Annotated in this window: 51 protein-coding genes and 1 pseudogene (2 of these 52 cut by a window edge); 25 read left to right on the top strand and 27 right to left on the bottom strand. The window is 45.0% G+C overall.

Annotation, left to right across the window (positions count from 1 at the left end):
• The 4 genes from sbcC to addB form a co-directional block, all read right to left on the bottom strand.
• Positions 1 to 1351, bottom strand: partial view of an exonuclease subunit SbcC gene (sbcC, locus tag NSQ83_RS05980; RefSeq protein WP_198878842.1) — the 5' end (the start) only. 2042 nt of this gene lie to the left of the window's left edge; the window shows 1351 of its 3393 coding nt (coding positions 1–1351); the start codon lies at positions 1349 to 1351; the stop codon falls past the left edge of the window.
• On the bottom strand, positions 1348 to 2523 hold the full coding sequence (sbcD, locus tag NSQ83_RS05975) for an exonuclease subunit SbcD (protein ID WP_003233099.1): 1176 nt from the start codon (positions 2521 to 2523) through the stop codon (positions 1348 to 1350). Before sbcD ends, sbcC begins: the two co-directional genes overlap by 4 nt.
• A gap of 71 nt (positions 2524 to 2594) precedes the next feature.
• Positions 2595 to 6293: a helicase-exonuclease AddAB subunit AddA gene (gene addA / locus NSQ83_RS05970; protein WP_198878841.1), complete on the bottom strand. Its 3699-nt coding sequence runs from the start codon at positions 6291 to 6293 to the stop codon at positions 2595 to 2597.
• The gene (addB, locus tag NSQ83_RS05965) at positions 6280 to 9780 is read right to left on the bottom strand and encodes a helicase-exonuclease AddAB subunit AddB (protein ID WP_198878840.1); all 3501 of its coding nucleotides are present in this window, start codon (positions 9778 to 9780) and stop codon (positions 6280 to 6282) included. Before addB ends, addA begins: the two co-directional genes overlap by 14 nt.
• Before the next feature lie 183 nt (positions 9781 to 9963).
• Here addB and NSQ83_RS05960 point away from each other — a divergent pair, with 183 nt between their 5' ends.
• Positions 9964 to 10401, top strand: coding sequence for a ferritin family protein (locus tag NSQ83_RS05960; RefSeq protein WP_029317584.1), 438 nt, complete (start codon positions 9964 to 9966; stop codon positions 10399 to 10401).
• Positions 10402 to 10518: 117 nt separating this feature from the next.
• Complete coding sequence (locus tag NSQ83_RS05955) at positions 10519 to 10845, top strand: four-helix bundle copper-binding protein (RefSeq protein WP_033880479.1); 327 nt, start codon at positions 10519 to 10521, stop codon at positions 10843 to 10845.
• A gap of 29 nt (positions 10846 to 10874) precedes the next feature.
• Here NSQ83_RS05955 and NSQ83_RS05950 read toward each other — a convergent pair whose 3' ends face one another.
• Positions 10875 to 12602 (bottom strand): SgrR family transcriptional regulator, encoded by a 1728-nt coding sequence (locus NSQ83_RS05950; RefSeq protein WP_198878839.1) that lies wholly within the window; start codon positions 12600 to 12602, stop codon positions 10875 to 10877.
• 113 nt (positions 12603 to 12715) lie between these two features.
• On the opposite strand from NSQ83_RS05950, the gene NSQ83_RS05945 reads away from it, so the two are divergent.
• Both NSQ83_RS05945 and NSQ83_RS05940 read left to right on the top strand, forming a co-directional pair.
• Complete coding sequence (locus NSQ83_RS05945) at positions 12716 to 13921, top strand: MFS transporter (protein ID WP_198878838.1); 1206 nt, start codon at positions 12716 to 12718, stop codon at positions 13919 to 13921.
• Positions 13922 to 14027: 106 nt separating this feature from the next.
• Positions 14028 to 15182, top strand: coding sequence for an AbrB family transcriptional regulator (locus NSQ83_RS05940; protein WP_003233112.1), 1155 nt, complete (start codon positions 14028 to 14030; stop codon positions 15180 to 15182).
• 213 nt (positions 15183 to 15395) lie between these two features.
• Here the strand turns inward: NSQ83_RS05940 and ntdR are convergent, their stop codons facing one another.
• The gene (gene ntdR, locus NSQ83_RS05935) at positions 15396 to 16385 is read right to left on the bottom strand and encodes an NTD biosynthesis operon transcriptional regulator NtdR (protein ID WP_003245736.1); all 990 of its coding nucleotides are present in this window, start codon (positions 16383 to 16385) and stop codon (positions 15396 to 15398) included.
• A gap of 103 nt (positions 16386 to 16488) precedes the next feature.
• On the opposite strand from ntdR, the gene ntdA reads away from it, so the two are divergent.
• The 4 genes from ntdA (at position 16489) to glcP (ending at position 20977) form a co-directional block, all read left to right on the top strand.
• On the top strand, positions 16489 to 17814 hold the full coding sequence (gene ntdA, locus NSQ83_RS05930; protein WP_198878837.1) for a 3-dehydro-glucose-6-phosphate--glutamate transaminase: 1326 nt from the start codon (positions 16489 to 16491) through the stop codon (positions 17812 to 17814).
• Positions 17786 to 18634, top strand: coding sequence for a kanosamine-6-phosphate phosphatase (gene ntdB / locus NSQ83_RS05925; protein ID WP_032721285.1), 849 nt, complete (start codon positions 17786 to 17788; stop codon positions 18632 to 18634). The genes ntdA and ntdB overlap by 29 nt, the downstream gene beginning before the upstream one ends.
• Positions 18635 to 18647: 13 nt before the next feature.
• Positions 18648 to 19700 carry a glucose-6-phosphate 3-dehydrogenase NdtC gene (gene ntdC, locus NSQ83_RS05920; protein WP_015383282.1) on the top strand — a complete coding sequence of 351 codons (1053 nt, stop codon included), beginning with the start codon at positions 18648 to 18650 and terminating at the stop codon, positions 19698 to 19700.
• A 71-nt stretch (positions 19701 to 19771) separates the two neighbouring features.
• On the top strand, positions 19772 to 20977 hold the full coding sequence (gene glcP, locus NSQ83_RS05915) for a glucose/mannose transporter GlcP (RefSeq protein WP_041335551.1): 1206 nt from the start codon (positions 19772 to 19774) through the stop codon (positions 20975 to 20977).
• A gap of 156 nt (positions 20978 to 21133) precedes the next feature.
• Here the strand turns inward: glcP and NSQ83_RS05910 are convergent, their stop codons facing one another.
• The 4 genes from NSQ83_RS05910 to NSQ83_RS05895 all read right to left on the bottom strand — a co-directional run bounded on the left by NSQ83_RS05910 (position 21134) and on the right by NSQ83_RS05895 (position 24548).
• Positions 21134 to 21661 carry a MarR family transcriptional regulator gene (locus NSQ83_RS05910; protein ID WP_160221478.1) on the bottom strand — a complete coding sequence of 176 codons (528 nt, stop codon included), beginning with the start codon at positions 21659 to 21661 and terminating at the stop codon, positions 21134 to 21136.
• 76 nt (positions 21662 to 21737) lie between these two features.
• A complete protein-coding gene (locus tag NSQ83_RS05905; RefSeq protein ID WP_160221477.1) occupies positions 21738 to 23237 on the bottom strand; it encodes a monooxygenase in 1500 nt (499 codons plus the stop codon).
• A gap of 179 nt (positions 23238 to 23416) precedes the next feature.
• The gene (gene lepB / locus NSQ83_RS05900) at positions 23417 to 23923 is read right to left on the bottom strand and encodes a signal peptidase I (RefSeq protein WP_003233128.1); all 507 of its coding nucleotides are present in this window, start codon (positions 23921 to 23923) and stop codon (positions 23417 to 23419) included.
• A 1-nt stretch (position 23924) separates the two neighbouring features.
• Entirely contained in the window at positions 23925 to 24548 is a 624-nt protein-coding gene (locus tag NSQ83_RS05895; RefSeq protein WP_010886465.1) for a VTT domain-containing protein, read from the bottom strand.
• Between the two features lie 151 nt (positions 24549 to 24699).
• Here NSQ83_RS05895 and NSQ83_RS05890 point away from each other — a divergent pair, with 151 nt between their 5' ends.
• From NSQ83_RS05890 to NSQ83_RS05880, 3 genes are all read left to right on the top strand, one after another.
• Entirely contained in the window at positions 24700 to 25071 is a 372-nt protein-coding gene (locus NSQ83_RS05890; RefSeq protein ID WP_160221476.1) for a hypothetical protein, read from the top strand.
• Positions 25072 to 25269: 198 nt separating this feature from the next.
• Positions 25270 to 25470 carry a DUF3311 domain-containing protein gene (locus tag NSQ83_RS05885; protein WP_003224377.1) on the top strand — a complete coding sequence of 67 codons (201 nt, stop codon included), beginning with the start codon at positions 25270 to 25272 and terminating at the stop codon, positions 25468 to 25470.
• Positions 25467 to 26936 (top strand): sodium:solute symporter, encoded by a 1470-nt coding sequence (locus tag NSQ83_RS05880; protein WP_122895185.1) that lies wholly within the window; start codon positions 25467 to 25469, stop codon positions 26934 to 26936. The genes NSQ83_RS05885 and NSQ83_RS05880 overlap by 4 nt, the downstream gene beginning before the upstream one ends.
• A 42-nt stretch (positions 26937 to 26978) precedes the next feature.
• On the opposite strand, the gene NSQ83_RS05875 is transcribed toward NSQ83_RS05880, so the two are convergent.
• Positions 26979 to 27248: an excalibur calcium-binding domain-containing protein gene (locus NSQ83_RS05875; RefSeq protein WP_160221475.1), complete on the bottom strand. Its 270-nt coding sequence runs from the start codon at positions 27246 to 27248 to the stop codon at positions 26979 to 26981.
• Between the two features lie 216 nt (positions 27249 to 27464).
• On the opposite strand from NSQ83_RS05875, the gene NSQ83_RS05870 reads away from it, so the two are divergent.
• Positions 27465 to 28364 (top strand): SDR family oxidoreductase, encoded by a 900-nt coding sequence (locus NSQ83_RS05870; protein ID WP_076457899.1) that lies wholly within the window; start codon positions 27465 to 27467, stop codon positions 28362 to 28364.
• Between the two features lie 46 nt (positions 28365 to 28410).
• Here the strand turns inward: NSQ83_RS05870 and comK are convergent, their stop codons facing one another.
• Complete coding sequence (gene comK, locus NSQ83_RS05865) at positions 28411 to 28989, bottom strand: competence transcription factor ComK (RefSeq protein WP_029317573.1); 579 nt, start codon at positions 28987 to 28989, stop codon at positions 28411 to 28413.
• A 292-nt stretch (positions 28990 to 29281) separates the two neighbouring features.
• On the opposite strand from comK, the gene NSQ83_RS05860 reads away from it, so the two are divergent.
• Positions 29282 to 29515, top strand: a complete 234-nt coding sequence (locus NSQ83_RS05860; protein ID WP_003233142.1) for an IDEAL domain-containing protein — start codon at positions 29282 to 29284, stop codon at positions 29513 to 29515.
• Positions 29516 to 29542: 27 nt separating this feature from the next.
• Here NSQ83_RS05860 and NSQ83_RS05855 read toward each other — a convergent pair whose 3' ends face one another.
• On the bottom strand, positions 29543 to 30400 hold the full coding sequence (locus tag NSQ83_RS05855; protein WP_160221474.1) for an SDR family oxidoreductase: 858 nt from the start codon (positions 30398 to 30400) through the stop codon (positions 29543 to 29545).
• Between the two features lie 111 nt (positions 30401 to 30511).
• Here NSQ83_RS05855 and NSQ83_RS05850 point away from each other — a divergent pair, with 111 nt between their 5' ends.
• The 6 genes and pseudogenes from NSQ83_RS05850 (at position 30512) to phoE (ending at position 37360) form a co-directional block, all read left to right on the top strand.
• On the top strand, positions 30512 to 32041 hold the full coding sequence (locus NSQ83_RS05850; protein ID WP_015252423.1) for an FAD-dependent oxidoreductase: 1530 nt from the start codon (positions 30512 to 30514) through the stop codon (positions 32039 to 32041).
• A gap of 138 nt (positions 32042 to 32179) precedes the next feature.
• Positions 32180 to 33478 (top strand): heme-based aerotactic transducer HemAT, encoded by a 1299-nt coding sequence (gene hemAT / locus NSQ83_RS05845; protein ID WP_015252424.1) that lies wholly within the window; start codon positions 32180 to 32182, stop codon positions 33476 to 33478.
• 134 nt (positions 33479 to 33612) lie between these two features.
• Positions 33613 to 34171 (top strand): annotated as a pseudogene (locus NSQ83_RS05840) (biotin transporter BioY).
• A 6-nt stretch (positions 34172 to 34177) separates the two neighbouring features.
• Positions 34178 to 35617, top strand: coding sequence for an acyl-CoA synthetase (locus tag NSQ83_RS05835; protein ID WP_032730442.1), 1440 nt, complete (start codon positions 34178 to 34180; stop codon positions 35615 to 35617).
• Positions 35614 to 36708, top strand: coding sequence for an acetyl-CoA C-acyltransferase (locus NSQ83_RS05830; RefSeq protein ID WP_160221473.1), 1095 nt, complete (start codon positions 35614 to 35616; stop codon positions 36706 to 36708). The genes NSQ83_RS05835 and NSQ83_RS05830 overlap by 4 nt, the downstream gene beginning before the upstream one ends.
• A gap of 70 nt (positions 36709 to 36778) precedes the next feature.
• Positions 36779 to 37360, top strand: coding sequence for a phosphatase PhoE (gene phoE, locus NSQ83_RS05825; protein WP_160221472.1), 582 nt, complete (start codon positions 36779 to 36781; stop codon positions 37358 to 37360).
• A gap of 31 nt (positions 37361 to 37391) precedes the next feature.
• Here phoE and NSQ83_RS05820 read toward each other — a convergent pair whose 3' ends face one another.
• From NSQ83_RS05820 to NSQ83_RS05810, 3 genes are all read right to left on the bottom strand, one after another.
• Positions 37392 to 38363 (bottom strand): ABC transporter substrate-binding protein, encoded by a 972-nt coding sequence (locus NSQ83_RS05820; RefSeq protein WP_085186344.1) that lies wholly within the window; start codon positions 38361 to 38363, stop codon positions 37392 to 37394.
• A 216-nt stretch (positions 38364 to 38579) separates the two neighbouring features.
• The gene (locus tag NSQ83_RS05815; protein WP_003233163.1) at positions 38580 to 39572 is read right to left on the bottom strand and encodes an acryloyl-CoA reductase; all 993 of its coding nucleotides are present in this window, start codon (positions 39570 to 39572) and stop codon (positions 38580 to 38582) included.
• Positions 39573 to 39643: 71 nt separating this feature from the next.
• The gene (locus NSQ83_RS05810) at positions 39644 to 40093 is read right to left on the bottom strand and encodes a GNAT family N-acetyltransferase (protein WP_029317568.1); all 450 of its coding nucleotides are present in this window, start codon (positions 40091 to 40093) and stop codon (positions 39644 to 39646) included.
• A gap of 434 nt (positions 40094 to 40527) precedes the next feature.
• Between NSQ83_RS05810 and aprE the strand changes: the two genes are divergently transcribed.
• On the top strand, positions 40528 to 41673 hold the full coding sequence (gene aprE, locus NSQ83_RS05805) for a subtilisin AprE (RefSeq protein ID WP_015715621.1): 1146 nt from the start codon (positions 40528 to 40530) through the stop codon (positions 41671 to 41673).
• A gap of 38 nt (positions 41674 to 41711) precedes the next feature.
• Here the strand turns inward: aprE and NSQ83_RS05800 are convergent, their stop codons facing one another.
• Positions 41712 to 42992 carry a M48 family metallopeptidase gene (locus NSQ83_RS05800; protein WP_198878833.1) on the bottom strand — a complete coding sequence of 427 codons (1281 nt, stop codon included), beginning with the start codon at positions 42990 to 42992 and terminating at the stop codon, positions 41712 to 41714.
• A gap of 148 nt (positions 42993 to 43140) precedes the next feature.
• Here NSQ83_RS05800 and NSQ83_RS05795 point away from each other — a divergent pair, with 148 nt between their 5' ends.
• Positions 43141 to 43536: a hypothetical protein gene (locus NSQ83_RS05795; RefSeq protein WP_003245187.1), complete on the top strand. Its 396-nt coding sequence runs from the start codon at positions 43141 to 43143 to the stop codon at positions 43534 to 43536.
• 38 nt (positions 43537 to 43574) lie between these two features.
• Here the strand turns inward: NSQ83_RS05795 and lcfB are convergent, their stop codons facing one another.
• The 4 genes from lcfB to NSQ83_RS05775 form a co-directional block, all read right to left on the bottom strand.
• A complete protein-coding gene (gene lcfB / locus NSQ83_RS05790; protein ID WP_029317566.1) occupies positions 43575 to 45116 on the bottom strand; it encodes a long-chain-fatty-acid--CoA ligase LcfB in 1542 nt (513 codons plus the stop codon).
• Positions 45117 to 45233: 117 nt separating this feature from the next.
• Positions 45234 to 45878 carry an SDR family oxidoreductase gene (locus NSQ83_RS05785; protein ID WP_049140680.1) on the bottom strand — a complete coding sequence of 215 codons (645 nt, stop codon included), beginning with the start codon at positions 45876 to 45878 and terminating at the stop codon, positions 45234 to 45236.
• A gap of 64 nt (positions 45879 to 45942) precedes the next feature.
• Positions 45943 to 46938 (bottom strand): lipoate--protein ligase LplJ, encoded by a 996-nt coding sequence (lplJ, locus tag NSQ83_RS05780; protein ID WP_014479356.1) that lies wholly within the window; start codon positions 46936 to 46938, stop codon positions 45943 to 45945.
• A gap of 12 nt (positions 46939 to 46950) precedes the next feature.
• Complete coding sequence (locus NSQ83_RS05775) at positions 46951 to 47685, bottom strand: MBL fold metallo-hydrolase (RefSeq protein ID WP_003233185.1); 735 nt, start codon at positions 47683 to 47685, stop codon at positions 46951 to 46953.
• A gap of 158 nt (positions 47686 to 47843) precedes the next feature.
• Between NSQ83_RS05775 and yhfH the strand changes: the two genes are divergently transcribed.
• Together yhfH and gltT are read left to right on the top strand one after the other, a co-directional pair.
• Positions 47844 to 47978, top strand: coding sequence for a protein YhfH (yhfH, locus tag NSQ83_RS05770; protein WP_003244802.1), 135 nt, complete (start codon positions 47844 to 47846; stop codon positions 47976 to 47978).
• Positions 47979 to 48248: 270 nt separating this feature from the next.
• Positions 48249 to 49538, top strand: coding sequence for a glutamate/proton symporter GltT (gene gltT / locus NSQ83_RS05765; protein ID WP_003245579.1), 1290 nt, complete (start codon positions 48249 to 48251; stop codon positions 49536 to 49538).
• A gap of 36 nt (positions 49539 to 49574) precedes the next feature.
• On the opposite strand, the gene NSQ83_RS05760 is transcribed toward gltT, so the two are convergent.
• Together NSQ83_RS05760 and NSQ83_RS05755 are read right to left on the bottom strand one after the other, a co-directional pair.
• Positions 49575 to 49982: an ASCH domain-containing protein gene (locus NSQ83_RS05760; protein ID WP_015252434.1), complete on the bottom strand. Its 408-nt coding sequence runs from the start codon at positions 49980 to 49982 to the stop codon at positions 49575 to 49577.
• A 12-nt stretch (positions 49983 to 49994) separates the two neighbouring features.
• The gene (locus tag NSQ83_RS05755; RefSeq protein ID WP_009966936.1) at positions 49995 to 51035 is read right to left on the bottom strand and encodes a M42 family metallopeptidase; all 1041 of its coding nucleotides are present in this window, start codon (positions 51033 to 51035) and stop codon (positions 49995 to 49997) included.
• Positions 51036 to 51172: 137 nt separating this feature from the next.
• On the opposite strand from NSQ83_RS05755, the gene NSQ83_RS05750 reads away from it, so the two are divergent.
• A complete protein-coding gene (locus NSQ83_RS05750; protein WP_003245634.1) occupies positions 51173 to 51364 on the top strand; it encodes a hypothetical protein in 192 nt (63 codons plus the stop codon).
• Between the two features lie 83 nt (positions 51365 to 51447).
• Here the strand turns inward: NSQ83_RS05750 and NSQ83_RS05745 are convergent, their stop codons facing one another.
• Positions 51448 to 52224: a YhfC family intramembrane metalloprotease gene (locus tag NSQ83_RS05745; RefSeq protein WP_003233198.1), complete on the bottom strand. Its 777-nt coding sequence runs from the start codon at positions 52222 to 52224 to the stop codon at positions 51448 to 51450.
• Between the two features lie 126 nt (positions 52225 to 52350).
• Between NSQ83_RS05745 and fabHB the strand changes: the two genes are divergently transcribed.
• Entirely contained in the window at positions 52351 to 53328 is a 978-nt protein-coding gene (gene fabHB / locus NSQ83_RS05740) for a beta-ketoacyl-ACP synthase III FabHB (protein WP_003233200.1), read from the top strand.
• Positions 53329 to 53369: 41 nt separating this feature from the next.
• On the opposite strand, the gene NSQ83_RS05735 is transcribed toward fabHB, so the two are convergent.
• From NSQ83_RS05735 to hemY, 3 genes are all read right to left on the bottom strand, one after another.
• Positions 53370 to 55697: a YhgE/Pip domain-containing protein gene (locus NSQ83_RS05735; protein ID WP_163182312.1), complete on the bottom strand. Its 2328-nt coding sequence runs from the start codon at positions 55695 to 55697 to the stop codon at positions 53370 to 53372.
• 70 nt (positions 55698 to 55767) lie between these two features.
• Entirely contained in the window at positions 55768 to 56343 is a 576-nt protein-coding gene (locus NSQ83_RS05730) for a TetR/AcrR family transcriptional regulator (protein ID WP_014479348.1), read from the bottom strand.
• 146 nt (positions 56344 to 56489) lie between these two features.
• Positions 56490 to 57671: the 3' portion of a protoporphyrinogen oxidase gene (gene hemY / locus NSQ83_RS05725; protein WP_110109613.1), read on the bottom strand. Its footprint extends 231 nt past the window's final position; only the last 1182 of its 1413 coding nucleotides appear in the window; the start codon falls outside the window, past its right edge — the gene reads right to left on this strand; it ends in the stop codon at positions 56490 to 56492.

Genomic DNA, 57671 nt, shown 5'->3' with positions numbered 1-57671 from the left:
ATTCTTCACTTCGTTTTTTCTCTTTTTTGATTTGCTCCTCGGTTTGTCTGATGCGCAATGCCATTTCTGCAGCCTGATGGCAGCTTTTTCGCTCATTGGATGTCACCTGCAGGGATTTGAGCTGCTGTTTCAATTCTGTCTGTCTGTTTTGCCCTCGTGTCAGGCGGTCTGTTACCGTCTCCAATTCATTCATGACAGATTGAAGAGCCTCTTCTTTCTGCCGAAGGTCAGCCTTTTTGCGCTCTTCCTCTTGCTTGGCCTCACTCAGTTTGATTTCGATTTCCTGCAAGCGTGAAAGCTGTTCCTGTTTGGCTAAAAGCTCAGGCTCTTTCTCACTTTTATGCTGGCGCCACGCTTCATACTCTTCATGTTTTTGCTGAAAGAAAGCTGTCCGGTCTGCTAAATCCTTTTGGGCTAGCGTTTGTTCCTTTTCAGCTTGCTCCTCATGCTGGATCGCTTCTGCGTACCGGTCCGCATAGGGCTTAAGGGCTGCTGCTGTTTCTGCTTCCAGCAGGCGTTTTTGCATGCTGTCTATATGCGGCTGTTCTTCTGCGAGACGTTTTTCCTCTTCTTCATAAGCGGATTTTTCCTTTTGGACATTCCATATCTCCTGATGCTCTGTAAACCGCTCCTTCGCCTGATCACGGTTCTTCCTCATCGCTTCCAGCCGGGCTTCAGCTTGTTCGAGAGCCTTTTCAGCCTGCTCCACTGCCTCTGAGCTCGCCTCACCGAGACCGGACTGTTCAGCAAGCATTTCATTTTTTCTCGCATTGGCTTCCTGCGCCTGCCGTCTCAGCTTTTTCACAAGCCTGTCTCCATATTGCTCCAAATTAAATAAACGCTGAAGCATATGCCTGCGCTCTGCCCCTTTTAAAGACAGAAATTCAGCAAATTTCCCTTGGGGCAGCACCACCGCTCTCGTAAAATCGTCGATCGTCAGCCCTAAGAGCTCCTCAACTCTTTTATTCACTTCGCTGGCTTTATCAGCCAGCACCGTATGCTCGTCCTTGATTTCGATGAAGCGGCAAAGTGCCGTTTTTACCTTCATTTCATCCGTTCTCTTAAACACACGCTCGACTTTGTATGAGATTTGGTGATTCGTCTGAAGCGCAAAGGTAAAGGAAACAGACAGCGTATCTTCCGCCTGGTTTAAGATACCGTGCGTATTATTCGCCGCCCGTTCCACCTTTCCGTATAAAGCAAGCGTCATTGCGTCAAGAATAGAGGATTTACCGCTTCCTGTCGGACCGAAAATGCCGAAAACACCGGCACCGGAAAGGCCTTCAAAATCTATCGTCTGCTCCTCTCTAAAGCTGTGGAGCCCCTTAATGCTTAAGGCGATCGGCTTCATTTCGCATCCTCCTCTTCAACGCCTGATGCAAGCTCTAAAAACAGCTTCACCATTTCTTCATCCGGCACCGCACCGCCAGTTTGTTTTTCATAAAATTTCTTAAAGCGGTCCTCGATTGAGACATGTTTAACCTCGATCCGTTCCCGGTCTTTGTTCTGTTCTTCAAAAACCGGCCTGATATGGATAAAGCCCGGGTGCGCCTTCCGCAGCCTGTGAATCTCTTCAAGTGACAGCTGGTCCGCGACACGGATTTCCAAGTCAATCCAAGCATTCTGATCTCTGCCTTCATCCAGCCAGCTGTACACCTCACTTAATCCATTTGCCGCTTTCCACTTCACAAGTGGCTTGCCGCTTGATAATAACACCTCTTGCCAAGTGGCCTCTTCCCCAGGCTTTGCGTCCACAATCGTCACTGATTTAGCATAGCCCGCTTCAGAAAAGCTGTAGGCGAGCGGAGATCCTGAATAACGCGCAAGCGTCCGCGCCCGCTTGATCGTTTGCGGGCGATGCAAATGGCCGAGCGCAACGTAAGCGGCATCTGCCGGCAGGCTTTCAGCAGCCACCGTGTATGCACCGCCGACTTCAATCGGCCGCTCTGAATCGGTTTGGTTTCCGCCTGCCACATAAATATGGCTGGCGGCAATCTTCACTGCATCGGTCCGGAACCGGCTTGTCATATGCTCAAACGCCTGCCTGATTTTCACATCATAGTGATCACGGAGCAGCTTTTCATCAAACGTATCGGATAGCACTTCATTTAACCGCGCTTCAGATGGGTACGCCAGTGCTCCAACCGCCAAAAGCTCTCCTGCTGAAGGCACTTCAATATGAATCGGCTCTGTTGTCGGATAACCGATTAAATGAATGCCGTTTTCATGTGTCAGCGGTGAAGCGGCGGACAAACGGTCAGGATTATCGTGGTTTCCGGCAATGACGACGATCGGGCGCTTTCCTCTGTCGCTAAGCGCAGACAGGCTTTCATAAAACAGCTGCTCGGCTAAAGCTGGCGGGTTTACGGTGTCAAATGCATCCCCCGCCATTACAATGGCATCGATCTGCTCATCCTTTACAATCGTATTCAGTTCATCCAGCACATCGGCCTGTTCACTCAGCCTGCTTCTTCCTTCAAGCGTTTTTCCAAGATGCCAGTCAGCCGTATGTAAAATCCGCAAATGCTTTCACCTCTCTTTTATATAGAAAACGAGACCCGCTCCGCCTGAAATTCCGGAGCTTATGGATCTCGCTATAATGTCAGAATGTGCCCTCCGTCAAAGAAATAAAGCGCACATCCCTTTACCTTTGTTTTTGCAATTTGCTCCACTGCCTTCGTGTACAGCTGAATTTGCGTTTCATATCGTTTCTTCAAGATCGGGGCCGCTCCTTCAAATCCATGCTGGAATTTGCCCTCAATCCGGTCCGACTTATAATCCAATAGATATAATCCGTCCTCAGTTTCATAGAGACAGTCAATGATACCCTGCACTAAAAGCGGCTCATCTGCCTCGTGTGCATCAGGATAGATCTCCTTGGCCGGAAGCGCTAAGCTGAATGGTATTTCCCGGTCCTTCCACTTTGCGCCGATCAGCTGTCCGCCGATTTCTGTATGGAAAAATTGCACGATTTCTTCTATATCAATAGCGTCTTTTTGTTCTTCAGTGAGAAGTTCTTTTTCATAAAGCCTGTGAACCGTCTGCTCAGCTTCTTCTATCGACGGCACATGTGACAGCGGGATATGCTGCATAACCGTATGCATGGCAGTCCCTTTCTCTGCCGCTGTCAGGCCTTTTTTCATCATAAAAGCGGGACGTCTGTACAGAATGCTTCCATCAGCCGGTTTTACAGGGGCCCTGCCGCTGTATTCATCCTCGTACTCTCTTTTTCTTTTGATCTCAGAAACCGATTGCTTTGTCCGAATTTGCGTCACCTCGTGATGCGGGTATGTCCAGCTCAGCTGCTCGCGGGCTTTTTCATCAAACGCAAACGAGCCGGGAACTGGTTCACCTCGACGGATCGCTTCTAGGCGCTCGCTTTTTTCTTCCATTCTTTCTTCCAGATCATCATCAAGCAAATCATAGGAATGGATCATTTGAACGGCAAAACGAGCCGGGTGATCTGAGATGTCAGCGTGTGCTGGCACACCAGCCAAATCCTCCAAGTCTCTGTGCCTGGCAAGAGCCGGCCCGATGAAATCTAGATACGTTTTCGCCTGATAGCGGTCAAATTCTGGCAGAAGCCAATCAGTTTGGGACGCGGATGCCTGCCATTTTGCAAGCTGTTTCTGATGATCCTTACATGAGCCAATCAGAAACAGCTTTTCCTTCGCTCTCGTTAATGCAACATAGAGAACACGCAATTCCTCTGACAGCAGCTCCCTGCGCATTTTTTTCTTCATCGCAATGAGCGGAAGTGTCGGATAGCTGATGCGTAATTGCGGATGAATATACTTCGTGCCAAATCCGAGCTCCTTATCCAGCAGGTACGATTTGTTCAAATCCATCATGTTGAAATTCCGTCCGAGACCCGCTGCAAACACGACTGGAAATTCGAGCCCTTTGCTGCTGTGGATCGTCATTAAGCGGACAACATCCTCCTGCTCGCTGAGCGCTCTCGCCGTACCAAGATCATCACCCCGCTCCTGCATGCGTTCGATAAACCGCAGGAAGCGGAACAAGCCTCGAAATGCTGTTGATTCATATTGACGCGCCCTGTCATAAAGAACACGCAAATTGGCCTGGCGCTGTTTTCCGCCCGGCATGCCGCCGACATAATCCATATATTTGGTGTCGCGGTACACTTCCCAAATCAGCTCAGATACTGAGTGGTTTTTCGAAAACGCGCGCCACTTTTGCAGATGTCCGTAAAACGTATTTAGCTTTTGATAAAGCTCATCGTTCCGGTCACCAGCAGCCAGGTAGTCTTTCATCGCCTCATAGTACGGCGCTTTTTTATTTTCAAGCCGGATCAAAGACAGCTCGTTTTCATCTGCTCCGACAATCGGTGAGCGCAGAACAGAGGCAAGCGGTATATCCTGATACGGATTATCAATCACCTTCAGCACAGAAAGCGCGACGGCGACTTCGACCGCTTCAAAATAGCCTGACGTTAAATTGGCGTAAACCGGTATGCCCTGTGCTCTCAGCTCCTCCATGATTTGTGGAGCCCACGGCATCGAACGGAGCAAAATCACGATATCTCGGTATTGAATATTGCGATGTGTTTTCTTTTTTCCGTCATACACCTTAAATGGCGATGAAATCAGCTTGCGAATTTCCTTAGCGATGGCTTTTGCCTCAAACTGCACCGTTTCAAGCTCTTCTGCTTCCTCGCTTGCATCCGTATCTTCTGCGTTGTCGATCAGCAGCAGCTCTGTTTCCGTCTCGTCATTGTCCGGATACGCCGCACCAAGCTTCAGCTCAGCCTGCTCGTCATAATCCACCTCACCGATTTTGCCGCCCATCAGCTGTTTAAATAAAAAGTTGGTGCTGTCTAAAATATCAGCCCGGCTTCGGAAATTTTTATTTAAATCGATTTTCCGCCCCGTGCCTTCTCCACTCTCTGTAAACCGTTTGTATTTAGAGAGGAAAAGAAGCGGCTCCGCAAGCCTGAATCGATAAATCGACTGTTTGACATCTCCTACCATAAACAGGTTGCCAGTCTCCTCCGGCCCGCTTGTGACGAGCTGCAGAATCGATTCCTGCACGAGGTTGGTATCCTGATATTCGTCAACGAGCACCTCATGAAACTGTTCCTGATAAAACCTTGCAGCCTCGCTCGGCCCACGTTCACCTTTGTCATTCTCAGCTGTCAAAATCGCTAAACAGTAATGCTCCAAATCAGAAAAATCGATGATTGATTTCTCCTGTTTCGCAGCTTCGAATCGTTTTCCATAGCTGATGACAAGCTGTACGAGCGTTTCAATGACAGGCTTCATCTCGGCTAGGCTTTTCAAGTGCTGTTCAGGACTTCGCGTGAAGTAGTCGGTTTTGAGCTTTTCAAGCAGTTTTTTTGCGCCGTTTCTCAAATCTGTCGCCTCATCAAGGAGCGCTGGATCGAACTCATCCCCTTTTACTGCTTTGGCACGCTTAAAAGAGACGGCGGGCACCCGCTTATATAGTTCACTGAAATCGCCCTGATGCTGAATCAGTTCATCAATCTGCGCAAGATCATCAAGAAAATTGTCAGCACGCGGCGCCGGGCCGCCCGGCGCTTTCGTCAGCTCAAGCGCGCGCAAGAGCTTTTCCTTCGCCCCGTTAAGCACCATTGCAATATCTTCTTTGACATATTGATAAAACGGCAGCTCCTCGATGGCGTTCTTTTCTGATACATCATACAAATGAACAAAGCTTTCCAGCCACGCCTCCGGGTTGGGATGGGATCGGGAATACTCGTACACCTGTTTAACGAGAAATTGCAGATCCAGATCATGCCGGTCTGTCGTATAGCGGTCAACAAGCTCAAAAAACGCCTTTTCGCCCTTTGCGTATTCGTCTTCAAACAGCTCGTCAAGCACTTCATCCCCGAGCAGCTCGCCTTCCGTCTGATCAGCTATCCGAAAGCCCGGATCAAGATCGATCAAGTAGTAATATTTCTTCAGCACTTGCAGGCAAAAGGAATGGAGCGTCGAAATGCTGGCCCGGTTTAAAAGAGACAGCTGGCGTCTAATATGCAGCGAGCCGGGGCGCTGTACAAGCTCTTTTTCCAAGGCTTCTGCGATTCGGTGCTTCATCTCTGCCGCTGAGGCGTTTGTAAATGTCACAACGAGAAGACGGTCTACATCTATTGGGTTTTCCTCCGCGGTGATTTTCCGAATCATTCGTTCAACGAGCACAGCGGTTTTACCAGAGCCCGCAGCCGCTGCCACAAGAATATCCTGGCCGGTTGAAACAATGGCATTCCATTGGTCATCTGTCCATGTGCTGTCTGCCGGTTTAGGAATGTTCATTGCCATCCGCCTCCTTTTTTATCCACTCAAGTATCGTCTTGTCCTTTTCAGCCTTTAATGGGCGATACTCGTTTTCTTCCAGTGATTCATCAAATTGGCATACTGATTTGAACGCACAGTATGTGCACGGCGTCTTGTTCTTCATTTTGTACGGCTCAATGGATACGCGTCCGTCGGTGATTTGTTCGCCCGCTTTCTGGAAGGTGCGGCGCACATGCTTTGTCAAAAGATCAAATTCCTTTTCACCGACTGCGGCCGAGTCTGATCTAAGAGATCCGTCTTTTTTCAAGCCGGCGTTTATGATATTTGACCGTCCCTCTTGAAGGGTTGTATCCATGAGGCGAACCACTTCCTGATCACCGAGGAGCAAGCCCTTCATTTTAAATTTCTTAAAGATCTCCTGTTCAATCTCGTCAAGCCCAAGCGGGAGATTAGATTGAATCATCGGGTCATGAATATGGAAATACAGCACTCCGGCAGGCGTCGCCCTCATCCCGAGCCAGTCAGCTGAATGTGTAATCGATAAATCAAGGTACGTCAGCATTTGCAGTGCCAATCCGTAATATACTTCCGCTAAGTCAAGGCCTTTGTCGCTTGATTTATAATCGACAATCCTGAGGAGCAGGCCTTTTGAGCTTTCAGCCTTATCAACACGGTCAATTCGCCCGACGAGTTCCATCGTACAGCCGTTTTTCAGTTGAAAGGTCAGCGGCGGAAGCGGCCCTTTTCCTCCAAAGCCCAGTTCAAGCCCGATCGGTACGAATCCGCTCGCTTTCGCATGCTCGCTTAAAATGCCGGACACACGTGTCACAATTTTTTGCAGTTTTTCCTTCACATAATAATGCCGGTTTGAGCTGAGCAGAATTTCCTTTTGCAGTTTCGGTGCCAGCCGCTCTACCGCATCATAGGAAAACAGCTCGCACTGCTCCTTCGTTAAATCGCGCCAATCCAGCTTTTGCTCACGCAGCCTGTCAGAAATCAGCTTTAAGCTGGAATGAAACAGCTGGCCGATATCCGGTGCTTCAAGCTTGAAGAATTGCCGTTCCTTCAAATGCAGCCCGTGTGACGCAAAATGGGAAAACGGGCATGCGTTAAAGGTTTCCATTCTCGATACACTGCCCTGAATGCGTTCACCATAGAGCTGTCTCGACACGCTGCGTTCAAGCTGCTTCACTTCATTCCGGAAAAACAGGCTTGAGAACAGCTTTTTCGATTGCAGCCTGTCCGGCTCACTCATCAGCACGTTGTACGTGCTCCACCAGACGTCGCTGATGTCGTATTCCCGAGTCCATAACCTGAGCTGGCTCGCGGTAAAGGACTGTGCCACGCTTTTATTCACAACATACATCAGCTGTTCCTCATCGCTGACCTGTTCAGGTTCATTTGTTAACAGGCGCTCCTTATGATGCGGAAACAGTTCTTCCAGCCGCTTAACGATCATCGACGGCAAAAGCGTTTTTCCTTCCGCATCAGCAATCGGATACGATACGTAAAGCCGGTCAGACGGACTTGAAAACGCCATGTAGATGAGGAAATGCTCATCAAGCAAACGCTCCCGTCCGCCTGAGGATAGCTCAACCCCAATCGTTTTCAGCCATTCCCGGTCATCATCCGACAGGACCCCGTTTTCATCAGGGCGTGCCGGCAGAACGCCGTCGTTTGCCCCGAGCACAAAGGTGCAGGAGGTGCCATACATTCTGGACAAATCCATATTGCCGACAAACACCTGGTCAAGCGCAGGCGGAATTAGAGAAAATGTAAGCGACTCCGCGCCGGTTTCTATCATTTGCTGAAACAAATCAAGAGAAATCTCATCATCTCCCATCATTTCAACAAACTCCTCAAGCAGCTGAATGACTGCGTCCCACGCCTGCTGATGCTGCTGCGCTTCAATGATTCTGCCGTCTTCCTCAGCACGCTGCCTTTCCTGATCCAGCTTCAGCGGCACATCCGTCTCTTCTAAATAACGATAGAGCGCCTCCGCCTTCTCTTGAACCGTCTTCGCTTTTTTCATGCGTTTTTGAAGCTGAAAAAGCGGCGGAACAATCCAATCGCGGGTGTCATTCAACATGTTTTCCATTTCGATTTCCTGATCAGTCTGCGCAAAATCATCATCCAATGACACAAAACGCCTGTATTGGAACCGATCGCCCTTTGTCCAGCGGTCGCCTTTAATACCATAGGCGATACAGTAATTTTCGAGCTGATCGACCTGTTCTCTCACTTTGGCCTTCGGTTCATTGAGCGGGAATAGCAGTTCGGTTTTCACGCAGCGAAACACCGCTTCATAACGCCAATTCCCTTTCAGAACATCAAGGCTTGACCGGATAAATTCAATTAACGGATGGTTCAGCATGGATGCTTTTCCGTCAATGAAATAAGGAATCTCGTAATCTGCGAAAACTTCCTTCACCATATCCTTGTAGTCTTCCGGCTGGCGCGCAAGAATGGCTACATCCTTATAGCGATATCCCTTCTCTCTGACTAGGGCGTGAATTTCCCGGGCAATGCCTTCCAGCTCAGCTCGTCTGTTTGCGGCCTGCATCACAGTAAGGGCTTCTTGTTTTTCTGCGTATGGAACGGCCGGACGCGCTTCATACTGTGCCTCTAGATGCGCCAATTCCGGCGTCTTTGTATGCCGCTCAGTCCCGCTCAGCTCTTTATACGTAATGTCCAAATTCAGTTCCTTCGCCTTCTGATGCAGGCGGTAATAGGTTTTCCCCGTCATTCTGAACAATTCCAGTTCATGCGGCTCCCGCTCATATGACGGCTTGTCCGCTGTGAGCGAAAACGTGATATGCTCCGCATGAACCATAAGCTGCTCCAACACCCTGAATTCCTGCGGTGTAAACTGATAAAAGCCATCCACATAGATATGGGCGCCTTTTATATCTTCCGCAAGCGGGATATGCTCTGCCAGCAATGTCAAATAATCCTCAGAGTGAAGATATTGATCTGCGAGGCTTTTTTCCATTTGCTGATACAGAATTGATAAGTCATGGAGCTTTTCAGATAAAACACGTTCTCCACGATACTCGGAAGCCGTTCCGCTTTCCGCCATCCGGCGGATATCCTCCGGTTCCAGACAATAGCGCTTAAACTCTGTCAGCATCCGCTCAACCTGTGCGGTAAACCCGCTTTTGTCACTCGCTTTTTGATAGACTTTGAACTCCTGTTTATGCTCCTCAATGAGCTTCCGCAGGAGCATTTGTACGCCGGTGCTCGTCAGAAACGGCCTGCTCATTCCTCCCGTATGCTGGAGGACGCGCCAGGCCAATCGTGAAAAACTGAACACTTGAGCGCGTATCATCCCGCCCATATCTGGCGTTTTAGCAAGCTCGTATTCCATTAAAAACGTCATTTGATCCGGGACTAGAAAAATGATCGGCTTCCCGAATGGAGCCCGGCGCAATTCATCCTGAATGCTGTTGATGATCAGCTTCGTTTTTCCACTCCCGGACCTGCCTACTAAAAACTCTGCTCCCAAATTAGAATACCCCTCTCTTTTTATCTCTATATATTTTATCGAATGTTGACCAAAATGACCAATCTGATCTATTGGTAAAAACGGCCTTTTCACATATAAAAAGCTGATTACCTCCGCACATCTCTCCCTGCCCAACATATACTTTTACAGAAGCCCAATTCCTAAGAATGGAGTTGAATCCCCTTGCATTACAGCTACTATCCCTATCCGGTGCCATACAGGGAAGATCCTGGTTTGATTCGGAATTTGCAGAAGGCCATCAACGGAGAATTCAGTGCCATTCAATGCTACCGCAAGCTCGCCGAACTCGCCCACAGCGATGAAGTCAGAAAACAGATTGAAGAAATCAGGCGTGACGAGATTCGCCACCTCCGTGAATTTTCCACACTGTATGGTTCAATTACCGGCAAACACATCATGCCGAAACAAACGGAAGAATGCCCGGACAATTTCACAAGAGGACTGGACGCCGCTTTTAAAGATGAACAAGAAACCGTCGACTTTTACTTGCGTGCGGCCGAGGAAACGTCAAACTTAAAAGCGAAAGGCGTCTTTACGCGCGCAGCACGTGATGAACAAAATCACGCTGTCTGGTTCCTATACTATCTGATGGAACGTTAGATATACCCGTTCAGGGTATATGTACATATCCCCTTAGCTAAAAACACACTCCCCTGTTTTTTTCAAATGCAGCCGGGAAACATAAAACCATATACTGTCATACAGGGGGAATCAACCATGGAGCAATATTCTGAAGCTTGTATTGAGGCTTGCATCGATTGCATGAAGGCTTGCAATCATTGTTTCACTAAATGCTTGCAAGAAAGCGTGCAGCATCATCTCAGCGGCTGCATCCGGCTTGACAGGGAATGCGCGGATATTTGCGCGCTGGCGGTCAAAGCCATGCAAACGGACAGCCCGTTTATGAAAGAAATTTGTGCACTTTGCGCCGATATTTGTGAAGCATGCGGCACTGAATGCGGAAAGCACGATCATGATCATTGCCAAGCATGTGCGAAAGCCTGCTTCACCTGTGCTGAACAATGTCGCAGCATGGCAGCGTAAAAAAGAGGGTTCAAAAAAGAACCCTCTTTTTATTTGGACAGCCATACGGAGTACAAATCAATCCATCCCTCTTCATCAAGCACCAGGCCTTTTACATTTTTACTTGATGTCACCTGGAGCACATTTTGATACAGCGGGATCGCATTCAGCTCCTGTATCATCTGCCGGTCAATGTCACGCAGGATGTTGATTCTCGAACAACGGTCAGGCATGGAAAACATCTGCTCTGTCATTCCTGAGCATATCTGTGTCAGCTTTTCAGATAGATGCTGATACAAGAAACTGTTCTCCGACAGCAGCAAATGCAGAAAACCAAACTCGCTGTCTTGATAAAACGTCGCACTGTCATGAATGATATCCGCCATCTGCACGATTTCCGGCCGTCGCAGATCAGCAGCATCACAGAATTGAAGTGTAAGCCTGATACCGTGCTGGGCGCAAATATTTTGAATCCATTCGGCGTCCTCACGATGATCCGTTTCCGAAAAGGTATAAAGCACGATTGTTTCGCCCTCGTATCCGCTTTTCTTCAACAATTCAGATGGTGAAACGCCCTCCCACTCAAAAGAACTCGGTTGCAAAAAGGACGTAACCGGGATTCTTCGGTGCCCTCCCGCTTCACGAACGAGCCGTTCAGAGGAAATCAGCAGCCGGAGCGCTTTTCTAAAGCTTCGGTGCTGAAGAGGCCCCTTCTTTTTTAGATTAAGCGACAAATACTGAACATGCCGCTCATCAAAAACAGTTTGCTGCTCAGGGCATGTTTGTTTTTCTTGAATGGTAAAACCGTTCATCTCTCCGGCTTGCTCAGAAAAAACAAACTCAACGCGATCCAAATAGGGGCGTCCCTTGAAGTAGCGCTCATTGGCTTCAAGCACAAGCATCCCGCTGTGTTGCTGATTCACCTGAAAAGGCCCTGTTCCATTTTTCCCGCCGCCCTGTTCTGCCGGCAGTATGGACAGCCGTTCATCACAAAGAGCATACGGCAAAAGCGCATTCGGCTTATCGAGTATGAGTTCCACACAATAAGGGCCCTTTTCTAAGACTTGTTTCACTCCGTGCAGAAGCCATTTATACGGGTTGTCACCCAGTTCCAAAAAGCGCTGAAACGTAAACGCAACGTCCCGCGATGTCAGCTGCTGTCCATTATGAAATGACACACCTTTTCGAAGAAAAAATCTCCATTGTTTTTTTTCGACCTCTTCCCATCCATGAACCAAATGAGGCTTTGGCTCCTGCATATCCGAATCAAACGTGAAGAGTGTATCAAATATCTGTTTGACGAAATGGCCCTCAGACCGCAAAAATATTTGGCATGGATCCAAACTGCTGACAGATTCGGGCGTGATGAACAGCCGCAGAACATCCTTCGCCCCATTCTCGCCTGTCTCCGTCACAAATCCAAATACCTCTGAAAGCCACATGTTATATTCGTTTTGAAGCCCCGGAAACGCGGACTGATACTGCTGAAGCAGCTCCTTTGCCTTTTTAAGCTTTCCTGACATGGTATATTCCTTTGCAGTTTGAAGAAGCAGTTCCTCAGGCCTCCGAAGAAACGCGATTTTAGATTTGCGGCCGCGCCCCGCCCCGCTTTCCCGGATAATCCAATTGCTGTTCTCCAGCTTATGTAAAATGAGCTTTGCATTTCTTTCTGTACAAAATAAACAGTCGGCAATCTCAGTGAGCGTCATTTCGTTCATTTGCCCATACTCGGCGCAGCCTGTTTTTACAAGCGCCACGTAGTGCTCTATCAGCTTCAATCCCCGCACCTCCCGACAAAAGGGGAACTTTTATCTCTTCTTTTCTTCACTTTTTGGGCCGCCGCCCCTTCTATACACTACTACTATATCAAACAGCGAAAGGCGGCGATCACATGTTGACCAGTTTTCACTCTATAAAATCGAGATATACCGCTCCCGTTCGGCTCCGCTTTTTCGGCGAATTGCTGACAAGCCTGACAGGTGCAATGATGGGACCTTTTATGGTGCTGTATCTGCATGAACAATTAAACGGCAGTATCATGATGCCAATGCTGATCATCAGCCTTCAGCCATTTGCTGATATTTTCCTGACGCTCGCTGCAGGACGGGTGACGGACCGGCTTGGGCGGCGCACAGCGATTTTGACCGCATTGCTTCTTCAATCAGCGGCAATGACAGGGTTTGTATTTGCTGAGCATGCGTATGTTTTCGCTATTCTCTATGTCATGAATGGCATCGGAAGATCGTTGTACATTCCCGCTTCCCGCGCCCAAATCGCTGAAAGCACGCCGGAAAGCAGACGTTCGGAAGTGTTTGCGGTCATCAATGCGATCTATTCGACGGGTCTGACGGCAGGACCGCTAGTGGGGATGCTGCTGTACAATCATAACCCCGTGTGGATATTCGCATTAGATGCTGCAGCATTGTTTATCTACTTTCTGATCGCTGCACTGAAACTGCCTGAGACAAAGCCGCTATACCCAGCTGTTACCCCGAAAATGTCCGCGAGCTTTACAATATACAGGCCTGTCCTGCTTCTTTTGCTGCTCTCTCTCCCCATCAGCATGTTATATGCACAATCAGAAACAACATACAGGCTGTTCAGCAAAAACATGTTTTCTGATTATCTGTCCATGCTGACCATCTATTCAGCAGCAAAAGCTTTATTCAGCTGTGTTCTCCAAGTACCTCTTGTCAAAGGGACCGAAAAGCTTTCAATGAAAACGATCCTCTTCATTACTTATATTTGCTACACCCTTGCGGCTGCCGGTTTTGCATGCTCAACCTCCCTGACAATGCTTTTAGTGACGGCAGCGGTGATGACGGTTGGCGAAAGCATCGGGCTAACCCACATCCAGACCTTCATATCAAAATTGGCGCCGCCTCATTTGCTGGGCCGGTTTTATGCTGTCTATGGTCTGCATTGGGATATATCCCGCTCAATCGGACCGCTGGCAGGCGGGCTGATCCTGACATCATTTGGCGGAGAAGTGATTTTTTACGCTCTTGCCGTGTGTCTGCTGACAGCGGGTTTATCTCTGACTTACACAATAGAAAAGCTCAAACACAAGGTCATAAGAAAAGTGAATCGCTTATAGAAAATAATTCATAATTTCTTTATCAACAAAAATATACTATAGTAATAAATACATTCACTACGTGAACAATTGGAGTGTTACGTGAAAAAGGAAGAAGGGTTTTACATTGAAGAAAGACGAAAATCTCCTCAAAGATCTATGGTTTATCGCAATCAGTGCAGCCGGGGGGTTTATTCTTTCATTAACCGGAATATCAATTGGATGGATGATCGGAACACTGATTGTCGCCTGCTGCCTCGCCATGATACGGCCGGCATGGCTGATGATGGCACCAGACCAAAAAGGAATTAACCGACGATGGCTCGCCCTCGGGCAGATGATCCTCGGCATCGAATTGGGCCAAAAGCTGAATTTATCCGTTCTCTCTGTTCTCAAAGACCATTGGTTTTCAGTCGGCGTTATGCTGATATTGTCTATCCTGCTGGCCATGCTGTCAGGATATGTGCTTTGGCGTTTCAGCAAAACGGATATGATGACTAGCTTTGTCGGCACCGCTCCCGGCGGGCTTTCAGCCATGCCGAGCATCGCACAGGAAGTAGGCGCCAATACCGCTATAGTCAGCCTCGTTCAAATGATGCGTGTGCTGCTCGTGGTGCTTTCCATTCCGTTTTTAGTCATTCTGATCTATACAAAACAAGATCGTACCGCAAGTGCCGCAGCAGAGACGATTTCTTCTGCAACGACAGATTTTAGGCTCGCTCCCGTTTTGTGGACCGTCATTCTTATTCTCGCTGCCTGGGGAGCTTGCAAAGCTGCGAAATTTTTAAAATTTCCAGCTCCATGGCTGCTCGGCAGCATGCTCGGTGTAGCAATTGTACATGTTGGCGGAGCTGCGGTGACAGGGCACGACATGACGGCATGGTGGCCGTCACAAGCTAACCATGTATCACAAGTATTTCTCGGGGCAACGATCGGCTCTAAGATGTACAAAAGCATGTTTGCCGGCGTCACCCGTATTATCATCGTCGGGTTTGTCTCGTCCGTCGGTTTAATCGCAGCAATGTTTTTGAGCGCCGTGATCGTTTCCGAGCTGACAGGAATTTCGCTCATCACTTCTGTTCTGGCATTTGCGCCCGGCGGGATTGCAGAGATGGCGACGACGTCAGTTACCTTACACGCTGATTCCACCTTTGTCGTTGCGGTTCAGGTCATTCGCGTCATTCTGGTTATTGCCCTGCTGCCGCCGTTTTATCGTCTGCTTCACCATCTTCATGGTGAAAAAAAAGACAAAAAGAGCTCAATCAGCGGCAGTAGTGCCTAGTTGAAAAAAAGGTTCAAGAACTTTTAATTCGCAAACCATCGAGATGGGGAAATATAAGCGGATATTTCGTTGTTAATGGATCAGGTTTGAAGTGAGTGCTGCCAGAGGGTGAAATGAAAGAAATAATTGACGACTTACGATTGAAAAAGAGGTTAAAATGAATAACCTCTTTTTCTTATATAAAGATATAAAATGATAAAGGGAAATCTATCGTTACGTTGATTCTCTTATAATAAGCTTTGTTGGCAGTTTAATAATTCTTCTGTTTAAAGAGGCATTACCCGAAATGGACTCGATGATTTTCAACACAGCCTGTTGGCCTAATTCTATTACGGGGATATCAATTGTTGTTATGGTCGGAGTAACGACTTGGCAAATCAATTGGTTGTCAAAACCAATTACAGCTAAGTCTTCTGGAACTTTAAAGCCATTTTTCATCGCCTGTTTAATAATCCCTGCGGCGACTTGATCATTTCCTGTAAATATTGCTGAGGGTCTGTCCTTTAGATCCTTTATCTTATGAAAAACACGAAAGCCATCCTCGATATTAAACATTTCGCCGAATATCCATTCGCTTCTATGATGTAAATTGTAATCTTGTAAAGCTTTCAAGTAACCCTCTTTCCTCTGACATTGAGCTTCGCTATATGGAGTATCAAAACAAAACCCAATTTTTTTATGCCCTCTTTCAATTAAATGTACTACCCCCATGTATGCGGCTTCAAATTCATCATACCCAATTATCGTGATGTCCGCTGAGTGATGATATTCATTACATAATAAGATAGGACCATACTTTAAGAAAGGGGATATCTGATCCCATTCATTTTCTAAAGTTCCAAGAATAATGCCATCCACTTCTTTATGTTTCAATAACTCTAATAATTCTAGCTCCGTCTGTTTGTCATAAAAGGTCTGAAATACAATTACCTTGTAATTCTTAAACAGTGCTTCATGAGAGACCCCTTTTATTAATTGAGCAAAAAATGGATGGTCGATACTCGGAACCGATAAAGCTATCGTTTGTGTCTTATTTCTCCTAAAATTCCGAGCTAAATAATTGGGAGTGTAGTCAAGTTCGTTAATTGCCTTTAAGATCATATCTCTTTTTTCTTTCGACACATACGGATGATTATTCAATACTCTTGACACTGTGGTTTTAGACACATTGCATAATTTTGCTATTTCATCAATTGTAGGCATATTTTCCCTTCCTTAAAAAAGTTGTTGACATGTTACCGATTTCAGAAATTAGGATAAATTTGTAATAAATTTTTAGATTATAAAATCATTGGAGGTACTGTTCATGCAAAAACAGGTTAAGATTTCAGGTAAAAGCAAAGAAAACATGTCACTATTAAAACACTTAAAAGGTGACGTACAAGGAAAAGAACTTGTTATTGAAGACAGTATTGTAAACGAGCGGTGGAAACAAGTATTAAAGGAAAAGATAGATATTGAACATGATCTTTTCAACTATCAAAAAAATCGTGAAATCAGTAAAGTCCCTTTTTTGCCTGTAGACAGATTAATAACCAATGATGAAGTGGAAGATATCTTAAATACATTAACTGAAGTTTTGCCAACTGGAAAATTTACGAGTGGCCCCTATTTAGAGCAATTCGAAAAAGTTTTATCTACATATTTACATAAAAGGTATGTAATTGCAACCAGCAGTGGAACCGATGCTATTATGATAGGTTTATTGGCTTTAGGGTTAAACCCAGGGGATGAAGTTATCATGCCGGCTAATAGCTTTTCAGCTACTGAAAATGCTGTGTTAGCTTTGGGAGGCGTTCCTATCTATGTAGATATTAACCCACAAACATTCTGCATCGATCCTGACAAAATTGAAGAAGCAATAACTCCTTATACAAAGTTTATTCTACCTGTGCATTTATACGGAAAACATTCAGACATGCAGCATATCCGTCAAATCGCAAATCGTCATAAATTGAAAGTAATTGAAGATGCCTGCCAAGGTATTGGACTGACAGACTTAGGAAAGTATGCAGACATCACTACATTAAGTTTTAATCCCTATAAGAATTTTGGTGTATGTGGCAAGGCTGGGGCAATAGCAACTGATAATGAAGAACTCGCTAAAAAATGCATTCAATTTAGTTATCATGGTTTTGAAGTAAATGTGAAAAATAAGAAAGTCATCAATTTTGGATTTAATTCAAAAATGGACAATTTACAGGCAGCAATTGGTTTAGAGAGAATGAAGTACCTTTCATTAAACAACTTCAAAAGACTGTTCTTGGCGGATAGATACATTACCCAATTAGCAGAATTGCAGAATAAAGGCTTTATTGAATTACCAGAATTAAGTGAAGATCATGTATGGCATCTGTTTCCTATTAAGGTGAGAACAGAAGATAGAGCAGATATCATGACTAAATTAAATGAAGATTTTGGTGTTCAAACAGATGTATATTATCCAATACTGTCTCATATGCAAAAAACTCCTTTAGTACAGGACAAGTATGCAGGACTCCAATTGGTTCATACGGAAAAGGCTCATAGTCAGGTACTGCATTTGCCTTTATATCCGTCATTTACTTTAGAAGAACAAGACAGAGTAATGGAGGGACTGTTTCATGTTATTAAGCAAGAAATCGGAGTATAAAACGTTATCCACGGTTGAACATCCTCAGTATATTGTTTTTTGTGATTTTGATGAAACGTATTTTCCGCATACAATCGACGAACAAAAACAACAAGACATCTATGAACTCGAAGACTATCTAGAACAAAAAAGTAAAGATGGGGAGCTAATAATCGGATGGGTTACTGGAAGCAGTATAGAATCTATTCTCGATAAAATGGGACGAGGAAAATTTAGATATTTTCCGCATTTTATAGCTAGTGATCTTGGAACTGAAATTACGTACTTTTCTGAGCATAACTTCGGACAGCAAGATAATAAGTGGAACAGTCGCATAAATGAAGGGTTTAGTAAAGAAAAGGTTGAAAAACTTGTGAAACAGCTGCATGAAAATCATAACATTCTTTTGAATCCTCAAACTCAATTAGGAAAGTCACGGTATAAGCATAACTTCTACTATCAGGAACAAGATGAAATAAACGACAAGAAAAACCTATTAGCAATTGAAAAAATCTGCGAGGAATACGGCGTTTCAGTAAATATAAATCGGTGTAATCCCTTAGCAGGCGATCCAGAAGACAGCTATGATGTAGATTTTATCCCCACAGGGACAGGAAAGAATGAAATTGTAACGTTTATGTTAGAGAAATACAACCTAAATACCGAAAGAGCTATCGCATTTGGGGATAGTGGAAATGATGTTCGTATGTTACAGACAGTAGGGAATGGATATCTGCTAAAAAATGCAACACAGGAAGCAAAAAACTTGCACCACCTTATAACTGATAGTGAGTACTCAAAAGGAATTACTAATACCTTAAAAAAATTAATTGGATCATGAGGAGGAAATAAAAATGAAGAAGATAGGCATCATAGGTGCAGGTGGTATTGCAAGAGCGCATGCAACTGCTTTATCTACAATAAAAAATGCAGAGTTAGTAGGGGTATATGACATAAATCAACAAAACGCGGAAAGCTTTGTGAAAACTTTCGGCGGGAAGTCATTTGAAAACGCAGATGAACTAATTGATGCCTCAGAAGGTTTAATTGTAGCATCACCAAACTTTTGCCATAAAGAACATGCTTTGCAAGCATTAGGAAAACATAAGCATGTTTTGTGTGAAAAGCCTATGGCTATTTCTCTTGAAGAAGCAAGCATAATGAAAGATACTGCTGAAAGGTTGAGCGTAAGAGCCAGTATGGGATTTAATTATAGATATTTATCTTACGTAAATATCTTAAAAAGCTTAATTATCAATAATGAACTAGGTAACATACTGTCCATAAAAGTACACTTCAAGAAAAATAGTGCACTTAGGCGTAAGAAGTTTACTTGGAGAGATGACGCTAACAGTAAGAAGACGAGTGGATCATTGGGGGATCTGGGTATTCACCTTATTGACATGGTATGGTATTTGTTTGAGAGTGATTTCATCACAGAATCAGTAAGGGCAAAAATGAACACAAATGTAAAAACAAAAGAGGATAAACAGGTACTCGTAGATGACTATGCAGAAATTTATGGCCAGCTGAAGAACAAGGTATTTGTAAATATCATCACATCAAAGTGTTCTGTACCTGAAGACTGTGGTTTTAGCATTGAGGTAGTTGGACACAAAAAAGAGTTTAAATACCACACAGGTAATCCTCACGTTTACAAGCTCATAGATGGCTTGAACGTGGTAGACTGCCCAGTACCGCAAAGCCTATTAAACGATCCGCCAAACGAGTTTTATGGATGGGCTGATTCTTTTAGAAGCGAGTTAATCAATTGGATTGCATCAACTCAGAATGATTGGGTTGAGATCCCTTCTTTTAGTGATGGTTTTAGATCTCAGGAAGTGTTAGAAATGTTCTTTGAGAAAGACAGCAACTCTCAACCCATGTCTGTTTCAGCAGTCAACTAGTATTTCAAAGAGAGAAGTTACTAAAAAAGCAGGAATTTACTTTCCTGCTTTTTCATATAGGGGTGTAATGAATGTTAAGAGGGACATATTTATTTGGATATGCTTTCTTTTTTACAGTAGGTATTATCCATATATCAACAGGGAGTTTGACGCCATTTCTATTAGAGGCTTTTAACAAGACAACAGATGATATTTCGGTCATAATCTTTTTTCAGTTTACCGGATTTCTAAGCGGAGTATTAATCGCACCTTTAATGATTAAGAAATACAGTCATTTTAGGACACTTACTTTAGCTTTGACAATAATGCTTGCAGCGTTAAGTATCTTTTTTCTAACCAAGGATTGGTATTATATTATTGTAATGGCTTTTCTCTTAGGATATGGGGCAGGCACATTAGAAACGACAGTTGGTTCGTTTGTTATTGCTAATTTCGAAAGTAATGCAGAAAAAATGAGTAAGCTGGAAGTTCTCTTTGGATTAGGCGCTTTATCTTTCCCATTATTAATTAATTCTTTCATAGATATCAATAACTGGTTTTTACCGTATTACTGTATATTCACCTTTTTATTCGTCCTATTTGTAGGGTGGTTAATTTTCTTGTCCAAGAACCGAAAGTACGCTAAGAATGCCAACCAACAAGTGACCTTTCCAGATGGAGGAGCATTTCAATACTTTATAGGAGATAGAAAAAAATCAAAGCAATTAGGCTTTTTTGTATTTTTTGCTTTCCTATATGCTGGAATCGAAACAAATTTTGCCAACTTTTTACCTTCAATCATGATAAACCAAGACAATGAACAAATTAGTCTTATAAGTGTCTCCTTTTTCTGGGTAGGGATCATCATAGGAAGAATATTGATTGGTTTCGTAAGTAGAAGGCTTGATTTTTCCAAATACCTTCTTTTTAGCTGTAGTTGTTTAATTGTTTTGTTGATTGCTTTCTCTTATATAAGTAACCCAATACTTCAATTGGGTGGTACATTTTTGATTGGCCTAAGTATAGCGGGGATATTTCCCATTGCTTTAACACTAGCATCAATCATTATTCAGAAGTACGTTGACGAAGTTACAAGTTTATTTATTGCCTCGGCAAGTTTCGGAGGAGCGATCATCTCTTTCTTAATTGGATGGAGTTTAAACCAGGATACGATCTTATTAACCATGGGAATATTTACAACTATGGCGGTCATTCTAGTAGGTATTTCTGTAAAGATTAGGAGAACTAAAACAGAAGACCCTATTTCACTTGAAAACAAAGCATCAAAAACACAGTAGAAAATGTGTAAATTAAAGATACTAATAGACATATCGTATAAGCAGGGCAAATTCCTGAACATCTTGAATTTCATTCTTCAAGAGGAAATCTGATTTACGTTACAGCCTTGAAAAAGATAGAAAAAAGCGAAAAACACGCACCGCAGTGCGTGTTTTTTATTTAAAAATGCTCGGGAGACCCCCTTCAATTTCTTCTGACGACGGATACCATTTTGTCACCAGATCCCGAAACAGCCGTTCCGCAAAAAGAATCTCTTCCTCGGTATAGCGGTCAAAAAATGACAAAAAACGCTGTTCAGCCTTCTGATGATAATATTTGTGCAAACTGTGCAGCTTTTTTCCAGCAGGCGTCAATCGGAAGTAGACCTCCTTTTTATTATCGCTGAGCTGTGTTCTGCGAAGGAAGCCTGCGCCGAGCAATTTTGTGCTGATGCGTGATACAGTCGCTTTTGTCGTATTCATTTTTTCTGCTATCGACGTGACATTAATTGGTTCATTGTCCCCGACACAAGATAGAACATGAATTTCTGTCATCGTCAATTGAGATTTACTCCCGTGCTCTACATCCAGCTTCCTCAATTCGTCAGATAAAAAGGCTTTAATAAGCCCCTCCCATTTCTCCTGCTGATGAATGAGCTCCGCATACAATTCAAAAAGATTGCGTTTTGTATGATCTGTGTTCATCGGGTTTTCCATCCTTTTTCATTCGATTGTTTCTTCTATCATACCGTTTTGTTACAGATGAAACAATCGAATTGAATTATATTCGGCTGGTGACGGAAAACCAGCGGCTGATCCCTTTTTGAATCACCTCGGCACAATCGGGCGCTGATGCATCCACCGCCCAGGCTACATGTCCATCGGGACGAACCAATATGGTATGCACATCCCGCAACTTTTCATTCGGTTCTGCAAGCGAGGCGGTTACCGTACGTAAGCCTTTCACTTCGATATGCTCATCAGCTTCCTGCCTCAATGACAGCAAAACGAATGACCCGTTTTGGAGAAAGCTGTACAGCCATTCCGAACTGCCGTCGGAAAGAATCAGCTTCATGTCAGGGAGCCGTGCCCCGTTCAAACGATTCGGCGGCATGGTACGATCAGCTTCATATCTGACATCGAGCGCAGAAATTTGCCCCGCTACATATCGATTGACATCAGGGAAGGCCAGCAGCTCCGACATCATGCTTCGCAAATGGAGGCCTGCTTGAGTGAAATCGATCAGCTTTGTCTGTGCCTCCGTGTTTCTCAGGAGCCCTTCAGCTGCCGGATGCCGCTCGTCATGGTAGCTGTCCAAAAGCCATGAAGGCGCAGAGCCTTTGATGGCCGTCGCCAGTTTCCACCCGAGGTTCATTGCATCCTGAAGGCCAACATTCAGTCCTTGCCCGCCCGCTGGAAAATGAATATGCGCGGCATCACCCGCAAGAAAGATTCTGCCGTCCCGATACCGTTTCGCTTGGCGCGCGGCGTTCCCGAACCGCGACATCCACGAAGGGTCGCTTAAACCAAAGTCAGTTCCGCAAATTCGCAGGAGGTCAGCTTTCAGCTCTTCCTCAGTCACAGGCACATCTTTCGGCGTTTGCGTGCGATAAGGGCTGATCACAACGACACGATATCGGTCTGAAGATAACGGAACAATCATAACACCGCCCTCTTTTGTGCAAAGGGACAGCACGCCTGACGCCGGCGGAGAAAGGAGCGCCACATCCCCAAGCGCAGCGGTGACAGTGCTGTCTGTTCCCGGAAACTCAATTTTCGCCTGTTTCCGGACGGTACTCCCGGCGCCATCTGCACCAACGGCAAACTTGCTTGTGATCGTCCGTACACTGCCGTCCCGATCCTTAAAAATCGTTTGGACCGCTTCCCCGTTTTGCGTAACCGCCAGCGCCTCGGCACCCCGAAACACCTCTGTTCCCAGGCTTCGTGCATGATCTTCAAGCAGTTTTTCTGTTTTTGACTGCGGGAGCAAAAGCGTGTAAGGACAGCTCGTATCCAAGCCTGAAAAATCCAGACGGGTATCCAGCATTGAAAAATGTCCGGAAGGTATCTTGCTTCCCTTGGATACAAACCGCTCTAAAATCCCTCTCATCTCAAGGAGCTCCAGCGTTCGGGGATGCAGCGTCAACGCCTTGGAATGCGGAACAGGTTTTTCAAGCCGTTCAATCACACATGTTCCCACTCCGGCCATCGCAAGCTCAGAAGCCAGCATAAATCCAACCGGTCCTCCTCCTATAATCACTGCTTCATATTTCATCATCATTCACCACTCCTTTTGTTTCATGAAAAACGAACAAAAACCAATAAAAACGGCCCTCCAATCAAAAAATATATAAATTTTGTTACGTAGGTAACAATTTTGATTATAGCTCCTTACAAATTTTTCTTCAACACATTTTTCCAAACGGCATACAAAAAGACGCCTCTTCCATTAGCGTCTTTTTATTCGGCATCAGAAATCACACCGACAATATTTTTTTCTCTTATCGGACCAAAATGCCGGCTGTCGAAGCTGTATATGCGATTATCTCCAACGACAAAATATTTTCCTTTCGGCACCTTGCTTGTTCCCGTCACATCTTTCAAAGAAAAATCACCCGTTACATGGCTGCCGGCAGAAACAGATTTCAAATGCTTCAAAAATGGCTCAGCAACCTGCTTTCCGTTCACATACAGCTGATCATCTTTATATTTGATCGTTTCACCGGGCAAGCCGATTACCCGTTTAATCAGCACTTTATGATCAGGGCCTTTAAAAAGGACAATGTCAAAACGATGGATGGTTTTAAATCGATGCGAAAATTTATTGACCAACAATTCGTTTCCTTCCTGGAAGGTCGGGTTCATACTGACGCCTTCTACCTTGTAATCAATAAAGACAGCATTTTTAACCTGAATGGCGAGAACAACGGACACTACACCGGCAAGAAACCAAAACCGTTTTTTCATGTTACTGTCTCCCTCCATCATGCTCACGCTGACTGGCTCTTACATGCAGATACCGCTCCACCTTTTTGCCGACATACCATAAGACAGTGATCACCAATACGGCGATGACCGTTCGAATCGGCTGTGTAATCAGCGCGTGCAGATCATATCCGATGAAGCTGATCATAAAAATCATGACAAGCTTCCCCGAGGCTGCCGCCAAAATAAACGGCCGCGTTCCGATCCTTGACAAACCGGCAACAACATTCACCGCGGCTGACGGTGTAAATGGAAAACAAAGCAGAAGAAACATGGGACCGAAGCCGTGTCTTTCCACCCATAACATCAGCTTTCTGACAGACGGATGACTGCGGATAAATCCAAGCAATTTTCTCTGTCCGTATTGACGGACAATCAAAAAGACGAGAATGGAACCAGCAGTTGATCCCGCCCAGGACAGGATGAATCCTTCCCACAAGCCAAACGAGTTCGTATTCGCCACCACAAACACGATCAGCGGCAAAAACGGGAGAAATGCTTCAATTAAAGGCAGCAGCACAGCAATGAGCGGACCGAAAGCCCTATAGCTTTGAAATAATTCAGTTAAATGTTCTTGTGTCAAATAGGATAAAAAATGCTCCAACATTTATACTCCTTACCGGGTTTGTCTATCCTTATTCTACACATTATCAGCAGAAAACTAAAAAGTTTTGGTGATTTTTTCTGTCTTGAAACATTTCACCAGCCGATATAGAATACAAATAGAACAAACGTTCCCTTAGAAAGAAGGAGTCAACATGCCAAATCTGCAGGAGGAAATATACGATTTAATTGAACGGGCTCTCTTTTTACCCATGGCCATTACGATTTTTAACCGTGATCTCGCCGGAATTGAAGAAAGCACATTAAAATTGAAGCATCCTTATAAACAGCTTATCGGCGAATCATTAAAAATAGCACAAAAGGATTTGATGGAGGTCAGAAAAGAACTGAGGAAAAGAAAAATTGCAATCCGCGAGACGGAACGCGATGAGGCCTTTACGCTCTATACATTTGTGATCGACGGTTATGAAGAAAAGCACCGCTATTTTAATCCGCGAATCCGTGAGCAGGTCAGCGAATTATTAACATACTATCTATTTGCCCCGGACAGACTCCGAGCCTTTTGAATCACACTGCCCGTTCCCTCTTCGGGCGATTCAGATCATTAATTTCAGACAATTCACACTATACAAACAAAATAAATTTATTTATAATTCGAACCACAGCCTTTCACCCTAAAAAGTGACATGTGCTGCCATATCTGCGACATCATTTTCAGTACGCTTGGGCTTGTACACCCCAATCCTAAATAGAAGGAGGATTCTATGAAACTGATTCACGTTCTTGCCGCTTTGCCCTTTATCGGAATCTTACTCGGCATCCCTTTTGCAAATAAGGTGACCCCCTATGTGTTCGGCATGCCATTTATTCTTGCCTATATTGTGATGTGGGCTCTTTTGACCTCTGCGCTGATGGCGATTGTGTATGTCCTCGACAAGGAAAATAAAAAGGAGGAAGCAGAATGAATGCAGCTCTCATCATCATTTTCGGTGTCCTGCTCTTGAGTATTTTTCTCGGTATACGCGCCCAAAAAGGAAAAGACATGAACCTGGAGCAGTGGACGGTCGGAGGGCGCGGCTTCGGAACTGTTTTCGTCTTCCTTTTGATGGCAGGCGAAATTTATACTACTTTTACGTTTCTCGGCGGCAGCGGATGGGCCTACGGAAAAGGCGGTCCAGCCTTTTATATCATCGCCTACGGATGTCTGGCCTACATCCTTTCTTACTGGCTTCTTCCAGCAGTTTGGACGTACGCGAAACAGCATAAACTAATGTCGCAGTCTGATTTTTTCACAAAAAAATACAACAGTCCGCTGCTTGGCATTCTCGTTTCACTGGTCGGCATCGCCGCACTCATTCCCTATCTTGTACTGCAGCTGAAAGGCCTCGGGCTGATTGTATCGGAAACCTCGTACGGCAAAATCACCCCGACCGCTGCCATCTGGATCGGCGCTGTTTCCATCACGGTTTATGTTATGGTTTCAGGCATTCACGGGTCTGCCTGGATATCGGTTGTGAAGGACATCATGATTCTGGTTGTCGTTCTGTTTTTAGGTGTGTATTTGCCAATTCATTACTACGGCGGATTTCAAGACATGTTTCAGCAGATTGAAACGGCAAAGCCTGGCTTTCTTACGCTCCCCGAATCGGGACAAAGTGTGGCCTGGTTCAGTTCAACCGTACTCTTGACAGCGCTTGGTTTTTACATGTGGCCTCACACGTTTTCCGCTTCGTATTCAGCCGAAAACCCAAAAGTCTTTCGTAAAAACGCCATCATCATGCCTTTGTACCAGCTGGTCCTGCTCTTTGTCCTTTTCGTCGGCTTCGCGGCTATCCTGCAAGTTCCAGATCTGAAAGGCGCAGACGGGGATCTATCGCTTTTGAGACTGTCTCTGCAAGCATTTGACCCTTGGTTTGTCGGAATTATCGGTGCTGCCGGACTGCTGACAGCACTTGTGCCAGGGTCTATGATCTTAATGTCCGCCTCCACGCTGTTTGCAAAAAATGTGTACAAGGTAATTGCGCCCCGCACGACAGAACAGCAAGTATCGGCTCTTGCTAAGTTTTTAGTGCCGGTGATTGCGTTGATTTCGGTGTATTTTACCTTCAAAGGCGGGAATACCATCGTTACGTTGCTTTTGATGGGCTACAGCCTTGTCACACAGCTATTCCCCGCCCTTTTGTTCAGCCTGTTCAAGCATAATATGGTGACAAAACAGGGGGCCTTCGCCGGCATTATTGCAGGTGTCGGAGCAGTTACTTATATTACAATGACGGAAACGACGATCGGCACTTTATTTCCGGCTCTGCCGCAAGCCGCAAAAGACTTGAATGTAGGCATCGTCGCCCTGCTTTTGAATATCACGGTCATGACGGCAGTCAGCCTTATGACAAGGAAGGCGAAAAGCGCTGCGGCCGATCAGGCGGCCTAAGCATAAAAAAAGCAATCTGGACACCAGATTGCTTTTTCTTATTTACCGTTCACAGGCGATAAGATCTTTATCGCGGTCTTTCTTTTTATTGGCATCGTAAAGTGCCTTAGAAACGTAAGGCTTGTACTTCGTTTTTCCGCCTTTGTTTTTCACCTTCGATGTGCGGGCCACTCCGCCTTTGTATACTTTGTTTAACTCCTTGCAGTTCTTATAGACCTTCACCTTTGTTTTGGCTTCCGCCACATGGTCAGCTCCGTATGAAAAACCGAAAACGAGACCGAGTGACAGCAAAACCGCCACCGCTTTTTTCATGACGATTCACTCCCTCAACACCCAATATTTAGTTGATTTATAGCTCGAATTTATCATAATTCATATAGTCTTATTTGACAAGATAAATATGGAAGAAGGCTTTGTTTTTTCTTGTTTTCTTTTTCCTTCACTATTCAAACTGCCAAAACATGTTTTTCTGCTTATGCTCAGGGGTACACATACGAATGTACACCAAACAGAAAAGGAGCGTTGCTGATGTCTGATTCAAATCTTACGAATCCTATAAAAGCATTTTTTCATGATGAATTTCCCGAACAATATCAAGAACCGCCAGGCCTGCAAAAGAACATGAAACCTGTCCCTGATTGCGGAGAAAAAAGCTACAAAGGATCAGGTAAACTAACGGGTCGAAAAGCGCTTGTCACGGGCGGCGATTCCGGTATCGGCCGCGCTGCCGCAATTGCTTACGCCAGAGAAGGTGCCGATGTGGCCATTAACTACTTGCCCGAGGAACAGCCAGATGCTGAAGAGGTAAAAGAACTGATCGAAGCAGAAGGTCGAAAAGCAGTGCTGATCCCCGGAGACTTGAGCGACGAATCCTTTTGCCAAGATCTGGTCAAACAGGCGCAGCAGGAGCTCGGAGGACTTGATGTGCTAGCGCTCGTTGCAGGCAAACAGAAAGCAGTCGAAAACATCGAAGATCTGCCTACTGAACAAATCTATAAAACATTTGAAGTGAACGTCTTTTCCCTTTACTGGGTTGTAAAAGCGGCGCTTCCGTATTTGCCGGAGGGAGCTTCAATTATCACAACTACCTCAGTTGAAGGCTATAATCCAAGCCCGATGCTGTTAGATTACGCAGCAACGAAAAACGCCATTATCGGCTTTACCGTCGGACTGGGAAAACAGCTTGCTTCCAAAGGCATCAGAGTAAATTCAGTTGCGCCCGGACCAATTTGGACACCGCTGCAAATTTCCGGCGGACAGCCGACGGAAAACATCCCGAAATTCGGACAAGGCACGCCGCCAGCTCCATTAAATCGCGCTGGGCAGCCAGTGGAATTGGCCGATGTTTATGTATTTCTAGCTTCAGAGAATTCAAGCTATGTGACATCTCAGGTATATGGCATCACCGGAGGAATTCCGACGGCATAGCTTTATGAAAGGAGCTGCCCTGTTCGGTCAGCTCCTTCCTATTTTTCTAATACCGTTCCCCGAGCTCACGCAAAATAAAATCATAAATCATCTTCGTCCGCTCTTCTTTCGGGTACAGCATAAATTCCTGTCTTTTCGGCACGCGGTGGTCGATTCTGTCTTGGAATTTGGTTCTGAGCCACGCTGTTCGGTATACCTGGTTCTCGAACGAATTATAAGAGATCGGCAGCTCCATCGTTTTCCCATTTGAAAACGTCACTTCCGTATCGTCAAATTCAGTCGCTTTGAATTCTTTTACATGCACATGGGAAATCCAGCCGCATTGGGGTCTTGTCGAAGAAAGTGTAGGGAATAAAAAGATTTGGTTCGAAGGGTCCACCATGATCGGCGGCTTGTGTGAAATTTTTGTCACTTCATAAGTTCCTGCTTTTCTTCCCGCATAGCTTGATCCAAAAAATCGGCAGCTTCTGTCGACAATTTGCAGTGGCTTCATGTTTACATAAAACACGCAATCTTTTTCAATAATTCTGGAACAGATTTTGCCGTCTATTTCTTCTGGCAGCACGGCAATTGTTGCGCCGTTCACTTCATACGATTCTAAAGGTGCGTCTGTTTTCTGACTCATATTATGGCCTCCATCCTTTTTCTGCAAAATTTATACTAATAATCTATCATCTGTTTTTGTAAAACGACAGGTTTTTTTAACATTTAAGATAAAATCATCTTTTAATGATATTTAATGGTACTAAATGACTAGTAATAAACCGATTTTACTTTCATAAGACTTGCCGGTTTACGGCATTTTGCAGGATATGTCGATAGATTGCCAAGTATTAGTTGTCTAAAAATTATAAAAATTTATTGATTTTTTCGACCGTTATCCATATACTATAAAAAAGGCATTGGGGGGATTCTTTATGAAAGAGAAAAAATCGTACACTGAGCTCATGAAGTCCCGCAACACGCAAAAAACAAAAGAATTCGATGTCACAATGACGGATATTTACATTCAAATGGTGCTCGATGAATCCTTGTATAACCGTCGGCTTGCCATGCTGACGGACCAAATTAACAAAGCCTTGGACGAAAAAGATAAAGATGCGTTTCTTACGCTCTCTAAAGAATATGCAGCGCTCAAGCAGAGCGAATAAGCCAATCCTTCAAGGATTGGCTTTTTATTATCCGTTCACAATTGTTCCGCCATTGACGTGAATCGTCTGCCCTGTGACGTATGTGGAATCGTCGCTGGCAAGGTATAGATAGCTTGGCGCCACTTCGACCGGCTGTCCCGGGCGTTCCATCGGCACGTCTGAACCAAACACTTCCACGTCTTTTGCGGCAAAGCTGGCCGGGATAAGCGGTGTCCAAATGGGACCCGGTGCCACTGCATTGACCCGTATGCCCTGCTGAACAAGCGACTGGGAAAGGGACCTTGTAAACGTAACGATCGCGCCTTTTGTCGCTGAATAATCGATCAGCGTTTTATTGCCTTTATAGGCGGTAATTGAAGCGGTATTAATAATAGAGCTCCCTTTTTTTAAATGAGGCAGCACTGCCTTTGTTAAGTAAAACATGGAAAAAATGTTTGTTTGGAAGGTTCTGATCAGCTGGTGGCTGGTGATTTTTTCAATGCTGGGCTGGACATGCTGCTCAGCTGCATTGTTAACCAATATATCAATGGATGGAAACACTTGGCTTGCCTGCCCGACCACATCATTGCAAAACGCTTCATCCCCAACATCTCCTGCAATCAGCAGGCATTTTACCCCTTCCTTTTCTACATACTGCTTTGTTTCCTCGGCGTCCTGATGTTCATTCAAATACACAATGATCACATTAGCTCCTTCTTTTGCGAATAACACCGAGACAGCGCGTCCAATCCCGCTGTCTCCTCCAGTAATAATAGCGGTTTTGCCCTCTAATTTTTTCGCTTTCTTCGGCTTATCAAAAACCGGACGCGGGTCCATCAGATATTCAAAACCAGGCTGCTGGTTCTGGTGCTGAGGCGGTAATGTTTTCTTTTTTTGATTCGCCAATGAAATCACTCCTTTTCAACCTTATTATGTTATGAACAATGCCTGCTTCCTATGTATGAAAAGATAGAATATGGAAAAATTAAGAATAAATCTGATTGGAGGTATAACGGCTTGGCTAATCAACATTTTGCAAAGGAAGCACCTGAAACATACTGGAAAACATCAACTGACCTGCCTTCTTTTCCTGCGCTTCAAGAGGACACTGAATGTGACGTCACCATTATCGGAGGCGGGATTACGGGAATCACAACGGCATATGAACTTACGAAGAGAGGCTTCCGTGTCGTTTTGATTGAAGCAAATCAGGTTCTTAACGGAACCACTGCGCATACAACTGCTAAAGTTACCGCACAGCATGACATGATATACGACGAATTTATCCGCCATTTCGGATTAAACCATGCGAGGCTTTATTATGAAGCAAACCAAAACGCAATTGATTACATAAAAGGCATTGTGGATGAACATCAAATTGATTGTGAATGGATCGAGCAAGACGCATATCTTTATACGGCAAATGAAAACGCTGTTCAAAAAATCCGCACCGAGCATGAGGCATACACAAAGCTCGGAATTGAAAGAGACCTTATCAAGGATCTTCCAATTCCCTTAGGTTCTAAGCTGGCGCTTGTCATGAAGAATCAAGCTCAATTTCATCCGCTTCAATACTTAAAAGCGCTTCTGGAGCAAATTGTTCAAAAAGGCGGCCGAATTTATGAAGAGACCGTTGCGCTTGATATCAAAAAAGGCGAAAGGCCCGAAGTGGTAACAAAAAGCCGGCACGCCATTAAGAGCCGCTTTATCATATGCTGTTCCCACTTCCCTTTTTATGACGGAGGCGGATTATATGCTGCGAGAATGTACTCCGACAGATCTTATGTCCTTGCCATCAAGCCGAAGATCGAGTATCCCGAGGGCATGTATTTGAGTATCGATCAGCCGTCAGTGGCGCTCCGCTATACGGTTGTAAACGGTGAAAAGCTGATTCTCTTCAGCGGAGTAAGCCATAAAACAGGCCAGGGAAAAGCCATGTCTACACATTATGAAACACTGAGACAACTGGCCGAAAGCACAATCGGCATCGAAAGCATTCCATATTATTGGTCCACACAAGATCTAGTGACGATCGACAAAATCCCGTTTATCGGGCCGATGTCGGAAAATGAGGACAATATTCTAGTAGCGACCGGGTTCAAAAAATGGGGCATGACGTCCTCAGCAGTCGCAGCCACTCTATTGTCAGACCTTGTGGAGAAAAAAGACAATCCATACGAAAGCATTTTCACTCCGTCCCGTTTCCATCTGAATCCCGGGTTGCAGAAAGTGATTTCCTACAATGCCGATGTCGCCAAGCATTTGATTAAAGGAAAGCTTGAAAAGCCTGATGTCCAATTTGAAGACATTTCGCCAGGAGAAGGGAAAGCCGTCACCATAAACGGCAGGCGAGCGGGAGCATTTCGGGATGAGACAGGCTGCCTCCATCTCGTTGATACGACTTGTACCCATTTAGGCTGCGAGGTCGAGTGGAACGACAGTGAGCATACGTGGGATTGTCCGTGCCACGGATCACGCTTTAAGCCATCTGGCGAAGTTGTAGAGGGTCCGGCCATTAAACCATTAAAACAAATAGATCTCGATTAAACCGTTCATTTTAATGAACGGTTTTTCAAATATTTTTCATCTGCAGCTTCATTCATGTTTCCCTTGGCCGATAAAAAAGAAAAAGGCTTAAAAAGCCAAAAAGTAAAAATTATATTTTTCCCAAGGGGGATCATTGTATTGTTATTTAAAAAAGACAGAAAACAAGAAACAGCTTACTTTTCAGATTCAAACGGACAGCAAAAAAACCGCATTCAGCTCACAAACAAACATGCAGATGTCAAAAAACAGCTCAAAATGGTCAGGTTGGGAGATGCTGAGCTTTACGTGTTAGAGCAGCTTCAGCCACTCATTCAAGAAAATATCGTAAATATCGTTGATGCGTTTTATAAAAACCTTGACCATGAAAGCTCATTGATGGATATCATTAATGATCACAGCTCAGTTGACCGCTTAAAACAAACGTTAAAACGGCATATTCAGGAAATGTTTGCAGGCGTTATCGATGATGAATTTATTGAAAAGCGTAACCGAATCGCCTCCATCCATTTAAGAATCGGCCTTTTGCCAAAATGGTATATGGGTGCGTTTCAAGAGCTTCTTTTGTCAATGATTGACATTTATGAAGCATCCATTACAAATCAGCAAGAACTGCTAAAAGCCATTAAAGCAACAACAAAAATCTTGAACTTAGAACAGCAGCTTGTCCTTGAAGCATTTCAAAGCGAGTACAACCAAACCCGTGATGAACAAGAAGAAAAGAAAAACCTTCTTCATCAGAAAATTCAAGAAACCTCTGGATCGATTGCCAATCTGTTTTCAGAAACAAGCAGATCAGTTCAAGAGCTTGTGGACAAATCTGAGGGCATTTCTCAAGCATCCAAAGCCGGCACTGTAACATCCAGCACTGTTGAAGAAAAGTCGATCGGCGGAAAAAAAGAGCTAGAAGTCCAGCAAAAACAGATGAACAAAATTGACACAAGCCTTATCCAAATCGAAAAAGAAATGGTCAAGCTGGATGAAATCGCGCAGCAAATTGAAAAAATCTTCGGCATCGTCACAGGCATAGCTGAACAAACAAACCTTCTCTCGCTCAATGCATCTATTGAATCCGCCCGCGCCGGAGAACACGGCAAAGGCTTTGCTGTCGTGGCAAATGAAGTGCGGAAGCTTTCTGAGGATACGAAAAAAACCGTCTCTACTGTTTCTGAGCTTGTGAACAATACGAATACACAAATCAACATTGTATCCAAGCATATCAAAGACGTGAATGAGCTAGTCAGCGAAAGTAAAGAAAAAATGACGCAAATTAACCGCTTATTCGATGAAATCGTCCACAGCATGAAAATCAGCAAAGAGCAATCAGGCAAAATCGACGTCGATCTGCAAGCCTTTCTTGGAGGGCTTCAGGAAGTCAGCCGTGCCGTTTCCCATGTGGCCGCTTCCGTTGATTCGCTTGTCATCCTGACAGAAGAATAACCATCAAAAACCGGTCTGCCATACGGCCGGTTTTTTTGCGTTCATTATGTAAACTTAAATTAAAAATCAGTTGACATAATAATTGCCTGCATTTATTGTATAACCATATTTGATTACTGTTTGGAGGATTTCACATGCTGAAATTAATCGACATGATGCATATTGCTATTTTCACCGCACTGATGGCAGTGCTCGGCTTTATGCCCTCTCTTCTTATCCTTTACACCCGTTCCGATTACATTGCAAACGCTTGGTGTCATGTTGGCAGGCAGCATCCTCAGGCCAAAGTCTGCTTTCTTAAGCCAGCTTGTCTTTTTGCTGCTCGTCGCCTTCGGAGCGCCGCTGTTGCCCGGCGGACGAGGCGGTTTTGGTGTGTTTTTCGGACCGAGCGCAGGCTTTTTGATTGCTTATCCCCTCGCTTCATGGCTGATCAGTTTAGCCGCTAACAGGCTGCGGAAGGTGACAGTATCGCGTCTCTTTTTCACTCATATCGTATTCGGCATCATCTTTATTTATCTGCTTGGTATACCGGTACAAGCTTTTATCATGCATATTGATTTGTCACAGGCCGCCTTCATGAGCCTTGCATATGTGCCTGGTGATTTGATAAAAGCGGCTGTATCTGCATTTCTGGCGATAAAAATCACTCAAGCCTTGTCTCTTTCTGATACGATGTTTACAAAAGGAGGATGACACTACATGACAATTACCCATACCTATTCATCTACCGCCGAAACATCGCCCGGCCGTGTAGCGATCCAGACTGAATCGGAGCAAATCACGTACCAAGATTGGGATCGGCTTGTCTTTCAAACCGCAAATTGGCTGCGGTCACAGCCGAGCATGCCGAATCGTGTGGCGATCCTGCTCCCAAATAGTCTGGCGTTTTTACAGCTGTTTGCCGGAGCCGCAGCGGCTGGATGTACGGCAATTCCCATCGACACACGCTGGAGCGCGGCAGAATGTAAGGAGCGGCTGTCCATAAGCAATGCGGATCTTGTGGTTACTTTAGCCTTTTTTAAAAACAAACTGACAGATAGCCAGACACCTGTTGTTTTGCTGGATAACTGTATGGCAGATATTTCTGAGGCAGCCGCTGATCCCTTGCCTACCATTGATCCGGAGCACCCTTTTTATATGGGATTTACGTCGGGCTCGACAGGAAAACCGAAGGCCTTTACGCGATCTCACCGCTCATGGATAGAGAGCTTTACCTGTACAGAAACAGATTTTTCAATTTCATCAAATGACACGGTATTGATTCCCGGGACGTTAATGTCCTCTCACTTCTTATACGGGGCAGTCAGCACTTTGTTTCTCGGAGGAACCGTTTGTTTGCTGAAAAAGTTTTCTCCTGCCAAAGCGAAGGAATGGCTGTGCCGTGAATCCATCAGTGTTCTCTATACCGTACCGACGATGACAGACGCCCTCACAAGGATTGAGGGTTTTCCCGACAGTCCCGTCAAAATCATTTCATCCGGCGCAGACTGGCCGGCAGAATCCAAGGAGAAGCTTGCCGCTGCATGGCCTCATCTCAAGCTGTACGATTTTTACGGCACATCAGAGCTTAGTTTTGTGACGTTTTCTTCACCGGAAGACAGCAAACGGAAACCGCATTCAGCGGGCCGCCCTTTTCATAATGTCCGGATCGAAATCCGCAACGCTGAAGGAGAACGCTGTCAGCCAGGCGAAGTCGGAAAAATATTTGTCAACAGCCCGATGCGGTTTTCCGGCTATGTGAACGGCAGCACACCAGATGAATGGATGACAGTGGATGATATGGGCTATGTTGATGAAGAGGGCTTTCTATACATATCAGGAAGAGAAAACGGGATGATCGTGTACGGAGGATTAAATATTTTCCCAGAAGAAATTGAACGTGTGCTTCTCGCCTGCCCAGAGGTTGAAAGCGCGGCTGTCGTTGGCATTCCCGACGAGTATTGGGGAGAAATCGCTGTAGCTGTCATTCATGGAAACGCTAATGCCAGAACACTGAAAGCCTTGTGTAAACAGAAATTAGCCTCCTATAAAATTCCGAAAAAATGGGTGTTTGCAGACAGCTTGCCGGAAACGAGCAGCGGAAAAATTGCCCGTTCCAGCGTGAAAAAATGGCTGGAAGAGAGTATACAGTATAAATGAATGCGGTTATTGTTGATGCAAAACGAACGATCTTTGGAAATCAAAACGGACTGCTGAAGCCCTTCCTGCCGGAGGATTTGTCAGCTCCCATCATCCGCTGTCTCAGCCGAAAGCTAGAGGATCAAATTGACGAGGTCATTCTCGGAAACGCTACCGGCAGAGGCGGCAACCTCGCCAGACTGTCAGCCCTTCAAGCCGGACTGCCTTTATCGGTTCCCGGAATGACAATTGACAGACAGTGCGGCTCCGGCCTTGAAGCTGTGCGCTATGCCTGCAGCCTTATTCAAGCGGGAGCCGGCACGATGTATATCGCGGGCGGCTCAGAAAACAGCAGCCAATCCCCTTTTTCAGAACGGGCCCGCTTTTCTCCAGATGCCATCGGCGATCCAGACATGGGCATTGCGGCAGAATATACGGCTGCACGCTATTCCATCAGCAGAAGCATGCAGGATGAGTACGCGCTTCTCAGCCATCAACGCAGCAGGAACGCGCATGATGAAGGATTTTACCGTGAAGAAATTGTTGCTCTTGGGGAATTGGAGATGGACGAAGCATTTTTGAAAACGCGGCCGATAGAAGCGATTATTCCCCGTGCAAAGCCGGTTTTCGACACCAGCTCCGGAACAGTCACAGCAGCCAACAGCAGCGGCATAGCAGACGGAGCAGCCGCTCTTTTGGTAATGGAAGAAGAAAAAGCGGCAGCCCTCGGACTTAAGCCTGTGCTTCGGTTTATCGGCAGCGCTGTCAGCGGCATTCACCCCAACTATCCGCCCGCGGCACCGGTTGATGCGATCCGTAACCTCTTACATACACACGATGTAACACCTGAGGATATCGGTTTATTTGAAATCAATGAAGCCTTTGCCGTCAAAATTTGTGTCTGCTCGCAAGAACTCGGCATTCCCTTTTCAAAAATCAATGTGCGCGGCGGCGCCTTAGCTCTTGGCCATCCGTACGGTGCATCAGGTGCAGCTCTGGTAACCAGATTGTTTTATGAAGCGAAAAGACGGACAGACTGTCAATATGTGGTTGCAGCCATCGGAAGCGGCGGCGGAATTGGACTTGCTTTATTATTTGAAGTTCTTGCATAGGCTTTTTCATAGGACACACGCTTTCGATTTAGTATAATAGCGATATGAATAAAGTCAGGAAGGGGATTTTATGACAGCCGTTTGTTTAGTAAGACATGGAGAAACCGATTGGAACCTGCAGCAAAAATGCCAAGGCAAAACCGATATCCCGCTAAACGCAACAGGTGAACGCCAAGCAAGAGAAACCGGAGAATATGTAAAGGGCTTTTCTTGGGATATTATTGTGACGAGCCCGCTGAAAAGAGCGAAAAGAACCGCGGAAATTATTAATGAATATCTGCATCTTCCGATAGTCGAGATGGATGATTTTAAGGAACGCGATTACGGCGACGCGGAGGGCATGCCGCTGGAGGAACGGACAAAGCGCTATCCAGATAACATCTATCCGAATATGGAAACCTTAGAAGAACTCACTGACAGGCTGATGGGCGGTTTGGCAAAAGTGAATCAGGCGTATCCAAACAAGAAGGTGCTGATCGTGGCGCACGGTGCGGCAATTCACGCCCTGCTGACAGAAATATCCGGCGGTGACCCGGAGCTTCAAAGCACCCGTCTCGTCAACGCCTGCCTCAGCAACATTGAATTTGCAGAAGAAAAATGGCGGATAAAAGACTATAATATCAACAGCCACTTATCCGGCTTTATCAAATAAGAAAAAGACAGGCGTTTGCCTGTCTTTTCTTTTATTTCTTAGCAGCCGGCATCTCTTTTTGAAGCTCGTCCAAAATGGCATTCGCCCCGTCTACACTGCGGCGCAGAGACCACACCGCACGATCCACGTGGTATACATGCCCGTTTTTCACTGCCTTCAGTTTTTTCCAAAGGACATTCTTTTCGATCGGGCGTTTACCGTCGGCGTCGAGGTCATCTGTTTTTCCTGTCATCAGGATGATCACATCCGGATCTGTTTTCAGCAGCTGCTCCAGTGTCATTTTCATATTCACAGAGTCGCCGCCATTGCTTGAATTGCTATTACCTGACGTACTGATTGCATATCGATAGCCGACCTGTGTTAAAAGTCTCGATGTAAAGAAGTTTTCATCCCTGGCCATAATCGTATCATTTGTATTTCCGATCAAAAGCACGGACTGGCTGTTCGCGCTGATTTTCTGCTTTGTCTCGCTAAGCTTTTCTTCATGCGCCGTCAGCTTTTTCTCCATTTCCTTCTCCTTGCCGACTGCTTTTGCAATCGTAAGTGAAGCGTCAATTGTATCCTGATAATCAGCATTTAAATTATTAAGCGCAATCGTCGGCGCTATTTTTTTCAGCTGATCGTACACCTTCTTATGCCGGGTCGTGTCAGCAATAATTAAATCGGGTTTTAATGAAGCGATTTTTTCCATGCTTGGCTGTGAGCGAGTGCCGACAGATGTGTAACCGTCAATTTTCTTCAGGACATCCTTGTTGATCAGCTGCTTCGCTTTGTTGTCATCGGCAACCCCGACAGGCGTAATGCCGAGATCAAGCAGTGTATCAATAAAACCTAGCTCAAGAACAACAACCCGCTTCGGATGCTCAGGCACATTTGTCTTCCCTAAATCATGTGTTACCGCTACTTTATGTTCTTTACTGTTTTGATTGCCGCTTGAAGACGAGCAAGCAGCCGTTAAGACAGAAAGAAGTAAAACTGTAAGAATAATCAGTGTTTTTTTCATATGTTCCAGTCTCTCCTGTTGGTAGTTTCTATGGTTAAGATGTCCAAGAGTAGTATAACACGGAATGAGAATCATTATCACCAATTATTTTTAAAATGGGAAGAGAAAGTTCCGCTTACATGAAAATCTTGCTTCGCGACACAGCAGTTCAGCAGCTGATCAGCCTGTCCACAAAAAAGCTTGCAGAAAAATAACATTCTCTGCAAGCTGATCTTGTTAAAGCTTCACAATCACTCTTCCTTGAATGCGATTTTGCAAAATATCTTTTAACGCACCCGGCGTTTCTTCCAATGATACTTCCCTGTCCACGATGGTCAGCAGCTGATCAGGCTTGAGATCAGAAGACATGCGCTCCCAAACAGCGGCTCTGACGTCCATCGGACAGTATACTGAATCGATTCCGAGCAGGCTTACTCCGCGAAGAATAAAAGGATACACCGTTGCCGGAACTTCTCCTCCGCCGGTTAAGCCGCTCACTGCGACAGATCCGCCGTATTGAATTTTGCTTAAAAGCGAGGCAAGCTGTTTTCCGCCGACTGGATCAACCGCTCCCTGCCATTGCTGCTTGGACAGCGCCTTAAGCGTTCCGTCATAGACATCTTCCCTGCTGATTACTTCGCTTGCACCAAGCTGTTTCAAATAATCAGCCGCCTCCCGGTTTCCGGTACTTGCCACTACATCATAGCCCCGCTTGTTCAGCATCGATACCGCAATTCCGCCGACACCGCCAGTTGCTCCTGTGACTAGCACGCTGCCTTTTTCCGGAGACAGACCGTTCTGTTCAAGCCGATGCACTGATAACGCCGCAGTAAATCCCGCCGTTCCGTACACCATCGCTTCTTTTAACGAAAGATTCTGTGGCAAAGGCACCAGCCAGTCACCAGGCACCGAAGCGTATTCACTTAATCCGCCATCACGGGAGACACCGAGCTCATAGCTTGTCGCGATCACCTCATCCCCCTCCGCAAAACGCGGATCATTGGAAGAGACGACCGTACCCGCAGCATCAATGCCTAAAATAAGCGGATACTCTCTGACGATATTGCCTCCTGCTTTTCCGGCCAGACCATCTTTGTAATTAATGCCGGAATAAGCAACTTTAATCAGGACACCATCCTTCGGCAAATCCTCTGTTGATATGGTTTTCACATGGACTGAAACATCATCGGCATTTTTTTCTGCCTGCAAGGCTTGAAATAACGTTGACATTCGGCACACTCCTTTTCATTTATATCGTAACCGAAGAACGTTCAAAAAACCAAATCATCAAGCCGCCATTTTCACTTCGCCGGCACATTGAGACAATAATGGACAAATCCGGTATCCTCTTCATAGCCGTTTTGCTCATACAAGCTTCTTGCCTTCCGGTTGTGGTGCTCAGTCTGAAGTGTTAAACATTTTGCCCCGTTTTCCTCTGCATAATCCTTTGCGGCAGAAAGCAGCCGGCAGCCGGCTCCCTTTGTACGTGCATGAGGAACGACAAATAAGTCATTTAATATGTATATCCTTTTCATTGACACAGAAGAAAACGTTGGATAGAGCTGGGTAAAGCCTATGAATTCTCCATTTTCTTCTGCTATCAAAATAACAGACTCGTGATTTTCCAAACGAGCTTTCAAAAAAGCCTCTGCCCCTTGCAAATCGGATGCCTGTCTATAAAATTCCCGATATTGGTTAAACAACGGCGCAATGGCGGCCGTATCTGATGTCTTTGCTTGGCGAATGTTCATCTTATTTCTTCCTCCCTCTCAATAATTTTTTCATTCTATCCCTTTTCTGTAAAGTTTATTTTTCAGAATACTTTTATCATCATGCTTTGAAAAAATATCACGATAATATCCATTGTTCTCACGGAAGCACACGCAGGTCATTTGAACGAATTTTTTCGACAGAAATTTGCCGGGACTCAGGAGCATTTAACCTAAAAAAGCATGACATTTCAGCATAATGAACATTTACTCATGTCTATTTTCGTTCTTTTCTGTATGAAAATAGTTATTTCGAGTCTCTACGGAAATAGCGAGAGATGATATACCTAAATAGAGATAAAATCATCTCAAAAAAATGGGTCTACTAAAATATTATTCCATCTATTACAATAAATTCACAGAATAGTCTTTTAAGTAAGTCTACTCTGAATTTTTTTAAAAGGAGAGGGTAAAGAGTGAGAAGCAAAAAATTGTGGATCAGCTTGTTGTTTGCGTTAACGTTAATCTTTACGATGGCGTTCAGCAACATGTCTGCGCAGGCTGCCGGAAAAAGCAGTACAGAAAAGAAATACATTGTCGGATTTAAACAGACAATGAGTGCCATGAGTTCCGCCAAGAAAAAGGATGTTATTTCTGAAAAAGGCGGAAAGGTTCAAAAGCAATTTAAGTATGTTAACGCGGCCGCAGCAACATTGGATGAAAAAGCTGTAAAAGAATTGAAAAAAGATCCGAGCGTTGCATATGTGGAAGAAGATCATATTGCACATGAATATGCGCAATCTGTTCCTTATGGCATTTCTCAAATTAAAGCGCCGGCTCTTCACTCTCAAGGCTACACAGGCTCTAACGTAAAAGTAGCTGTTATCGACAGCGGAATTGACTCTTCTCATCCTGACTTAAACGTCAGAGGCGGAGCAAGCTTCGTACCTTCTGAAACAAACCCATACCAGGACGGCAGTTCTCACGGTACGCATGTAGCCGGTACGATTGCCGCTCTTAATAACTCAATCGGTGTTCTGGGCGTAGCGCCAAGCGCATCATTATATGCAGTAAAAGTGCTTGATTCAACAGGAAGCGGCCAATATAGCTGGATTATTAACGGCATTGAATGGGCCATTTCCAACAATATGGATGTTATTAACATGAGCCTTGGCGGACCTTCTGGTTCTACAGCGCTGAAAACAGTCGTTGATAAAGCCGTTTCCAGCGGTATCGTCGTTGCTGCCGCTGCCGGAAACGAAGGTTCGTCCGGAAGCTCAAGCACAGTCGGCTACCCTGCAAAATATCCTTCTACTATTGCGGTAGGTGCGGTAAACAGCAGCAACCAAAGAGCTTCATTCTCAAGCGCAGGTTCTGAGCTTGATGTGATGGCTCCTGGCGTATCCATCCAAAGCACACTTCCTGGAGGCACTTACGGTGCTTACAACGGCACGTCCATGGCGACTCCTCACGTTGCCGGAGCAGCAGCGCTAATTCTTTCTAAGCACCCGACTTGGACAAACGCGCAAGTCCGTGATCGTTTAGAAAGCACTGCAACATATCTTGGAAACTCTTTCTACTATGGAAAAGGGTTAATCAACGTACAAGCAGCTGCACAATAATAGTAAAAAGAAGCAGGTTCCTCCATACCTGCTTCTTTTTATTTGTCAGCATCCTGATGTTCCGGCGCATTCTCTTCTTTCTCCGCATGTTGAATCCGTTCCATGATCGACGGATGGCTGCCTCTGAAAATCTTCACAAGCACCGGAGGATCAACCTGGCTCAGCCCCGTCACGGCCAAATCCTGAAACGTTTTAACAGCGGCTTCTCTGTTCTCTGTCAACTCGATCCCATACTGGTCAGCCTTATTCTCCTGATAACGCGAGACAGCATTAGAAAAAGGCGTCACCGCAAAGCTCAAAACAGAAAACAAAAGCAATAACAGCGGAAGTGCCGCAAGATCATGCCGTCCTTCTAAATGAAACATGCTGCGGGTTAGGCGAACCGTCCGCTTGTAAAGCTTATCAATGACATAAAATCCGGCGAGCGACACGAGCAAATAACCAGCCAGACCGATGTAAACGTGCTTCATGACATAATGGCCCATTTCATGGCCCATAATAAACAGGATTTCTGAATCGTCAAGTTTGTTCAGCGTCGTATCCCACAATACAATCCGTTTATTGGCCCCAATTCCTGTAACATAGGCATTCAGCGCATTTGTTTTTTCTGACATGTTCACTTCATATACATGGTCAGCCGGAATATTGGCTTCATCTGCCAGCTCTAAAATTTTGCTTTCAAGCTCTTTGTTTTTCAGCGGATAAAAATCATTGTATAAAGGGTCGATAATGACCGGCTGAATAAAAAACAGAAACAGCGAAAACGGCACTGTTAACAGCCAGGCGTATAACCACCATTTTTTTTCATGCCTTTTGATCAGCCAATAAAAAACGAGAACGCAAAGCGTAAAGATTGGAAAGCTGATCCAAAAGCTGATAACCTGATCCTTAGCCCAGCTGGCCGTTGTCTGTGTGGAAATGTTATAGTCAAGCGATACTTGATAGCCTATCCAATCTAAAGGCAGCGTCACCAATGTTGTAATCAGCGAAAGCACAAACACAAAACCAACGGTCTGCAAAAACCGAAAAGGCACGGCCGCTTCGATCCATTTCTTGATTTTCTTTGAAACACCGCTGACAAGCAGAACAAAAAACAGAAACCAATCAAGTGGTACCTCGATAAAAAATAAAAAATTCTTGACATTCGAATACTGCTCGGCCACTGCCAACTCAGACGGCTTCATGAAAGAAGCCGGATCAGCCTGCGTCCCTTTCACGGCTTCCGGTATTGCGGAATCACCCGACAGGAAAAAATACCAATAAAAAAACAGCCCGTACAGCACGTAAGCAAGTCCTGCTGCCGCAATCCACTTGCGCATAACGCCTCACTCCTCACATCAACCCGTTACTTCTATTGTAATCATAAATTCAAATTCTTAGAACCAAGCTGTGTTCCGCACTTTTCCACCCTTTTAAGCATGGAAAGCCCGATCGCTGGGAAAACTAACAATGTTTGGAGTGATGCAAATGAAAAAAATAGTGGCAGCCATCGTGGTAATCGGTCTTGTGTTTATCGCATTTTTTTATCTTTACAGCCGATCAGGCGATGTGTATCAATCGGTAGACGCGGATTTGATCACACTGTCTTCAAGCGGCCAGGAAGATATCGAGATTGAAAAAAGACAGCACGTCAAAGATATGCTGGATATTATGAATCAGGGAAAACAGGTGAAGACAGAAAAAACATCAGCCCCTGATTACGAAGGGACAATCAAGTTTCATAAAGACCGGTATGACTCATTCAGACTATGGATTGACGGCAGCCAGCAAGCCGTTTTTTTGAAGGATGGCACATACTACAAATTAAGCAAAAATGATACAAAGGCGCTGCTAAATATTATTAAAAAAGAAGCAAAGGATTGAAAATGAAAAAGCGAAGCTAACCGCTTCGCTTTTTCATTTTATTGGGGCAAAATATCTCTCAGTGCCCGTCTGAGCATTTTCCCCGTCGCATTTTTCGGAATATCGTCAAGAAACGTAATGGCGGCAGGCCGCTTGTATTTTGCCAGATGCTTTTCACAGTGCTGCATGATGTCCTCCTCTGTTACCCCAGAGCGTTTCGGCACCACATATCCCTTTACCGCTTCCCCGCTTTGGGGGTCCGGCACGCCGATGACAACCGCCTCCTTGACGTCCGGATGGCTGTACAGCACCTCCTCTACCTCCCGCGGATACACATTGTATCCTCCTACAATGATCATGTCTTTTTTCCGGTCAACAATGTAAAAATAGCCGTCCTCATCCCGTCTTGCCAAGTCCCCCGTATAAAGCCACCCGTCTTTTAATGCATGCTCTGTTTCCATCGGCATTTTATAATAGCCCTTCATCACATTGGGGCCTTTCACGATCAATTCGCCGACCTGGTGAGCGGGCAGCTCGCGTCCGAGCGGATCTACGACCTTGTTTTCGACATGTAAGATACTTGTCCCGATGGAGCCCGGTTTTCTGCCCCTGTCAAATGGGTTAAAGCACGTGACGGGTGATGCTTCCGAGAGCCCGTAGCCTTCCAAAATGGTAACACCGAATTTTTCTTCAAACGCCGTCAGCAACGCGACTGGCATGGCCGCGCCTCCCGAAATGCACAGCCGGATGGAAGAAAAATCATCTTTCTTTCCGTTTTCATGCTGAAACAAGTAGTTATACATTGTAGGCACACCGGCAAAAATGGTCGCCTGCTGCTGCTTAACAAGCTTAAAAACAGATGCCGGACTGAATTGAGGCTCAATCAAGACAGTTGCGCCGCTCATCAGCGGTGCATTCATGCAGACGGTTAAACAAAACACGTGAAACATGGGAAGAGCGCAGACCACATTGTCCCTCTCATCCATTCCCAAATAGCCTGCAACATCGTTGGCATTGCTGTACAAATTCTGATGAGTCAGCATCGCGCCTTTCGGTTTTCCAGTCGTTCCTGACGTATATAAAATAACCGCGGTATCATCAGGGACAAGTTCTTGATTTTGTTTAGCGACAGATGTCGGCCGCAATATTTTTGCAAACGTTGTCATTTTCATCCTGACCTCTGGGTCCGCCGCTTCCGGCTCGGCCTCCCCCGTCTGGCATAAAATGACGAGCTCAACCTTTGGCAGCGATTCATGCATGCTCTCATAAAGCGGCAAAAGCTGGCTAACGCCCACGATTGCCTTTACATCACCATTTGTCAGCATATAACCAATTTCTGTCGGCGTGTACAACGGATTGATGGGAACAACCACGATCCCAGCTTTTAAAGCGCCAAAAAACGCGATGATAAAATCAGGCGAATTGCCAAGCAGCAAAGCTAGATGGTCCCCTTTCTCCATACCGGCTTCCTGAAGGCCGTCCGCAAATCGCTGAATATGTTCATTCAGCTCTTGATACGTCATCATGTGATCTTTAAACCTGCATGCGATGCTGTCGGGCTTCTCAGATGCTGTTTCTTCCAATTTTGAAACAAGATTCATTCTCCCACCCCTTAAAGTGAATGAATAGTCATTCATTATTGAAGCCAAGCTTTCTCCTCCATTATAGAGAAACAGAAAAAAACACTCAAGAGCAAAAAGCCCTGAGTGTCAGTACTGTCATAGTTTCTTCAATGCTTCGGCAATCGGCGTATCTCCTTCTGTCAGATCAAAGGCCCGATTTTCCGTATTCTTCTCATCTAAAGAGGCAATGACCGTTTTTGCAACGTCATCACGGGAAATAAATCCCCGCTCCAGATCCTTCGCTGCTGAAACAGTTCCCGTTCCAGGCTCATTGCGAAGGCCTCCCGGACGGATAATCGTATAGGTTAAACCGCTCGCTTCCAGAATTTTATCAGCATAATGCTTGGCCACATAATAAGGCTTGAGTGCCTCATTCCAATTTTCACGGTTATGGGCTTGCAGGGCGCTGACCATAATAAACCGTTTGATTCCGGCAATGTCCGCAGCTTCAATGGCTTTCGCCGCTCCATCGAGATCCACCAGCAGTGTTTTATCATAGCCTGTGCTGCCACCGGAACCGGCTGTGAAAATGATCGCGTCACAGCCTTTTGCCGCAGCGGCGATTTCTTCCGGGCTGCCCTCCAGATTCGCAAGCACAGCTTCTGCACCGGCAGCTTCAAGAGACGCTTTCTGTTCTTCTTTTCTGACCATCGCTCTGATGGAATGATCAGGATTATCTTGGAATAAAGAGACGAGTCTTTGCCCGATTTGTCCGTTCGCTCCGATTAAAAACACTTTCATGTGAATCCCTCCTGCCTCCATTATTTCAAAAACACAACCGCTCTTTCAAACGATGTGTTTTGCCTTAATAAATCAGATCAAGGAAATCCTCTTTCGTAATGTTCCCAAAGTAATGCTTGAGATTCACACCTTCGAGCACATCAGCGATGACGCTGCGTTCGTATTGTTTTCCGACCAGCAGGTTTTCAATTTCAGATACATCACCGACACCGAAGAAATCTCCGAAGATTTTGCAGTCCTCGATTTTGCCTTTCTTGACCTCTAGGCGCAAATCGATCGATCCAACCGGATAACGTTTCGAATGATTAAGGTTAAATTTCGGCGAGCGGCCGTAGTTCCAATCCCAATTCTGATAGCGCTCTTTCGAAATTTGATGAATGGTCTCCCAATCTTTTTCCGTCAGCTTATACTCCGGCACGTTTCCAATGTCGTTTGTGTTAAAAATATGGCGAAGCAAATGGCTGCGGAATTCTTCGGTGGTCATTTTATCATCGAGAAACTCACTGATGTTTGCTACTCGGCTTCTGATCGATTTGATGCCTTTTGATTCAATTTTATCCTTTTTCACCTTTAATGCTGATACAACATGATCAATGGCTGAATCAAACATGAGGGTGCCGTGGCTGAAAATACGGCCTTTCGTTGCAAACTGAGCGTTTCCGGATATTTTCCGGCCATCCACTACAATGTCGTTCCGGCCGCTTAATTCAGCTTCAACCCCAAGCTGATGTAACGCCTGAATCACCGGCTCAGTGAATTTTTTAAAGTTATGAAAGCTGTCCCCGTCATCCTTGGTAATAAAGCTGAAGTTCAAGTTCCCCAGATCATGGTACACAGCGCCCCCGCCTGATAAACGGCGGACGACGATAATCCCGTTTTCCTCTACATATTTTGTATTGATTTCTTCTATTGTATTTTGGTTTTTCCCAATGATAATAGACGGTTGATTCACATAAAAGAGCAAATATTGCTGTTCAGGGTCTAAATGCTTTACGCAGTACTCCTCGATAGCAAGATTGATCCGCGGATCATTGATATTTTGATTGTCTATAAATAACATGGTGCTCCTCCTTTATCCTTCCCACACAAAACCTGATTTCGCAATATTCACTTCTCCGTTAAAAACGGTTTTCGCTTCTTTGCGAAGATTGTCATGCACGCCAAAATGCGGCAAATGTGTCAGCAGCAGTTCTCCCGCTCCGGCTTCTTTTGCAATGCGTCCGGCTTCCAGGCTGTTCATATGGCCTGCACTTGTTCCGTCTTGATCGGCATAAAAATTGCATTCTGAGATCAATAAATCAGCATCTTTCGAAAACGGTATAAATGAATCCTGATAGCTGGAATCAGCAGTATAAACGACAGTGTGGCTGCCGTCAGTAATCCGCATGGCATAGCACGTCACCGGGTGAATCGTTTTTAAAAAGGTGATCGTAAACGGACCGGCAGTCAACGGCTGATCCGGCTGATAGGCGATCCCTTTTGTATGTGTTTTATATGTAAGCTTTTGAAACTGTTCTATATCAGCATCATGTCCGTAAATCGGAAGCGTATGCTCTCCTTTGCCGAGAAACGAACCGACTTGCTTGGCAAATTGCAGCGGCCCGATATCAGCGATATGGTCATGGTGATAATGAGACAGAACGACCGCATCCAGCTTTTCCGCCGGCACATATCCGAACAGCTTAGACAAAACGGCACTGCCGCAATCAACAAGCAGAGAGTAATCACCTGACTGAAACAAATAGCCTGACGTCGCTTCATTTGCGGCCGGAAAACCGCCATAGCATCCGATAACTGTAACTTTCATAATGTCCTCCTATCTTTTCAAAAAAAATTGATCCTCCTTCAATATACCCATTTTTCTTGAAAAAAGCATGTTTTAAACATTGTATCAAAACAGTTATTGATTTTTGTGATCTGTTATATTACAATGAAATCACTACAAAGGGGAAAGAGGGATTGGTTATGCTGGGGAAAATCACAGAATTTTTTAGAAACCTGCCTTCGAAAAAGTGTGCGGAATGCGGAAAAAAGATAGAAGAGCAGCATGAGTGTTATGGTAATATCTGCAATGACTGTATAAAAGTAAACGATTTGTAATGAGCGAAAATCCCGCGCCTTACGCGTGGGATTTTCTTATTTTTTCACATATCTCTTAATTTTGAAATAATAGTCAGGTTAGGTCAAAGCTCACCTGTTTTTAGATAATTCTGGTGATTATCATAATGTCATTGAATATTCTTTATTTTCGAAATATAATTTACTATAGACGAATTGATTTCTTATCTATTATAATTTGATCTAATAGTGAGATTAAATATATGTCTATTCATGATATATGTTGATACTTTGTTTTTTGGGAGGTAATCTATGAAAAGAATTAAGTTTGGATTAGCCACACAAATATTCGTTGGACTTATTCTAGGTGTCATTGTTGGCGTCATTTGGTATGGCAACCCAGCATTGCCTACTTACCTGCAGCCAATCGGGGATCTCTTTTTACGCTTAATCAAAATGATAGTGATTCCTATTGTTGTCTCCAGCTTAATCATCGGTGTAGCCGGTGCAGGAAATGGAAAGCAAGTCGGTAAATTAGGCTTCAGAACGATTCTGTACTTCGAGATCATCACGACTTTTGCCATTATTCTCGGACTAGCCCTTGCAAACATCTTCCATCCGGGTACAGGAGTTAATATACACGAAGCTCAAAAATCGGACATCAGTCAATATGTTGAAACTGAAAAAGAACAAAGTAATAAATCAGTGGCAGAAACGTTCCTCCATATTGTGCCGACAAACTTCTTCCAGTCATTGGTCGAAGGGGATCTTCTAGCCATCATTTGCTTTACAGTACTATTTGCATTGGGTATTTCCGCAATCGGTGAAAGAGGCAAGCCTGTATTAGCCTTTTTTGAAGGTGTATCCCATGCCATGTTCCACGTTGTAAACCTTGTGATGAAAGTGGCGCCATTCGGCGTTTTCGCTCTTATCGGAGTGACTGTGTCTAAATTCGGACTCGGTTCTCTTATCTCTCTCGGAAAGCTCGTCGGATTGGTTTATGTCGCGCTTGCTTTCTTCTTAATTGTTATTTTCGGGATTGTCGCAAAAATTGCCGGCATCAGCATCTTCAAGTTCCTTGCTTACATGAAGGACGAAATCTTACTGGCGTTCAGTACGTCCAGCTCTGAAACGGTTCTTCCGCGCATCATGGAAAAAATGGAGAAAATCGGATGTCCGAAAGGCATTGTTTCATTTGTCATTCCGATCGGTTACACGTTTAACTTAGACGGTTCCGTTCTCTATCAATCGATTGCCGCACTCTTTTTAGCACAGGTATATGGCATTGATTTGACGATTTGGCACCAGATTACGCTTGTGCTCGTCTTAATGGTGACATCTAAAGGGATGGCTGCCGTGCCTGGTACTTCTTTTGTTGTCTTGCTTGCAACGCTTGGCACCATCGGCGTTCCGGCTGAAGGACTTGCCTTTATTGCCGGCGTAGACCGCATCATGGATATGGCACGAACAGTTGTCAACCTGACTGGTAACGCGCTTGCTGCCGTTGTGATGTCTAAATGGGAAGGCATGTTTAATCCTGCGAAAGCAGAAACTGTTATGTCCCAATCGAAAACAGAACAAAACGCAACCATTTCTGGTTAATGAAAAGCCTGCGGGGTTCTTGCCCCGCAGGCTTTTTTAATCTTTAACAAGCACAAACAGCTCTGTAATCAAAACAGTATCCTCATTCAGCTCCAGTTCACCGCTTTTGATCAGTTCCGCCCATGCCATCCGATGATCCTCTTGAAACTCCTCAATTCGGTCTCCATTGCCCTCTCCTTTGACTAACCTCATATCAGGCGCACCAAAGATGGTTTCAAAGACATCTGTTACTTTTATATTGCATCTTGGATTGTCATGTTTATCATAAACGGTAACAAGCTGACCCGCTGTTTGATAAACGTCCCTCAATTCATCTTTTGAATACAATGATTTCGGCGCGCACGTGGCGGTTTTTTCTCCGGCAAGGATCTGCTGAATCAGCTGTTCTCCCAACCCGTCATCACCTTCCCAGCCGAATGTGCTTTTCAGCTTATAAATCTTCATTGGTCCTCCCCCTTATACCATTGGTGACTGTACATAGTAATACAGAAGCTTAGCGGTATGGCGAAGAGATGATTTATGGGTGCGTTCAAATGCATGGGAAGCGTCAATTCCCGGCCCTATGAGGCCATGCACAATATCATGCCCGGATTTGATCGCTGCTGACGCATCAGACCCGTAGTACGGATAGATATCAAGCTTATAGTCAATATGATGCTTCTCGGCTAATTGAACTAAATGCTTTCTGAGCTGATAATGATACGGCCCGCTCGCATCCTTCACACAGATTGATACTGAATATTCATCTGTCGCCTGCCCGTCACCAATAGCGCCCATATCAACCGCCAAATATTCAACTGTTTCAGGAGGAATATTCGAATTCCCGCCGTAACCGATTTCTTCATTATTGGAAATAAGAAAATGGGTTGTATACGGCAGCTCAATGTCTTCTGTTTGAATTTCATGAATTAAGCGGAGCAATAAGGCGACGCTTGCTTTGTCATCCAAATGGCGCGATTTAATAAATCCGCTTGATGTGATCTCGACACGTGGATCAAACGACACAAAGTCTCCGACGCCAATGCCAAGCTCCTCCGTATCTTTCCGGCAGTGAACAGGTTCATCTAGGCGGATCTCCATATTCTCTTGATTCCGCTCAGCCTTTCCCGCGTCTTTGTATACGTGCACAGACGTTTGATGCATTAAGATTGTGCCTGTGTACATTTTTCCCGAGGCGGTTTCAATTTGGCAATACTCCCCCTCAATCGAGTTGTAGCGGAACCCGCCGATTAAGTCGATTTTCAGCCGGCCGTCCGCTTTAATTTCCTTCACCATAGCGCCGAGGGTGTCAACGTGCGCTGTCAGCATGCGATGCCGGGATGTGTCGCGTCCTGGAAGCGTTGCAATTAAGCCGCCCTTGTGGTTCCGAACCGTTTCTACCTTCCATTCTTTTAAAAGGCTTTCAATATAATTGATCACCTCATATGTATTTCCTGTCGGGCTTGGGATCGATACAAGTTCTTTAATGAGCTCCATCGTTTTACGTACGGACGTCATAGGGCATTCCTCCTTTTATTTTCTACTTAAAATATACTCTTTTCCCGAGGGACCCGTCCAATCTTTTCCTATCAATCTCTCATATGCTGTAGAGAGCATGGGAAGAGGAGGGATTTCTATGTGCTGTCGTCATTCACATGAACAGAAATGTCGTTGTCACGATTGGTTCGATGATTTTTGGTTCTTTGACGAGTGGTTCGATAAAGATTTCCACGACCATTGCAAGAAAAAGAAAGAATGCCATGACCCTTGCGAGAAGAAGAAAAAGAAACACCATTGTTTCTCTTGTAAAAAACACAGACATTCTTGCTGTCATTGCTAAAGACTGAATCAGAAATATTCTGATGACCCATGCTTAATGAATATTTCCATTCACATTTTTCCAAGCGGGCATTGCTGCTGCTTGGACCTTTTATTGAAACACCCTTTTTGCTTTTACAATCCAATAAACTGATAAAGCCGCTATAAGAGCAACAATGATTTCAACAGCTGCAGCATGCTCTATGATTCCTCTTTGATATAAAACCGCCGGGACATTAAACAGTGCATGTAAAAGAATAGAATACAGCAAAAACAGCGGCCGGCGGTTTTTAACCGCGTACAAAACAAGCAGAGACAGACCAATCTGGACGGCAATGGCACTGATTCTTTCTATTCCGCCCAGCATCCATTCATACGAAGGAGTATGCAGCAGCTGCTCCTGTATCGGCAAAAGCGCCTGTTTGACGTCGCCATTGACCAAAAGCTGTTCAAACGTCCCGCTATTGATTGCAAATGCGTATACAATAAGTGAGATAGAGGACAAGCCTGTAATCAGGATGGCTTCAAGCCCGCCATGGCCTGCCCCGAAAGCCAGACCATCTGCCCAAGTATGATGGCGCTTCATAAAAAATCGCATCATCAAATACCTTCCGCACTCCTCAAAAATGCCGGCCATCAAGCAGCCGTAAATGCCATACCATAATGGATGCTGCATCGCTTCTTTCGTCATTTCATTCACTTGCAGTACATAAACATGAACGCCGCCTTCCAGCAGCTGAGCGAAGACAAAAAACGTGAGAGCGCCAATAAAAAACACTTTAAGCGAGGCACCATACTTTCGCTTAAACCATACAATCAGCCCGATTGGCAACAGAAACGCAATAGCCCCGGATAATGCCAAAAAGACTACTGCTTCTTGACTGACCATTTTTCAGCCTCCTTTTTCTTTTTCATAGATTCCTATCTACACTTCTCTTTTTTTGTAAAAAAACCTTCTTTTTAGTACCAGATACTAATATCTAGTGTTATAATCTGACCATAAGGAGTGATTCATATGTCAAAAGCAAAAATTACAGCTATCGGCACCTATGCGCCGAGCAGACGTTTAACCAATGCAGATTTAGAAAAGATCGTTGATACCTCTGATGAATGGATCGTTCAGCGCACAGGAATGAGAGAACGCCGGATTGCGGATGAACATCAATTTACCTCTGATTTATGCATAGAAGCGGTGAAGAATCTCAAGAGCCGTTATAAAGGAACGCTTGATGATGTCGATATGATCCTCGTTGCCACCACCACATCCGATTACGCCTTTCCGAGTACGGCATGCCGCGTACAGGAATATTTCGGCTGGGAAAGCACCGGCGCGCTGGATATTAATGCGACATGCGCCGGGCTGACTTACGGCCTCCATTTGGCAAATGGATTGATCACATCTGGCCTTCATCAAAAAATTCTCGTGATCGCCGGAGAGACGTTATCAAAGGTAACGGATTATACCGATCGAACGACATGCGTTCTGTTCGGCGATGCCGCTGGTGCGCTGTTAGTGGAACGAGATGAAGAGACGCCGGGATTTCTTGCGTCTGTACAAGGAACAAGCGGGAACGGCGGCGATATTTTGTATCGTGCCGGACTGCGAAATGAAATAAACGGTGTGCAGCTTGTCGGTTCTGGAAAAATGGTGCAAAACGGACGCGAGGTATATAAATGGGCCGCAAGAACCGTCCCTGGCGAATTTGAACGGCTTTTACATAAAGCAGGACTCAGCTCTGATGATCTCGATTGGTTTGTTCCTCACAGCGCCAACTTGCGCATGATCGAGTCAATTTGTGAAAAAACACCGTTCCCGATTGAAAAAACGCTCACTAGTGTTGAGCATTACGGAAACACATCTTCGGTTTCAATTGTTTTAGCGCTCGATCTCGCAGTGAAAGCCGGGAAGCTGAAAAAAGATCAAATTGTTTTGCTTTTCGGGTTTGGCGGCGGATTAACCTATACAGGATTGCTTATTAAATGGGGAATGTAACAAAAAAAGAACTTGTTTCCAAGGAAACAAGTTCTTTTTCTTTATGAAGCCGGCTGTTCTTCTGATGTTTCTTCCTTCCGGCTTAACATTGTAAAGTAAGTAATGCTTAGTGCAATCATGACGAGGGCAATGCCGATTAAGACGCCGGCCATCTGCCACATGTAGCCAAAGTCACCGTTTGAAATGACTGCTCTGAATCCGTTAATGCTGTAGGTCATCGGCAATGCGCCGTGGATGACCTGATAGAAATTCGGAAGCAATTCAAGCGGGAAGGTTCCTCCGCTCGCTCCCAGCTGTAGCACTAAAATAATGACTGCGATAAATCGCCCCGGGTTGCCCATCGTGGTAGCCAAAAATTGAATCATCGCCAGGAAAGCGAGACTCGTAATGATCGTAAACACGTAAAATCTCCACGTGCTCTCTACCTCGAGACCAATTCCCAATAGAAGAACCGTCGCCACAATCAATGATTGAATGATCCCTACAAGCATCATGACATTGAATTTGCTGAAGAACCACTCAAAACCGTTTCTCGGACGTCCTGACGCTTCCTTCAGCGGGAAGACAACCGTCAGCATGATGCCGCCGACATATAAGCCCATTGACAGGATATAAGGTGTCAGCCCTGTACCGTAGTTAGGAACGGAATGAATGGCATCATCTTTGGTTTTAACCGGATCCGCAAACATGCCGTATGTTTGATCATCAGCATCGATATCTCCTGTTTGGTCAGCCGCATCCTTCAGCTTACTAGACAGCTCTCCTGTGCCGTCCAACAGCTTGCCTAAACCTGTATCAAGTGATGCAGATCCGTCTGCGAGTTTTGATGATCCGCTTTGGACCTGTTTAGACCCGTCTAACAGCTTAAACAATGCGCCGGATACTTGGCTGCTTCCTGTCACCAATTGCTCTGAGCCCGCTTTTGCTTTTGCGAACTGCTTATTATATTCACCGATGCCCGCTGTCAGTTTAGTTTGGCCATCTGTCAGCTTCTGAGAACCATTGTATATCTTATCAGCTCCCTCAGTTAATCTGTCAATCGCATCTTGGATTGTTTTTGCGCCGTTATAAAGCTTAGATGTAGCTTCCGGCATGGCTTTCACCTGCGCCACCTGCGCTTTCACGTCTTCAAGAGAGCTTTTTATCGTTGCGATGTCAGGCAGCTGATCAGCTGTAGGTAGCTGGCTTAATATTTGATCAAAATCAGGCGCATCAACTTGCGGAAGCTTTTTCTCAACAGAATTAATCAGCTGGCTTTTTTGCTCCGCTGTTAAGAAGTCACTCGAATTGATGACATTTTTAAATGCCTGATCACGGTTTTTCAAACTGTTTTCAAAGTCAGTCAGCTGTTTTTTGAATTCCTTCATCGCAGTTTCTGACTTTTCCAGATTGTTTACAGCAGTTTCAAGCTTCGTTAAATCGAGCGCATTAATGATCTTTTCCGCTTTTGCCGCTTTCTCAGAACCTTCTTGGACTTTACTGTTGAGCTGATCCAACCCGTTAGTAAGTTTAGGCGTACCCTTCTGCACGTTTTGAAGTCCGGCAAGAAGTTCATTCATCTTGCTTGTCAGTTCGCCTGATCCTGCTGCAAGCTGACCAGATTTATCATAAATCTGGTTGCTGCTGTCCTGGAATTTACCGAGCGAGCTGTCAAGTGATTGGATGCCGCTCGTCACCTGAGCCGCTCCATCTGCAAGCTGCGCTGTTTTGTCACTGATGGTAGCGGTGCTTTCCTTCAGCTTCGCCAGATTTTCTTTCAGCTGGGCGCTTCCGTTTTTCGCATCCTTTGTGCCGTCATCAATTTTTTTCGCGCCGCTGCTCGCGTCGCTCAAACCTTTTGCGATATCTTTAAAGTTATCAAAAATAACTTTCGTATATTGCTCGGTCACTTCTTTTGAAACAGAGGCTTTCAGTTTATCAATCGCTTTTTCGCCGATCGTTGCCCCTACATAGTTAGAACCTGCATTTGTGTGGTATTTCAGATCCAATTTTTTCGGATTTTTGTCTAATACAGTGCTGGCATTCTTAGAAAAATCCTCAGGAATCTCGACAACTAAATAATATTTTTGATTCAATAAGTCCTTTAACGATTGGTCGAGATCATTGGAAAAATGCCAATCAAAGTTGTTATTATCCTTTAATTCTTTGACCAGATCATCACCGATTTGAAGTTTTTCTCCTTCATACGTTGCTCCCTTGTCTTGGTTGACGACAACGACAGGCAGCTGGTCAACTGTGCCGTACGGGTCCCAATAAGCCTTTAAGAATACGCCGCTGTAAATAAGCGGGACAAACAAAATGGCGATGATGGGAATCAATAATTTTTTACTTGTTACGATGTCTTTCCACTGACTTCGTATTGTGTTCATCCTGATGCCTCCATTCTAAAACTGACTCATCATGAAAAATGGTCATTTTCTTGCAAAGAGAAAGGATTATCTAGTTCGCTGACAATCCTTTGACAACATACAATTCAAGCAGTCCCGCAATTGTCTCTTTATCAAGCGGGGGGTGTTGTTTTTCCCAGTCAAAAATGAGCGCGATATAAAGCTTCAGCATCACAAAGGCTGTCAGTTCAGGGTCGCACGGCTTGATTGCGCCGCTTTTGATCCCGTCTTCAATCTTACTTTTGATATAAGACAGTATGGCTCGCTCCATTTTCTGGATCACTTCCTGAACTGCCATTGTACCAATCTCGGCATTCTCTTGGAAAATTTTAATCGTCAGCTGATGTGTTTTCCTGAACTCCAGAATGGCAAACAGCGCTCTGTGCACATTTTCATGGAACGGAAGGTTCGGCTCCATCGCTTCATCCGCTTTTTGCTTCATTTCCTTTAATAAAGTAGTGAAAATCTCGTCAAACAGCTCTTCTTTATTTTTGAAAAAAGTATAAATGGTTCCCTTCCCCACGTTCGCAAGTTTTGCGACAAGATCCATTGTCGTCGCTTTATACCCGAACTGCGTGAAAGACTTTGTAGCCGCCTCCAAAATGAGCTTTTTTCGATCTATTGACATTGTATTCACCTCGAAACTGACCGTTTGAACATTTTAGTCATTAAGTACATATGCAAATGTATCATAACCTGCTGTTCAATTCAATCATTTTTTTACACAATATTGCCATTGAACATCAAAAAAACCTCCGCGATAAAGCGGAGGTTTTAGCTGAATAAATAGGTAAGCGCGTCAGACACGGCAGCTTTTCCTTGATCAATGCAGTCGGGAATGCCGACACCTTCGAAAGAAGCGCCTGTCATATAAACACCCGGATACGCAGATGCAAGTGCTTCACGCAGCTCCTTGATACGCTGCTTATGGCCGACATGGTACTGCGGCATGCTTTCATGCCATCGGGTTACACATGTCATTTCCGGCTCGCCGTTTATGTTCATGACTTTCTTTAAGTCTTCTAACACAATGTTGATAATGTCATTATCTGATAGATCGACAATGGATTCGTCTCCGGCTTTTCCGACATATGCCCGAAGCAGCGTTTTGCCTTCCGGCGCTGCGTGCGGCCATTTTTTATTCGTCCACGTACAGGCTGTGATCGCAAAGTCACTGTTTCTTGAAATGACAAAACCCGTGCCCTCATGCTCCATTTGGACGGAGCCTTCAGGGAAACCTAAAGCGACGTTTGCCACGGATGTGGAGTGCATATTTTTCAAATGAGAAATGGCAGGAAGCTCAGAAAGCATTCCCGCAGCCGCTTTATGCGGAGCAGTCACAATTACTGAATCAGCATCAAGTGTGACGCCATTATCCAGTTCGAGCGAATAGCCAGAGTCGCAACGGCTGAGTTTGGTCACTTTTGTGCCTTTATACACCTTCGTCAGCTTTAACTGCTTTTCGATCTCTTCTACAAGGGTCTGCAAACCGGTTGACAGAGTCTGGAACTGCCCTTGTTTTTTTGCCGTCAGCTGCTGGCCAGAGCCTTGAGGCCTTGTTTTTTTCATGCCGAGAATCAGGCTTCTATGCTTTTGTTCCGTCTGGTAAAATTGCGGGAATGTCGACATCAGGCTGAGCTTGTCAATGTCGCCTGCGTAGATCCCTGATAGAAGCGGCTCGATTAAGTTCTCGACCACTTCATCTCCGACACGTCTGCGGAAGAATTCTCCCAATGACTGATCATCCTTTGTTTTGCTTGCAGGCAGGATGAAATCCATAGCAGCTCTCGCCTTCCCTGACAAGGAAAACAGACCCGTAGAAACAAACGGCGCAATTTTTGTCGGTATCCCCATTACGGAGCCCTTCGGCATTGGATGCAGGGTGCGGTTTACAAGCACATAGGATTGTCCGGTCGCATTGTTGACAAGCAAATGCTCAAGACCTAAGTCTTTAAC

It is taken from the genome of Bacillus sp. PS217 (genome assembly GCF_037963535.1).
GTDB classification, from domain to species: Bacteria; Bacillota; Bacilli; order Bacillales; family Bacillaceae; genus Bacillus; species Bacillus subtilis.
This window is presented reverse-complemented; position numbering and strand designations above follow the sequence as displayed.

Coding starts and splice junctions, on each gene's coding strand:
- NSQ83_RS05735 (WP_163182312.1), bottom strand. CDS start 55,697: ATGAACACAATACGAAGTCAGTGGAAAGACATCGTAACAAGTAAAAAA.
- glcP (WP_041335551.1), top strand. CDS start 19,772: ATGTTAAGAGGGACATATTTATTTGGATATGCTTTCTTTTTTACAGTA.
- NSQ83_RS05730 (WP_014479348.1), bottom strand. CDS start 56,343: ATGTCAATAGATCGAAAAAAGCTCATTTTGGAGGCGGCTACAAAGTCT.
- NSQ83_RS05895 (WP_010886465.1), bottom strand. CDS start 24,548: ATGTTGGAGCATTTTTTATCCTATTTGACACAAGAACATTTAACTGAA.
- ntdB (WP_032721285.1), top strand. CDS start 17,786: ATGTTATTAAGCAAGAAATCGGAGTATAAAACGTTATCCACGGTTGAA.
- NSQ83_RS05830 (WP_160221473.1), top strand. CDS start 35,614: ATGAATGCGGTTATTGTTGATGCAAAACGAACGATCTTTGGAAATCAA.
- NSQ83_RS05755 (WP_009966936.1), bottom strand. CDS start 51,035: ATGACGTCCGTACGTAAAACGATGGAGCTCATTAAAGAACTTGTATCG.
- NSQ83_RS05905 (WP_160221477.1), bottom strand. CDS start 23,237: ATGATGATGAAATATGAAGCAGTGATTATAGGAGGAGGACCGGTTGGA.
- lplJ (WP_014479356.1), bottom strand. CDS start 46,938: ATGTTATTTATAGACAATCAAAATATCAATGATCCGCGGATCAATCTT.
- NSQ83_RS05860 (WP_003233142.1), top strand. CDS start 29,282: ATGAAAGAGAAAAAATCGTACACTGAGCTCATGAAGTCCCGCAACACG.
- NSQ83_RS05745 (WP_003233198.1), bottom strand. CDS start 52,224: ATGGTCAGTCAAGAAGCAGTAGTCTTTTTGGCATTATCCGGGGCTATT.
- NSQ83_RS05785 (WP_049140680.1), bottom strand. CDS start 45,878: ATGAAAGTGTTTTTAATCGGAGCGAACGGACAAATCGGGCAAAGACTC.
- ntdR (WP_003245736.1), bottom strand. CDS start 16,385: ATGCCTACAATTGATGAAATAGCAAAATTATGCAATGTGTCTAAAACC.
- yhfH (WP_003244802.1), top strand. CDS start 47,844: ATGCTGGGGAAAATCACAGAATTTTTTAGAAACCTGCCTTCGAAAAAG.
- comK (WP_029317573.1), bottom strand. CDS start 28,989: ATGAGTCAGAAAACAGACGCACCTTTAGAATCGTATGAAGTGAACGGC.
- phoE (WP_160221472.1), top strand. CDS start 36,779: ATGACAGCCGTTTGTTTAGTAAGACATGGAGAAACCGATTGGAACCTG.
- NSQ83_RS05945 (WP_198878838.1), top strand. CDS start 12,716: ATGTTGACCAGTTTTCACTCTATAAAATCGAGATATACCGCTCCCGTT.
- NSQ83_RS05910 (WP_160221478.1), bottom strand. CDS start 21,661: ATGAACACAGATCATACAAAACGCAATCTTTTTGAATTGTATGCGGAG.
- NSQ83_RS05750 (WP_003245634.1), top strand. CDS start 51,173: ATGAACAGAAATGTCGTTGTCACGATTGGTTCGATGATTTTTGGTTCT.
- NSQ83_RS05760 (WP_015252434.1), bottom strand. CDS start 49,982: ATGAAGATTTATAAGCTGAAAAGCACATTCGGCTGGGAAGGTGATGAC.
- NSQ83_RS05875 (WP_160221475.1), bottom strand. CDS start 27,248: ATGAAAAAAGCGGTGGCGGTTTTGCTGTCACTCGGTCTCGTTTTCGGT.
- fabHB (WP_003233200.1), top strand. CDS start 52,351: ATGTCAAAAGCAAAAATTACAGCTATCGGCACCTATGCGCCGAGCAGA.
- NSQ83_RS05815 (WP_003233163.1), bottom strand. CDS start 39,572: ATGTCAACGTTATTTCAAGCCTTGCAGGCAGAAAAAAATGCCGATGAT.
- NSQ83_RS05955 (WP_033880479.1), top strand. CDS start 10,519: ATGGAGCAATATTCTGAAGCTTGTATTGAGGCTTGCATCGATTGCATG.
- NSQ83_RS05795 (WP_003245187.1), top strand. CDS start 43,141: ATGAAAAAAATAGTGGCAGCCATCGTGGTAATCGGTCTTGTGTTTATC.
- NSQ83_RS05835 (WP_032730442.1), top strand. CDS start 34,178: ATGACAATTACCCATACCTATTCATCTACCGCCGAAACATCGCCCGGC.
- NSQ83_RS05800 (WP_198878833.1), bottom strand. CDS start 42,992: ATGCGCAAGTGGATTGCGGCAGCAGGACTTGCTTACGTGCTGTACGGG.
- NSQ83_RS05885 (WP_003224377.1), top strand. CDS start 25,270: ATGAAACTGATTCACGTTCTTGCCGCTTTGCCCTTTATCGGAATCTTA.
- NSQ83_RS05880 (WP_122895185.1), top strand. CDS start 25,467: ATGAATGCAGCTCTCATCATCATTTTCGGTGTCCTGCTCTTGAGTATT.
- NSQ83_RS05870 (WP_076457899.1), top strand. CDS start 27,465: ATGTCTGATTCAAATCTTACGAATCCTATAAAAGCATTTTTTCATGAT.
- ntdA (WP_198878837.1), top strand. CDS start 16,489: ATGCAAAAACAGGTTAAGATTTCAGGTAAAAGCAAAGAAAACATGTCA.
- lepB (WP_003233128.1), bottom strand. CDS start 23,923: ATGAAAAAACGGTTTTGGTTTCTTGCCGGTGTAGTGTCCGTTGTTCTC.
- NSQ83_RS05890 (WP_160221476.1), top strand. CDS start 24,700: ATGCCAAATCTGCAGGAGGAAATATACGATTTAATTGAACGGGCTCTC.
- ntdC (WP_015383282.1), top strand. CDS start 18,648: ATGAAGAAGATAGGCATCATAGGTGCAGGTGGTATTGCAAGAGCGCAT.
- NSQ83_RS05775 (WP_003233185.1), bottom strand. CDS start 47,685: ATGAAAGTTACAGTTATCGGATGCTATGGCGGTTTTCCGGCCGCAAAT.
- NSQ83_RS05820 (WP_085186344.1), bottom strand. CDS start 38,363: ATGAAAAAAACACTGATTATTCTTACAGTTTTACTTCTTTCTGTCTTA.
- lcfB (WP_029317566.1), bottom strand. CDS start 45,116: ATGAATCTTGTTTCAAAATTGGAAGAAACAGCATCTGAGAAGCCCGAC.
- addA (WP_198878841.1), bottom strand. CDS start 6,293: ATGAACATTCCTAAACCGGCAGACAGCACATGGACAGATGACCAATGG.
- NSQ83_RS05810 (WP_029317568.1), bottom strand. CDS start 40,093: ATGAACATTCGCCAAGCAAAGACATCAGATACGGCCGCCATTGCGCCG.
- gltT (WP_003245579.1), top strand. CDS start 48,249: ATGAAAAGAATTAAGTTTGGATTAGCCACACAAATATTCGTTGGACTT.